The organism is Sphingomonas parva (ex Maeng et al. 2020), assembly GCF_004564275.1.
Lineage (GTDB): Bacteria > Pseudomonadota > Alphaproteobacteria > Sphingomonadales > Sphingomonadaceae > Allosphingosinicella > Allosphingosinicella parva.
In genome coordinates this window covers 1-48,006 of the sequence record NZ_SPDV01000032.1, presented here as the reverse complement: position 1 = coordinate 48,006, position 48,006 = coordinate 1, and the positions used below count along the sequence as shown (strand labels likewise).

General features: G+C 69.6%; 47 protein-coding genes. 31 read left to right on the top strand and 16 right to left on the bottom strand.

Annotation, left to right across the window (positions count from 1 at the left end):
* Nucleotides 1–319, bottom strand: a 319-nt coding sequence (locus E2493_RS15530) for a helix-turn-helix domain-containing protein (protein ID WP_135086479.1), incomplete at its 3' end; no start/stop codon positions are given.
* A gap of 569 nt (nt 320–888) precedes the next feature.
* Here E2493_RS15530 and amaB point away from each other — a divergent pair.
* From amaB to E2493_RS15500, 6 genes are all read left to right on the top strand, one after another.
* Nucleotides 889–2,409, top strand: coding sequence for an L-piperidine-6-carboxylate dehydrogenase (amaB, locus tag E2493_RS15525; RefSeq protein ID WP_135088422.1), 1,521 nt, complete (start codon nt 889–891; stop codon nt 2,407–2,409).
* A 4-nt stretch (nt 2,410–2,413) separates the two neighbouring features.
* Nucleotides 2,414–3,271: an ATP-grasp domain-containing protein gene (locus tag E2493_RS15520; protein ID WP_135088420.1), complete on the top strand. Its 858-nt coding sequence runs from the start codon at nt 2,414–2,416 to the stop codon at nt 3,269–3,271.
* Between the two features lie 15 nt (nt 3,272–3,286).
* Nucleotides 3,287–3,925, top strand: coding sequence for an SGNH/GDSL hydrolase family protein (locus tag E2493_RS15515; protein ID WP_135088417.1), 639 nt, complete (start codon nt 3,287–3,289; stop codon nt 3,923–3,925).
* Nucleotides 3,926–4,008: 83 nt separating this feature from the next.
* Nucleotides 4,009–4,428 carry a DUF4383 domain-containing protein gene (locus E2493_RS15510; RefSeq protein ID WP_135088415.1) on the top strand — a complete coding sequence of 140 codons (420 nt, stop codon included), beginning with the start codon at nt 4,009–4,011 and terminating at the stop codon, nt 4,426–4,428.
* Nucleotides 4,429–4,610: 182 nt separating this feature from the next.
* Nucleotides 4,611–5,828, top strand: a complete 1,218-nt coding sequence (locus E2493_RS15505) for a L,D-transpeptidase family protein (RefSeq protein ID WP_135088413.1) — start codon at nt 4,611–4,613, stop codon at nt 5,826–5,828.
* Between the two features lie 440 nt (nt 5,829–6,268).
* On the top strand, nt 6,269–8,047 hold the full coding sequence (locus E2493_RS15500; RefSeq protein WP_135088411.1) for an SLC13 family permease: 1,779 nt from the start codon (nt 6,269–6,271) through the stop codon (nt 8,045–8,047).
* 46 nt (nt 8,048–8,093) lie between these two features.
* Here the strand turns inward: E2493_RS15500 and E2493_RS15495 are convergent, their stop codons facing one another.
* Entirely contained in the window at nt 8,094–8,702 is a 609-nt protein-coding gene (locus E2493_RS15495; RefSeq protein ID WP_167737562.1) for an outer membrane protein, read from the bottom strand.
* Nucleotides 8,703–8,900: 198 nt separating this feature from the next.
* On the opposite strand from E2493_RS15495, the gene E2493_RS15490 reads away from it, so the two are divergent.
* From E2493_RS15490 to E2493_RS15480, 3 genes are all read left to right on the top strand, one after another.
* Nucleotides 8,901–9,455, top strand: coding sequence for a bactofilin family protein (locus E2493_RS15490; protein WP_135088408.1), 555 nt, complete (start codon nt 8,901–8,903; stop codon nt 9,453–9,455).
* Between the two features lie 53 nt (nt 9,456–9,508).
* The gene (locus E2493_RS15485) at nt 9,509–10,072 is read left to right on the top strand and encodes a hypothetical protein (protein ID WP_135088406.1); all 564 of its coding nucleotides are present in this window, start codon (nt 9,509–9,511) and stop codon (nt 10,070–10,072) included.
* A gap of 111 nt (nt 10,073–10,183) precedes the next feature.
* Complete coding sequence (locus tag E2493_RS15480) at nt 10,184–10,684, top strand: CAP domain-containing protein (RefSeq protein ID WP_225421523.1); 501 nt, start codon at nt 10,184–10,186, stop codon at nt 10,682–10,684.
* 33 nt (nt 10,685–10,717) lie between these two features.
* Here E2493_RS15480 and E2493_RS15475 read toward each other — a convergent pair whose 3' ends face one another.
* Together E2493_RS15475 and E2493_RS15470 are read right to left on the bottom strand one after the other, a co-directional pair.
* Entirely contained in the window at nt 10,718–10,966 is a 249-nt protein-coding gene (locus E2493_RS15475; protein WP_135088402.1) for a hypothetical protein, read from the bottom strand.
* A gap of 70 nt (nt 10,967–11,036) precedes the next feature.
* Nucleotides 11,037–11,366: a hypothetical protein gene (locus E2493_RS15470; protein ID WP_135088400.1), complete on the bottom strand. Its 330-nt coding sequence runs from the start codon at nt 11,364–11,366 to the stop codon at nt 11,037–11,039.
* Between the two features lie 500 nt (nt 11,367–11,866).
* Here E2493_RS15470 and E2493_RS15465 point away from each other — a divergent pair, with 500 nt between their 5' ends.
* From E2493_RS15465 to E2493_RS15450, 4 genes are all read left to right on the top strand, one after another.
* On the top strand, nt 11,867–12,979 hold the full coding sequence (locus tag E2493_RS15465; RefSeq protein ID WP_135088398.1) for an OmpA family protein: 1,113 nt from the start codon (nt 11,867–11,869) through the stop codon (nt 12,977–12,979).
* A 182-nt stretch (nt 12,980–13,161) separates the two neighbouring features.
* Nucleotides 13,162–14,475, top strand: a complete 1,314-nt coding sequence (locus E2493_RS15460; protein ID WP_135088396.1) for a UDP-glucose dehydrogenase family protein — start codon at nt 13,162–13,164, stop codon at nt 14,473–14,475.
* Between the two features lie 63 nt (nt 14,476–14,538).
* Nucleotides 14,539–15,081, top strand: coding sequence for a superoxide dismutase family protein (locus tag E2493_RS15455; protein ID WP_135088394.1), 543 nt, complete (start codon nt 14,539–14,541; stop codon nt 15,079–15,081).
* 173 nt (nt 15,082–15,254) lie between these two features.
* Nucleotides 15,255–15,785, top strand: a complete 531-nt coding sequence (locus tag E2493_RS15450) for a hypothetical protein (RefSeq protein ID WP_135088392.1) — start codon at nt 15,255–15,257, stop codon at nt 15,783–15,785.
* Nucleotides 15,786–15,788: 3 nt separating this feature from the next.
* On the opposite strand, the gene E2493_RS15445 is transcribed toward E2493_RS15450, so the two are convergent.
* A complete protein-coding gene (locus E2493_RS15445; RefSeq protein WP_135088390.1) occupies nt 15,789–17,405 on the bottom strand; it encodes a spinster family MFS transporter in 1,617 nt (538 codons plus the stop codon).
* 78 nt (nt 17,406–17,483) lie between these two features.
* Here E2493_RS15445 and E2493_RS15440 point away from each other — a divergent pair, with 78 nt between their 5' ends.
* Together E2493_RS15440 and E2493_RS15435 are read left to right on the top strand one after the other, a co-directional pair.
* Entirely contained in the window at nt 17,484–17,951 is a 468-nt protein-coding gene (locus tag E2493_RS15440) for a low molecular weight protein-tyrosine-phosphatase (protein ID WP_135088388.1), read from the top strand.
* Complete coding sequence (locus E2493_RS15435) at nt 17,948–18,763, top strand: fructosamine kinase family protein (protein WP_225421522.1); 816 nt, start codon at nt 17,948–17,950, stop codon at nt 18,761–18,763. The genes E2493_RS15440 and E2493_RS15435 overlap by 4 nt, the downstream gene beginning before the upstream one ends.
* Before the next feature lie 9 nt (nt 18,764–18,772).
* Here E2493_RS15435 and thpR read toward each other — a convergent pair whose 3' ends face one another.
* Entirely contained in the window at nt 18,773–19,306 is a 534-nt protein-coding gene (gene thpR, locus E2493_RS15430) for an RNA 2',3'-cyclic phosphodiesterase (protein WP_135088386.1), read from the bottom strand.
* Between the two features lie 119 nt (nt 19,307–19,425).
* Between thpR and E2493_RS15425 the strand changes: the two genes are divergently transcribed.
* Nucleotides 19,426–20,163: a Bax inhibitor-1/YccA family protein gene (locus E2493_RS15425; protein WP_135088384.1), complete on the top strand. Its 738-nt coding sequence runs from the start codon at nt 19,426–19,428 to the stop codon at nt 20,161–20,163.
* A gap of 95 nt (nt 20,164–20,258) precedes the next feature.
* Here E2493_RS15425 and E2493_RS15420 read toward each other — a convergent pair whose 3' ends face one another.
* The 3 genes from E2493_RS15420 to E2493_RS15410 all read right to left on the bottom strand — a co-directional run bounded on the left by E2493_RS15420 (nt 20,259) and on the right by E2493_RS15410 (nt 23,838).
* Entirely contained in the window at nt 20,259–20,912 is a 654-nt protein-coding gene (locus E2493_RS15420; protein ID WP_135088382.1) for a glutathione S-transferase family protein, read from the bottom strand.
* A 267-nt stretch (nt 20,913–21,179) separates the two neighbouring features.
* Nucleotides 21,180–23,519, bottom strand: a complete 2,340-nt coding sequence (gene clpA, locus E2493_RS15415; protein ID WP_135088380.1) for an ATP-dependent Clp protease ATP-binding subunit ClpA — start codon at nt 23,517–23,519, stop codon at nt 21,180–21,182.
* Between the two features lie 121 nt (nt 23,520–23,640).
* Nucleotides 23,641–23,838: a DUF1192 domain-containing protein gene (locus E2493_RS15410; protein ID WP_135088378.1), complete on the bottom strand. Its 198-nt coding sequence runs from the start codon at nt 23,836–23,838 to the stop codon at nt 23,641–23,643.
* A gap of 92 nt (nt 23,839–23,930) precedes the next feature.
* Here E2493_RS15410 and E2493_RS15405 point away from each other — a divergent pair, with 92 nt between their 5' ends.
* The 5 genes from E2493_RS15405 to E2493_RS15385 all read left to right on the top strand — a co-directional run bounded on the left by E2493_RS15405 (nt 23,931) and on the right by E2493_RS15385 (nt 30,472).
* Nucleotides 23,931–24,932, top strand: a complete 1,002-nt coding sequence (locus E2493_RS15405; protein ID WP_135088376.1) for an NAD(P)H-quinone oxidoreductase — start codon at nt 23,931–23,933, stop codon at nt 24,930–24,932.
* A complete protein-coding gene (locus tag E2493_RS15400) occupies nt 24,929–27,637 on the top strand; it encodes a DEAD/DEAH box helicase family protein (protein WP_135088374.1) in 2,709 nt (902 codons plus the stop codon). The genes E2493_RS15405 and E2493_RS15400 overlap by 4 nt, the downstream gene beginning before the upstream one ends.
* A 76-nt stretch (nt 27,638–27,713) precedes the next feature.
* The gene (locus E2493_RS15395) at nt 27,714–28,334 is read left to right on the top strand and encodes a glutathione S-transferase family protein (RefSeq protein WP_135088372.1); all 621 of its coding nucleotides are present in this window, start codon (nt 27,714–27,716) and stop codon (nt 28,332–28,334) included.
* Between the two features lie 166 nt (nt 28,335–28,500).
* Nucleotides 28,501–29,160, top strand: a complete 660-nt coding sequence (locus E2493_RS15390; protein ID WP_191993010.1) for a DUF1013 domain-containing protein — start codon at nt 28,501–28,503, stop codon at nt 29,158–29,160.
* Between the two features lie 217 nt (nt 29,161–29,377).
* Nucleotides 29,378–30,472, top strand: coding sequence for an MBL fold metallo-hydrolase (locus E2493_RS15385; protein WP_135088368.1), 1,095 nt, complete (start codon nt 29,378–29,380; stop codon nt 30,470–30,472).
* Nucleotides 30,473–30,481: 9 nt separating this feature from the next.
* Here the strand turns inward: E2493_RS15385 and E2493_RS15380 are convergent, their stop codons facing one another.
* Nucleotides 30,482–31,369, bottom strand: a complete 888-nt coding sequence (locus E2493_RS15380) for a LysR family transcriptional regulator (protein ID WP_135088366.1) — start codon at nt 31,367–31,369, stop codon at nt 30,482–30,484.
* 211 nt (nt 31,370–31,580) lie between these two features.
* Between E2493_RS15380 and E2493_RS15375 the strand changes: the two genes are divergently transcribed.
* Nucleotides 31,581–32,849, top strand: a complete 1,269-nt coding sequence (locus tag E2493_RS15375) for an MFS transporter (protein WP_135088364.1) — start codon at nt 31,581–31,583, stop codon at nt 32,847–32,849.
* A 54-nt stretch (nt 32,850–32,903) separates the two neighbouring features.
* On the opposite strand, the gene dld is transcribed toward E2493_RS15375, so the two are convergent.
* A complete protein-coding gene (gene dld / locus E2493_RS15370; protein ID WP_404828328.1) occupies nt 32,904–34,583 on the bottom strand; it encodes a D-lactate dehydrogenase in 1,680 nt (559 codons plus the stop codon).
* A 22-nt stretch (nt 34,584–34,605) separates the two neighbouring features.
* A complete protein-coding gene (locus E2493_RS15365) occupies nt 34,606–35,388 on the bottom strand; it encodes a polysaccharide deacetylase family protein (protein ID WP_135088360.1) in 783 nt (260 codons plus the stop codon).
* Nucleotides 35,389–35,522: 134 nt separating this feature from the next.
* Here E2493_RS15365 and E2493_RS15360 point away from each other — a divergent pair, with 134 nt between their 5' ends.
* The 9 genes from E2493_RS15360 (at nt 35,523) to E2493_RS15320 (ending at nt 42,700) form a co-directional block, all read left to right on the top strand.
* Complete coding sequence (locus tag E2493_RS15360) at nt 35,523–36,002, top strand: hypothetical protein (protein WP_135088358.1); 480 nt, start codon at nt 35,523–35,525, stop codon at nt 36,000–36,002.
* 15 nt (nt 36,003–36,017) lie between these two features.
* Nucleotides 36,018–36,353, top strand: coding sequence for a hypothetical protein (locus tag E2493_RS15355; protein ID WP_135088356.1), 336 nt, complete (start codon nt 36,018–36,020; stop codon nt 36,351–36,353).
* A gap of 32 nt (nt 36,354–36,385) precedes the next feature.
* Nucleotides 36,386–36,634, top strand: coding sequence for an exodeoxyribonuclease VII small subunit (locus E2493_RS15350; RefSeq protein ID WP_135088354.1), 249 nt, complete (start codon nt 36,386–36,388; stop codon nt 36,632–36,634).
* Between the two features lie 11 nt (nt 36,635–36,645).
* Entirely contained in the window at nt 36,646–37,539 is an 894-nt protein-coding gene (locus E2493_RS15345; RefSeq protein ID WP_225421521.1) for a polyprenyl synthetase family protein, read from the top strand.
* A 208-nt stretch (nt 37,540–37,747) separates the two neighbouring features.
* Nucleotides 37,748–38,248 (top strand): pantetheine-phosphate adenylyltransferase, encoded by a 501-nt coding sequence (gene coaD, locus E2493_RS15340; protein ID WP_135088350.1) that lies wholly within the window; start codon nt 37,748–37,750, stop codon nt 38,246–38,248.
* An 84-nt stretch (nt 38,249–38,332) separates the two neighbouring features.
* Nucleotides 38,333–38,950, top strand: coding sequence for a peptidylprolyl isomerase (locus E2493_RS15335; RefSeq protein ID WP_404828329.1), 618 nt, complete (start codon nt 38,333–38,335; stop codon nt 38,948–38,950).
* A 9-nt stretch (nt 38,951–38,959) separates the two neighbouring features.
* Entirely contained in the window at nt 38,960–39,991 is a 1,032-nt protein-coding gene (gene queA, locus E2493_RS15330; protein ID WP_135088346.1) for a tRNA preQ1(34) S-adenosylmethionine ribosyltransferase-isomerase QueA, read from the top strand.
* A gap of 182 nt (nt 39,992–40,173) precedes the next feature.
* Nucleotides 40,174–41,301 (top strand): tRNA guanosine(34) transglycosylase Tgt, encoded by a 1,128-nt coding sequence (gene tgt, locus E2493_RS15325; RefSeq protein WP_135088344.1) that lies wholly within the window; start codon nt 40,174–40,176, stop codon nt 41,299–41,301.
* 184 nt (nt 41,302–41,485) lie between these two features.
* Nucleotides 41,486–42,700, top strand: a complete 1,215-nt coding sequence (locus E2493_RS15320; RefSeq protein WP_135088342.1) for a cell wall hydrolase — start codon at nt 41,486–41,488, stop codon at nt 42,698–42,700.
* Nucleotides 42,701–42,736: 36 nt separating this feature from the next.
* On the opposite strand, the gene E2493_RS15315 is transcribed toward E2493_RS15320, so the two are convergent.
* From E2493_RS15315 to E2493_RS15300, 4 genes are all read right to left on the bottom strand, one after another.
* Complete coding sequence (locus E2493_RS15315; protein ID WP_225421520.1) at nt 42,737–44,566, bottom strand: HAD-IIIC family phosphatase; 1,830 nt, start codon at nt 44,564–44,566, stop codon at nt 42,737–42,739.
* A gap of 121 nt (nt 44,567–44,687) precedes the next feature.
* On the bottom strand, nt 44,688–46,304 hold the full coding sequence (locus tag E2493_RS15310; protein WP_135088424.1) for an AMP-binding protein: 1,617 nt from the start codon (nt 46,302–46,304) through the stop codon (nt 44,688–44,690).
* Nucleotides 46,304–46,696, bottom strand: a complete 393-nt coding sequence (locus E2493_RS15305; protein ID WP_135088338.1) for a RidA family protein — start codon at nt 46,694–46,696, stop codon at nt 46,304–46,306. The genes E2493_RS15310 and E2493_RS15305 overlap by 1 nt, the downstream gene beginning before the upstream one ends.
* Complete coding sequence (locus tag E2493_RS15300) at nt 46,693–47,859, bottom strand: acyl-CoA dehydrogenase family protein (protein WP_135088336.1); 1,167 nt, start codon at nt 47,857–47,859, stop codon at nt 46,693–46,695. The genes E2493_RS15305 and E2493_RS15300 overlap by 4 nt, the downstream gene beginning before the upstream one ends.
* Between the last annotated feature and the right edge of the window lie 147 nt (nt 47,860–48,006).

The window sequence follows — 48,006 nt, the reverse complement described above, 5'->3', positions numbered from 1 at the left end:
TGGTCCAGGTGTAGCTCAGATCGAACCCGGCTTTGCGCAGCTCCTCGTGGAAGTGCTTCACCGTGAAATCGTGGTAGCGGGTCACGAACTGATCGATCACCCACTCCACCTTGTCCACAGGCGCCCGCCGACCCGAAACCCGGCCGCGCCGCCGGTCGACAAGCCCAGCTGCACCGTCCGCCTCATAGCGGTCCCGCAAGCGGCGAAAATGCCGCTCGCTCATCCCGAGGAGATCCGCCGCCTCCACACAACTCAGCCTGCCCGACCGATAACGACCGAGCACCTCGCCAATCCGCGCCATGCGTACCTCCGCCAGCATCCGACCTCTCCAGCCGCAACCGGACAGATCGTCTGCTACGAAACCCGGACATGTCGTGTGCTACCAACAGGAGGTCTGCTGGTACGTTGACTCGCCCCGGTGTTCGTGTTATGTTCCACCTTGGCCAGAGTGCCGGGTGGCGTGGGCTCTTTGCTATCGTGGAGCGAAATGCGCGCTGTCCAGAGCCGGCGCGGGCGGCGCTTGGTGCCGGCGCGATACGGCGCGAAGAGGCGGTGCCAGTCGCCGCCCGGACGGGGCCGGCGCGGTCGGTCGAGGGGCTCGCCCGTTCTTGCTGCACTGCAGCAAATCGACCGTAAAGAACGGTTGAAATACGGTGGTGCGGCGCAGCACGGAGAAAGCGCGGGAGGTCGCGTGCGGAAACGGGCAGGGCCGTCCTGTAGCGCCCGCCGACCCGCCACGAAGCCCTGTAAATTCGCCTGTTGTTTGCAGGAGCGCGCCTGTTTCCGCCGGAGCCGCCGCCTGCGGCGGCGCGGTGCAGACCGGACGCCGCCTCGACAGCGGCGGGCGTGCGTTGGTAGAGGCGCCCGTCCCTGCCGGAGCCAGCCCCCTTGTCCTTCTCGTCCTTCCGTTCGTCCGATGAAGCCGCCGCCCTGTTCGCCCGCCTCGGGGTGACGCCGCCCGGCGGCGACCTCGTCTCGCGCTCGCCGATCGACGGCGGGGAGATCGGGGCCGTCGCCACCGCCTCGGCCGCCGATGTCGCCGCCGCGGTCGAGCAAGCGCACCGGGCCTTCGCCGCCTGGCGCGACGTGCCGGCGCCGCGGCGCGGCGAGCTCGTCCGCTTGTTCGGCGCGGTGCTGCGCGAGGAGAAGGCGGCGCTCGGCCGCTTGGTCAGCCTCGAGGCCGGGAAGATCCTCCAGGAAGGCCTTGGCGAGGTCCAGGAGATGATCGACATCTGCGATTTCGCGGTCGGCCTGTCCCGCCAGCTCTACGGCCTCACCATCGCCACCGAGCGGCCGGGACACCGGATGATGGAGACCTGGCACCCGCTCGGCGTCGTCGGCGTGATCTCGGCGTTCAACTTCCCGGTCGCCGTCTGGGCCTGGAACGCGTGCCTCGCCTTCGTCTGCGGCGACGCGGTCGTGTGGAAGCCGTCGGAGAAGACGCCGCTCACCGCCTTCGCCGTCCAGGCGCTGTTCGAGCGCACCGCCGCGCGCTTCGGCGACGCGCCGGCGCGCCTCTCGCAGGTCGTCCAGGGCGGACGCGAGGCCGGCGAGGCGCTGGTCGATCACCCCAGGGTCGCTTTGGTCTCCGCGACCGGATCGACCCGGATGGGCCGCGCGGTGGCGCCGCGGGTCGCGGCGCGCTTCGGCCGCTCTCTACTCGAGCTCGGCGGCAACAACGGCATGGTGGTCGCGCCCTCTGCCGATCTCGCTTTGGCCGAGCGGGCGATCACCTTCGCCGCGGTCGGCACGGCCGGGCAGCGCTGCACGACCCTGCGCCGCCTGTTCGTGCACGACAGCGTGTTCGACGCTTTGGTGCCGCGGCTGCGACAGATCTGGGCCGGCGTTCCGGTCGGCAACCCGCTCGACGACGGCATGCTGGTCGGCCCGCTGATCGATCGTGCCGCCTTCGAGGCGATGCAGGCGGCGCTCGCCGCGGCGCGGGAGCAGGGCGGCATTGTCGAGGGCGGCGATCGCCTCCAGGCCGAGGCCTCCCCCGACGCCTGGTACGTCCGTCCGGCGATCGTCACCATGCCGGGCCAGACCGCGATCACCCTCACCGAGACGTTCGCCCCGATCCTCTACGTGATGCGTTATTTGGGGCTGGACGAGGCAATCGCCGCGCACAATGCCGCGCCGCAGGGGCTCGCCTCGTCGATCTTCACCAACGACATCCGCGAGGCGGAGACCTTCCTCTCGGCCGCCGGCTCGGACTGCGGGATCGTCAACGTCAACATCGGACCCTCGGGCGCCGAGATCGGCGGCGCGTTCGGCGGCGAGAAGGAGACCGGCGGCGGCCGCGAGAGCGGCTCGGATGCGTGGCGGGCGTACATGCGGCGGGCCACCAACACGATCAACTACAGCCGCGACCTGCCGCTTGCGCAGGGCATCAACTTCAACATGCCGTGAGCCGATGAGCCGCATCGCCATCCTGACTCCCGATCCGGGCGACCTGCACTTCGAATCGCGCTGGGCCGACGTCGTCGAAGCCAATGCCGCGCCGCTTCGCGCGGCCGGCGCCTCGGTCGAGCAGCGCGTCTGGACCGATGCGGGGGACCTCGCCGGCTTCGACCTCGTCCTGCCTCTGCTCGCCTGGGGCTATCCGCGCGCCCATGATCTGTGGGTGGAGACGGTGCGCGGCTGGGAGGCGGCCGGGGTGCGGCTGCAGAATCCGGCCTCCGTGCTGATCTGGAATTCGGACAAGACCTATCTTGGTCGCCTCGCCGAAAAGGGCGTGCCGGTGGTGCCGACCCTCTATGCCGAGCGGCTCGACCGCGCCCTGCTCGAGAGCGCCGCCGCGCGCTTCGGCGCCGATCGGCTCGTCGCCAAGCCGCAGGTCTCGGCCGGCGCCTGGCAGACGATCCGCTGGTCTCCCGGCGATCCGCTCGACGGCGGCCCGCAAGGTCCGGCCATGGTCCAGCCCTACCTTGCCGAGATCGAGACGGCGGGGGAGGTCTCCCTGCTGTTCTTCGGCGGGCGGTTCAGCCACGCCATCGCCAAAAGGCCCCAGCCCGGCGATTTCCGGGTCCAGCCGGAATATGACGGCGTGATCACGCGGCACCTCCCGCGCGACGACGAGATGGCGGCTGCCGCGTCCGTGCTCGGCGCGATCGACGAGCGCCTGCTCTACGCGCGCATCGATCTCGTCCGCGGCGCCGGGGGGCCGCTGCTGATCGAGATCGAGCTGATCGAGCCCGATCTCTACCTCGGCTACGATCCGGCCGGTGGCGCGCCATTCGCCGCCGCCGTGCGGGACCTGATCTCCGGCTGAGCCTTTGGGCCCGCCATGGGCCACGTCATTCTCCTCGGCGATTCGATCCTCGACAACCTCGCCTACGTGCGGGGCGGCCCCGATGTCGTCCGCCAGGTCCGGACCAGGCTTCCGCTCGACTGGCAGGCGAGCCTGCTCGCCGTCGACGGGGCGGTGGCGCGCGGCGTGCTGGCGCAGCTGGCGCGGCTGCCGGCGGACGCCACCCACCTCGTCGTCAGCGCCGGCGGCAACGACGCCCTCGGCGCGTCGCATCTCCTCTCGCAGAGCGTCGGCAGCGTCGCCGAGGCCGTGTCGCTGCTCGAGATCGCGCAGAGCCGCTTCGCGCGCGATTATGCCGAGGTCGCCGAAGCGGTGCTTGCCCGCGGGCTGCCCGCCGCCTTCTGCACGATTTACGACACGCCGCCCTCGGCGCCGGACCACAGGATCATCCGGACCGCGCTGTCGCTGTTCAACGACGTGATCGGCCGCACCGCTTTCGCCGCCGGCGCGGCGCTGATCGACCTGCGGCTGATCTGCGACCGCGACGAGGATTATGCCAATCCGATCGAGCCCTCGGCCGTGGGCGGCGAGAAGATCGCGGCGGCCATTGGTCGTTTCGCAGCGGGAACTTTGCCCGGCGAGCGTCGCTCTACCGTCATCGCCTCCGCGCTGTGATCCCGCGGCGGCTCGGGCCCGCGCTTTCCGCATCGGAGGCGGGGCTCCGACGCGTAGGTTTTCATACGTTGGGAGATCGTCCGATGAACACCCGTACCTTCGCGCTCATCTTTGGCATCGTATTCCTGATCGTCGGCATCGGCGGCTTCATCCCCGGCCTGACGACCGCCGCGACACCCGATTCCGGCCTCAGCATGACTCACGGCTACGGCCACGAGCTCGGCATGTTCCCGGTCAACACGCTGCACAACATCGTCCATCTGATCTTCGGACTCTGGGGCCTCGCCGCGTCGCGCAGCTTCGGGGCGGCGCGCGGCTATGCCAAGGGCGTCGCGATCATCTACGCGCTGTTCACGGTGATGGGCCTGATCCCCGGGCTCGACACGACCTTCGGCTTCGTGCCGCTCTACGGCGCCGACGTCGTCCTGCACCTGCTCCTCGCCGCGGCCGCCGCTTATTTCGGCTTCGTCCGCCGCGACGTCGTCACCACCGACCGCAGCTGAGCCACCATTCGCCGACGGTAAGGGAGAGACGGCCCGGCACCCCAGGTGCCGGGCCGAATTATTTTTCCTTTTCCGCAGCTTGTCACCTTCTTGAAGGAAAAGTCAGGGCAGGTTAAAGCAACGTCCACGATAGGACCCGAGCCGCCAGGGGATCTGCGGCCGTCCATCTTAGGGAAACCGCCATGTACCGCCGTATCACTCTGCCGCTTGTCCTGCTCTCGACGGCTGCCGCCAGCCATGCACAGAATGCGGTGCCCGCGCCCGCGCCCGTGCAGGCCCCCGTCGCCGCCACGCCGACCGTCCAGGCGGCGCCGGCCCCGGTCGTCGCCGCGGAGTGGAAGCGCAAGCAGGCGCAGGAGCTGCTCGCTTATGTCGAGGCGATCGGCGAGGAGGGCCTGGACCCGGCCGATTACAATCCGGAGCGGCTTCGCCAGGCGATCGACGCCAAGGACGAGCGGCTGAGCGCCGTCGCGACCGAGACCTTCCTCAAGGTCGCCTCGGACCTGATGTTCGGCCACGTCCGCGGCGCCGCGCGCATCGACTGGTATGTCGAGGACGACAGCTGGAACGTCTACGATCAGCAGGCGCTGCTCGATCGCGCGGTGGCCGGCGAGACGGTCGGCGACGCGCTTCGCAGCCTGCTGCCCACCCATCCGCAATATGCGGCGCTGAAGACGGCGCTGGTCAAGGCGCAGGACGAGGGCAGCCGCGGCAAGATCCGCACCAATCTCGATCGCTGGCGCTGGCTGCCGCGCGACCTCGGCCAGAAATACGTCATCGTCAACGTGCCGGCCTATACCGTCGCTTTGGTCGAGAGCGGCGTCACCCTCGACCGCCGCCGGGCGGTCGCCGGTGCGATCAAGACTCCGACGCCGTCGCTCAACGCGACGATCACCGGCGCGATCTTCAACCCCTGGTGGGAAGTGCCGTCGAGCATCGCCCGCGAGGTCGCCGGCAAGAAGGGCTATGTCTCGGTCAAGAGCGCCGGCGGCGCGGTCCGCTATCGCCAGCCGCCGGGGCCGTCGAACGCGCTCGGCAAGGTCAAGCTGGTGATGGGCAATCCGCACGCCATCTACCTGCACGACACCAACGCCAAGAACCTGTTCAACAAGCAGGCCCGCGCCTACAGCCACGGCTGCATCCGCACCGAGGACGCGGTCGGCTTCGCCGCCACGCTGCTCGACGGCACCGAGTGGAGCCGCGACAAGGTCAACGAGACGGTGAAGTCGGGCAAGACGGTGCAGGCGAACGTCGCCACGCCGATCCCCGTGTACATCGTCTACTTCACCGTGGCCGGCACGGACGAGGGCGATCTCAAGCGCTACGACGACATGTACAGCCGCGACACCAAGGTCCTCGCCGCCCTCGACGATCGCGGCACGGCGCTCGCGTCGAACTGAGCGCGGGTTCCGCAGGAAAAAGAAGGGGCGCGGTCCGGGGGATCGCGCCCCTTTTTTGTGGGCCGCGACGGGCCCTGCCGGATGAAGGCAGGAAGAAGAGGGGCTCTCGCAAAGCCGCGAAGACGCGGAGGCTCGGCGCCTGGAAAGGGCGTCAGGCCCAGCCCGTCATTCCGGCGCAAGCCGGAATCTCAGGTCGGAAGAGGCACTTCAGGTCAGGGGAGCGCTCCCTTTGCGGCTGGGTCTACTCTCCCCGAGATTCCGGCTTTCGCCGGAATGACGTGATCTGGGAGAGGCGCGGGGCGCGGGGTGCCGCCCGCGTGAACCGGTCCACAGGCCGCGCCCTTCTTCGTGCCTGGTTGCTGCATTCGCCTGGACGCCCGCGGGACCCGCGGCATCGCTGCGGCGTTACGCCTCGCAACCTTGCCTCCTGAAAGTCCTTCATGACCACCCCCCAGATCCTCGCCTTCGCGGTCCTCGCGGGGATGATGCTGCTCTTCATCTGGGGCCGGGTCCGCTACGATCTCGTCGCGATCCTCGCCCTGCTCGCCGCCCTGGCGCTCGGCATCGTCGAGCCCGACGACGCCTTCTCCGGCTTCTCCGACGACATCGTCGTCATCGTCGCCTCTGCCTTGGTGATCTCGGCCGCGGTCGAGCGCTCGGGCGTCATCGAGGCGATGCTCTCCCGGCTCGCCGGAGGCACGCAGCGCCTCGGCACCCAGCTCACCGTGCTGGTCGGCTCGGTCACGATCCTCTCGGCGCTGGTGAAGAACATCGGCGCGCTGGCGATGATGATGCCCGCCGCGTTTCAGATGGCCAGGAAATCGAACAGCTCGCCGTCCTGCCTGCTGATGCCGATGGCGTTCGGATCGCTGCTCGGCGGGCTGATGACATTGGTGGGCACCTCGCCCAACATCATCGTCAGCCGGGTGCGCGAGGACATGACCGGCGAGCCCTTCTCGATGTTCGATTATACGCCGGTCGGGCTCGGGCTCGCCGCCATCGGCCTGGTCTTCCTGCGCTTCGGCTATCGCCTGCTGCCGGCCGGGCGCCGGGCCGCGCCGACCCTCGGCGAGGCGCTGGACATCGAGGATTACGCCACCGAGGCCGAGGTGCCCGCCAACTCGCCTCTGGAAGGGCGGACCGTCGCCGAGTTTCGCGACATGGTCGAGGGCGAGATCGAGGTCACCGGGATCCATCGCTACGACGGGCGCAGCGCGCGGCCGCTGCCCGACGTGGTGATCAATCCGGGCGACGTGGTGACGCTGAAGGGCGAGCCCGATGCGCTGGAGCGGGCGATCTCCGTCGCCGGGCTCGAGCTCGAGGGCCAGCATCGCGAGGCGGCGGCGGGCAGCGGTTCCTCGAACGTCGGCGTGATCGAGGCGGTGGTCGGCCGCGATTCCGTCCTCGCCGGCGAGGCGGCGGGGCGGATCGCGCTGCACGACCGGCACGGCGTCAACCTGCTCGCTGTCTCGCGCAGCGGCGAGCGCATCATCACCCGGCTGCGCGACATCGTGCTCGCGCCCGGCGACGTGATCGTGCTCCAGGGGCCGCTCGAGGCGCTGCCGGCGCGCCTTCGCGACCTCGGCTGCCTGCCGCTCGCCGAGCGCCAGCTGCGGCTCGGCGCCGCCCGCCGCGGCCTGGTGCCGATCGGCATCCTCGCCGGCGCGATGGCGCTGACGGCGACCGGGCTCGTGCCCGTGGCGATCGCCTTCTTCGGCGCGGCGGCGCTGATCATGCTCGCCGGCGCCTTGCCGGCACGCGAGGCCTATGAGCGGATCGAATGGCCGATCCTGATCATGATCGGGGCGCTGATCCCGGTCTCGGATTCGCTGCGCACCACCGGGGCGACCGATCTCATCGCCGGCTGGCTGTCGTCCACCGCGTCCAGCTTGCCGGCCTGGGGCGCGGTCGGGCTGATCATGGTCGCGGCCATGGCGGTGACGCCGTTCCTCAACAACGCGGCGACGGTGCTGGTGATGGCGCCGATCGCCGCGACCTTCGCCGGCGAACTCGGCTACCGACCGGAAGCCTTCCTGATGGCGACGGCGGTCGGCGCCGGCTGCGATTTCCTCACGCCGATCGGCCACCAGTGCAACACTCTGGTGATGGGCCCGGGCGGCTATCGCTTCGGCGATTATGCGCGTCTCGGCGCTCCGCTCAGCCTGCTCGTCGTGCTCGCCGGCGTGCCGCTGATCCTGGCGGTCTGGCCGCTCAGGTAGAGTTGATCTCCCCCGCCGCGCGGACCGGCGGCGGGGGAGGGAGAGTTCAGAAGCGGATGCCCGCGCCGACCTTGATCTGGTTGCGGGCGACGTCGTGGCCGAGATCGCCCTCGTCGTAATTGGTCCGCAGATATTCCGCCTTGGCGTAGAAGCTCGCGATCGCGACCTCGGCGCCGGCGCCGAAGTGCAGGCCGCGCTGGTTGTCGGTGCCGTCGAAATCGCGGGTCGGATCGGTGACGTTCTCGTACACCGCCTTGAACCGGCCGCTCGAGTAACCGGCCTTGCCGTAGACCAGGATCGGGCCGCCGACCTTGAACCCGGCGCGCGCGCCGAGATTGTAGTTGCGCTTCGCGGTGTAGCAGAACTCGTCCGAGCCGAACGCCGCGTCGCACGAATCCACGTTCGGGAAATCGACGCCCGCATAGCCGCCGACGACGGCGGAGCCGAGATCGAGATCGTAGCCTGCCTCGACGCCGAACGAGACGTCGTCCTGCTTGCGGCTGAACGGGCTCGCGCCGTTGTTGAGGTCGGCCTTGACGGCGTCGCTGGCCCGGCCGGCCGTGACCTCGGCGCGCAGGCCGGAGAAATCGGCCGCCGCGGCGGGCGCGACGGCGAGCAGGCTCGCCGCGCCGGTGATTGCGAGATGGAACTTCATGATACTCCCTTTCTTGCGGATCGGCCGCCGTGGCGGCCCCCTTCGGTCCCTGTTGGCAACAATGCCCCGCAGCGCTGGTAGGGGCGGCAAGCTGTCGCTGTCATTTACGGGATGTTGCTGTAGCCGGCGGCGAGCGCAGGCGCTTGATCGGCTTGGCAAAGCTGCCATGATGCGGAGGCCAAGGGGAGGGCTCGGACGATGTTTTCACGCAGCGCCAGACAGCCGGAGCGCCCCGGCTCGACGATCGCCGCCGACGCGGTCTTCACCGGCAATATCACGACCGCCGGACGGCTCCATATCGACGGCGCCGTCCATGGCGACGTGCGGTGCGGCGAGCTCAGCCAGGGCGCGGGCGGCGCGGTGCACGGCAACATCGTCGCCGAGGCCGCCCGGCTCGCGGGCCTGGTCGACGGCGCCGTGGAGGCGGGAACGCTGGCGCTCGAGGCGTCGGCCAGGATCACCGGCGACGTTCTCTACGAAAGCCTCGGGATCGCGCCGGGCGCCGAGGTGGAAGGCCGCTTCCGTCGCCGCAAGGGTCCGGCGGATCACGGCGCCTGCTCGGCACGGGCCGAAGCGGTCCGCGCAGCGTCTGCCGGCACCGAGGCGGCGGAGACGGTCGCCGATCCGGCCGTCGCTGCGCCCAGGGCGCCCGCCGAGCGGACGCCCCGCCGCGCCGCCCGGACGGCGGCCAAGGGGCCGGAGCTGTTCCCGGTCCCGGCCGAGCTGCATCCCGATGCGGAGGCCGCCGAATAGGAACCCGCCTCGCTCCGCCTTCGTTGCCCTCCCGATAGACGTTGGAGGATGCGATGATATCGGACGAAGATAGAGGCGGCCCGGCGGAGAGCACCGACGGCGAAGGCGGTCCGCGCCAGGACGCGGTGGCGGAGGCGAGCGCCGGTTCCGGCAGCAGCGAAGGCTCGCCGCGCGCGCCGGCGACGGCGGGGACCACCGGCGGCGGCGTCGATGGCGGCACGGCCGGCACCGGCCAGCCCGAGGTCGGCGGAACCGGCGCCGGCCCGGGCGCCGCCGGCGTGGCGCGCGGCAGCCGTGACGATACCGGCGGGCTCACCGTCGGCGAAGGCGGACATGGCGGCGGCGCCGGCCAGGGCGACGATCTCGCCGATCGGCTCGGCGGGCAAGGCGACGAGGCCCGGGCGAGCGGCACCGGCATGACCGGGGCGGGCTCCGGGACCGGCGACGCGAGCCTGACGCGCAGCGAAGGCGCGGCGGGGGACGGCCTGGGCGGCGTCGATGCCGGCTCGCCCGGCGGCATGGGCGGCGTGCGGGCATCCGGCGGCACCGGCACCGACCGACCGCCCGGCGGCGCCAGCCCCGTGCGGATCGAGCAGGAGACTCGCGGCAAGGACTGAGCGCCGCGAAGGTGAGCGCCGCGTAAACCATGAACGGCAAGCGGGCGCTAAGCAGGCGCGCGCGATCCTTCGTTCATGGACAAGGGGCGGAGATCGTGGCGCCGGGCCGCCGTGGCGGCAGCGCTGGTGCTCGCCGCGCCGCTGCTCGGCGGCGCGACCGGGCGGCTGACCAGTCTCGACGCCCGCCTGCTCGCGGCCCACAATCGCGAGCGTGCGGCAGCCGGCCTCGCACCGCTGCACTGGGACCCGGCGCTCGCCGACGACGCGGCCGACTGGGGCGCCGCGCTCGCCGAGATCGACGACATCGAGCATTCGCCGGACGACCCCGACGATCCCGATCCGCAAGGCGAGAATCTGTGGCTCGGCACCACCGGCTATTTCTCGCCGGAGGACATGGTCGGCATGTGGGTCGAGGAGAAGAAGCATTTTCTCCCCGGCGCCTTTCCGGCGAACAGCCGGACCGGCAACGTCGACGACGTCGGCCACTATACCCAGCTGATGTGGCGGGACACCGGCCGGGTCGGCTGCGCGCTGGCCGAGGGCGCCGAGAACGAGATCCTCGTCTGCCGCTATCTCACCGCCGGCAACGTCGAGGGCGAACGCCCCTTCTAGCGGCCGGCCGCGCGGAGTGGCCCGTGCCCGGCCTCAGCGCAGCAGGGCGACGGCGACGTTCGGATCGAGGTGGCCCGGGTTTACCCTGGTGACCGTGGAGGCGACGCGGTCGGCGCCCGCGACCTTCTGCTGCAGCCGGGCGGCCGTGCCGCTCTCCTGCTGCTTGATCGTCGCCAGAGCGAGCTCGAGCTGGACGGGATCGGCGACCGGCGCCGGGCTGGTCCCGCAGGCGGAGAGAAGCAGGGCCGCGAGAACGGCAGGACAGGGGAGGCGCTTGATCATTCGCGCCTCAACGCCGTGCTAAGCGTTTGGATGCAGACGAATTTGCCCTCCGCGGAGCCGGCCGGACCCGCTACTTCGGGTCGGCGTAGGTCGCGTAGGTGTCGCTGGCGTTGATCAGATAATCCTCCACCTGCAGACGTGCGCCTTCCTCGGCATCGGCCCGTTTCAGCCCGCTGGCGACGTCATAATCGACCAGCGACTTGACGAATGCCGCTTCCTCGTTGGCGCAGGTGGACTTGACCGCGGCGGTGAACGCGTCGCCGCTCAGCTTGTCGGCCGTCTTGGCCTTGATCACCTTCTGGATGCAGGCACCGTAGACCTTCCGCGCCTGGGCGGAGGGCGCGGCGCTCGGGGCGGCCGCTGCAAGGGCGAGCGTGGTCACAAGCGTAATCGAAATCATCGGCGGACTCCAATCACTTAACCTGACTGGGAAGAGACTGGGCCCGTACGCGCCAAAAGGGAAGCTCTTTCTTGCATCCGTCGGCCCGCCGCGTGCCGGCGGCGACCTCATCCAGAATGGTGCAGGCCATCGGCACACGCGGCAGCCGCGACGAGCCTCGACCCGACAGCGCGGAGGCAGCCGCGCAGCACCCGCCGGGGTTGCCGCAAGTGCTTAAGACAACAAGAGAAATCCGCGAGACACGGCAAGCTCTCCGACGTGCTGCACTGCGACATAAATACCACACCGGCCGATTTCCTCGAAATTTTTGTTCCTGCTATGAAACCAAGCCATGGCCCTCTCGTTAGAGGGGCCGTCTGGCGAGGGGCCTCAGCATGCGTTCCGCTGTACTGAGGCGTTTCGGCAACATTGGTGGGGATAAGCGTGCTTGCGCGGAAACTCCGCTTACCGTAATGAGTTCAGTGTCGTTCCCGTTGGGACGCAATAGAAAGGGGAAGATTATGCGGAAGCTCGCCATCGCAGTGGCGCTTTCATCGACCTTGCTCGCAACTCCAGCATTTGCGCGCGATGGCGCCTGGTATGTGGGCGGCGAATTCGGTGCGATGATCGTCGAGGATACCGACGTCGACATCAACACCGTTGAGAACGTGATGTCGCTCGACCATGAGTATGGGTACGACGGCGGCCTGTTCGTCGGCTATGACATGGGGGCGTTCCGCCTCGAAGGCGAAGTCGCCTACAAGAAGGCCGATCTCGAGAGCTTCGGGACCACCATTCGCCTTCCGGGCGAGGGTTCGTCCTTCCCGACCACCCGCGATTTCGCCGGCGGCAGCACCAGCGCTCTCAGCTTCATGCTGAACGGCGTGCTCGATTTCGGTGACGACGAGGGCCTCAGCGGCTTCGTCGGTGCCGGTGGCGGTATCGCCCGCGTGAAGTACAACAACCTTCGCGTGTTCGACAATTCGGCGCCGTTCCTCGACGACTCCGACTCGCGCTTCGCGTGGCAGGTCTTCGCCGGCGTTCGTCAGGCGATCAGCGACAACATCGACGTGACGGTGAAGTATCGCTTCTTCAACGTCGACGATCTGACGATGGTCGCGTTCAACGGTCGTCCGGCGGAATCGAAGTTCCGGTCGCACAGCCTTCTCGGCGGTCTGACCTTCAACTTCGGCGCGCCGACCCCGCCGCCGCCGCCGCCGCCGCCGCCGCCCCCGCCGCCTCCCCCGCCGCCGCCGCCGCCGCCGCCGCCGGTTGTGGAGCCGGCTCCGATCGGTCCGTTCATGGTCTTCTTCGACTGGGACAAGGACGAGATCACTCCGCAGGCTGCGGCGATCCTGGACAACGCAGCGTCGTCCTACCAGCAGACCGGCCAGGCCCGCGTCATGCTCGCAGGTCACGCCGACCGTTCGGGTTCGGATCAGTACAACGTCGGTCTGTCGCAGCGTCGTGCCGCGAACGTCCGTTCCTACCTCGCCGGTCGCGGCGTGCCGGACGGCGTGATGACCACGGAAGCGTTCGGCGAGAGCCGTCCGCTGGTCGAGACCGCCGATGGCGTCCGCGAGCCGCAGAACCGGCGCGTGGAGATCACCTTCGGCCCGGGCTCCGGCTGGTAAGAAGGGCTTCCACTCTCGGGTGGAAGACACGAAAATTGGGAGTCGGTCCTTCGGGACCGGCTCCTTTTTTCTTGGGCTTCGCGGACGCCGCGGCGCGGCGTTCGAACCTTTCCTTGAAGCGGTTGTTTCTGCCGAAGCCGGTGGATAAGCGGGCTTCTTTCTAGATCCTTCAGGGGACTTCAATGCGCATCGCAATGATCGGGACCGGCTATGTCGGTCTGGTGTCGGGGGCCTGCTTCTCCGACTTCGGCCACGACGTCGTCTGCGTCGACAAGGATCAGTCGAAGATCGATTCCCTGAAGCAGGGCATCATGCCGATCTACGAGCCGGGGCTCGATCGGCTCGTCGCCTCCAACGTGAAGGGCGGGCGGCTGTCCTTCACCACCGATCTGCAGGAAGGCGTCGCCGGCGCCGAGGCGATCTTCATCGCCGTGGGCACCCCGTCGCGCCGCGGCGACGGCCATGCCGATCTGAGCTACGTGTTCGGCGCCGCCCGCGAGATCGCCGAGGCGCTGACCGGCCCGGCGGTCATCGTCACCAAGTCGACCGTTCCGGTCGGCACCGGCGACGAGGTCGAGCGCATCCTGCGCGAGGTGCGCCCCGATGCCCGCGCCTGGGTGGTCTCCAATCCCGAATTCCTTCGCGAGGGCGCGGCGATCGAGGACTTCAAGCGGCCCGACCGGATCGTCGTCGGCATCGACGACGAGGAAGCGGCCGAGGTGATGCGCGAGGTCTATCGTCCGCTCTACCTCAACAAGGCGCCTTTGCTGTTCACCGGCCGGCGCACGGCCGAGCTGACCAAATATGCCGCCAATGCCTTTCTCGCGACCAAGATCACCTTCATCAACGAGATCGCGGACCTGTGTGAGATCGTCGGCGCGGACGTGCAGGACGTCTCGCGCGGCATCGGGCTCGACAACCGCATCGGCCCCAAGTTCCTCCACGCCGGACCCGGCTATGGCGGCTCGTGCTTCCCCAAGGACACGCTGGCGCTGCTCAAGACCGCCGAGGATTACCAGACGCCGCTCCGCATCGTCGAATCGGTGGTGACCGTGAACGAGGCGCGCAAGCGGGCGATGGGCCGCAAGGTCATCCAGGCGCTCGGCGGCGATGCGCGCGGCGCCGCCGTCGCCCTGCTCGGCCTGACCTTCAAGCCGAACACCGACGACATGCGCGACGCGCCGTCGCTCAGCATCGTCCAGGCGCTGCAGGACGCCGGCGCCAACGTGCGCGGCTACGATCCGGAAGGTATCGAGCAGGCGCGGCCGCTGATGCCGGACGTCGAGTTCTTCGAGAGCCCCTACAAGGCGGCCGAAGGCGCCGACGCCGTCGTCCTCGTCACCGAATGGGACGTGCTGCGCGCGCTCGATCTCACCCGCCTGGCCCGGACGATGAAGCAGCCGATCTTCGTCGATCTGCGCAATGTCTATCCCCCGGCCGAGGTGGAGGAGGCCGGCCTCCGCCTCCATTCGGTCGGTCGCGCGCAGCGGAGCTGAGGCGCGCGCGGCAACCGTTTCGGCGGCGGCTCGTTCAGCCTGGATGTGGAAGGGAGACGAATGATGAAGCTTGGGACTCTGATCCTGGGAAGTGCCGTGCTGGCGCTCGGCGCCTGCGCGACCGGCGGTGACGAAGGGTCGCCGCAGTCCGACGCCGGCCCCGCAAGCGTGTCGGCGGAGATCCGCGACGCCACCGGCCGCGTCGTGGCGCAATCGACCGCCGAAGAGGTCGGCGACGGCATTCGCGTGCGCGTGGAATCGGTCGCGCTGCCGCAGGGCGCCTATGGCGCGCACGTCCATGTCACCGGGCGCTGCGATCCGCCGGCCTTCACCACCGCGGGGCCGCACTGGAATCCGACCGGCCGGCAGCACGGCAAGGACAATCCGCAGGGGATGCACAAGGGCGATCTGCCCAATCTGCTGGTCGGCACCGACGGGCGTGGCAGCTTCGAATACACCATCCCCGACGCGTCGCTGACCGGCGGCGCCAGCGCGCTGCTCGATGCGGACGGCGCCGCCGTCGTGGTGCATCAGAGCGCCGACGATTACCGGACCGACCCGTCCGGCAATTCCGGCAACCGCATCGCCTGCGGCGTGCTCGGCTGAGCCAATTCCAGGTCGGGTGCCGGGCCGATCGGGCGCCGCCGTCGCCGGGCATCGGCGGGGCGGCGCCCTCGGGCCGGCCCTGACGCAAAAGGTAAGCTCTTGGAAAGGCTTCCTCCCGTAGCTGAGGAATGCGCCGGTCCATTTCCGGCGCGTGCTTCGAGAGGTAGTCGATCGTGAACGCCATAAGCCCCATCGTCCCGAGCCGGAGCTTCGAGCTCGATCTGTCGGCGCGAGGCTATCAAGTGCTGTTCCGCGCCAACGAGACCAATCGCTGTCCGGGCTGCGGCCATGCGCAGTGGCTGGTCGGCCGCATCACCGCGGAATGCTGCATCTGCGGCACCGCGCTGCCCCTCGAGTGGAGCGAGCTCAACATCGCGCCGGCCCGCAAGGCCGTCGCCCTTCATTTCGTCGGCGGCGCCGCGGAGCGGAAGGGCCGCGACAACCGGCGGGAGGAGCGGCGCCCGGGCGAAGGACGCGTTCTCGCCTTGTTCGTCGACGGTTCGCCGCATCCGTTCGCGATCGAGAACATCTCGGACGGCGGCGTGATGGGCGCCGCGCCGTCCGGCATCGAGGAATCGCGGAGCCTGTGCGTCGAGCTCGAGGACGGAACCATGCTTTCGGCCGAGCTCAAGTGGACGGACGGCAAGGCCGTCGGCCTCGCCTTCCTGTCGCCCGCCGATCAGGCGGCGCGCAAGAGCGGCTGACGTCTAGATCGGCTCGCCCGCCGCGCGGGCGCGCTCGATCTTCTCCGCCTCGAGGGCGGCGATCCGCCGCGCGCCGATCCACAGGCCCAGCAGGGTGAGCGGCGGCATCACGAACAGACAGGCGATGCCGGTGCCGAGGCCGCCGGTGAGCATCGACATCTTCCCGGCGAAATAGGGGCCGAGCGCCAGGCCGACCATGGTCGTGCCCAGGATGTAGGTCGCGCCCGCCGTCGCCCGCATGCGCGGCAGCACCAGGTCCTGCAGCGTCGCAACCGCCGCGCCGACCCAGGCGGAGGCGAACATGTGGGCGATCGGATTGACGATGTAGAAAGCGGCGAGGCTGTCGGTGGTCAGCATGAACGCGACCGCAGGGATCGGCAGCACCACGCTCGCCATGTTGACGAACAGCCGCCCGCGCGGATCGCGCTGCCGCCACCGGTCCGAGACATAGCCGCCGACGATGACGCCGGTCGCCGCGGCGAAGGCGGCCGACCAGCCGATGATCAGGCCCACTTCCTCCTTGGCGGTCATGCCGCCGATGTAATGCGCGGGCGCCAGCGGTCCGCCGTAGAAGGTCGCTTCGGCATAAGGCGGTATCCAGAAGGACGTCGCGTAGGTGACGAAGGCGATGCTGCCGAAGCTGAGGGCGAGGATCACGACAACGGGGCTGCCCCAGATCAGCCGATAGGCGGGAAGGTCGCGCGCCTTGAGAGACTGGATCCATGAGAAGACCGCGTAGACGCCGAGGCCGTAGGCCGACCATTGCGGCCAGTCGCCGGTGAGGCGGATCAGCCCGAAGGCGCCGAGGACGACGATCGCGAGGACGATCACATTGGTCTTCAGCGCGCCTGGAATGCGCGAGACGCTGAGCAGCGTCAGCGGCGGCAGGATGGCCATCAGCTCGCGGCCGAAATCGCCCCAGGCATTCGGCCGGACCACGGGTTGGGCCATGCCGTCGGACGCGCCGCGCAGCGGCTCGCGCAGGCTCAGCACCCACAATGCCAGCAGGAGGCCGGGAATGCCGACCGCCAGGAATGCCGCCTGCCAGCCGGCGAGGCCGAGCGGCGCGACCGCCGGATCGGGAAAGGCCCTGGTCCAGCGGCTGACGATCAGCCCGCCGATCGGCAGGCTCAGCGCGCCGCCGATGTAGAGGCCGCTGGAATAGATCGACAGGGCCGTCGCGCGGCGCTCCTTGGGGAAGCTGTCGGCGATCATCGAATAGGCGGCCGGGGAGGCGCTCGCCTCGCCGATCCCGACTCCGATCCGCGCCGCGGCGAGCATGCCGAAGGTCGAGGCGAAACCGGAGAAGGCGGTCATCGAGGACCAGAGCGCAAGGCCCATCGCCATCAGCCGGCCGCGGTACCAGCTGTCCGCCAGCCGCCCGAGCGGAATTCCGAACAGAGCGTAGAAGACCGCGAAGGCCGTGCCGTAGAGGAAGCCGATCTGGGCGTCGGAGACGCCGAGGTCGCGCTTGATGTCGCCGACCAGGATCGAGAGGATCTGCCGGTCGATGAAGTTGACGACATAGACGAGGACGAGGACGAACAGCGCGTACCAGGCATAAGCCGCGACGCGCGACGAGACGGCGTTTCCGGCAGGTGTCGCCTCTGCTCGCCGCATCGCCGTCCCCCCTCGTTGTTATTGTCTCTGCATCTGGCTAGCACAGCCCGGCCTTTTGACAATCGGGCTTGGGAAACGATGGTCTCTGTCCTGTTCGTCTGCCTCGGGAACATCTGCCGCTCGCCCCTTGCCGAGGCGGCGTTCCGCGCGGAGGCGCGGCGGCGGGGGCTCGAGGTCGAGGTCGACTCCGCCGGTACCGGCGACTGGCACGTCGGCCGGCCGCCCGACCGTCGCTCGATCGCGGTCGCCGCGCGCAACGGAGCCGATATCGCCCATCTCCGTGCGCGCCAGGTCCGTGCCGCGGATTTCGATCGGTTCGATCACATCGTCGCGCTCGATCGTGACAATCTCGCCACCCTCCGCCGCCTGCGACCCGAGGGCGCGCGGGCCCGGCTGTCGCTGCTGCTCGATCATGTCGAAGGGCGCGAGGGGGAAGCGGTGGCCGATCCTTATCATGGCGAGGCGGAGCATTTCGACCTCGCCTGGGCGGATGCCGTCGCCGGCGCGCGGGGGCTCGCGCGCACCATCGCGGGCGAGGCGGCTTGAGCGCCTTCGCGCGCCGCGTCGCGGCGCTGACCGGCCTCGCCGAGGAGAGGATGGAGCACCTGGCGGGCGGCGATCTCTCCGAGGTCCTGCTCGTCCGGCGCCCCGACGGTCGGCTGAGCGTCGCCAAGGGCGGGCCGGCCGCGGCGAGCGAGGCGGCGATGCTGCGCGGACTCGCCGCCGCCGGCGTTCCCTCCCCGGCGGTCGAGGGGGAGCTCGGCGGCGTACTGATGCTCGAGCATGTCGAAAACGATCGGGTGTTCAGCCCGGCCGCCTGGCGGTCGATCGGGTCGGCGCTGCGCAGGCTCCACGATAAGCAAGGGGAGAGCTACGGCTGGCCGGTCGATTACGCGCTCGGCACCGTCGCGCTCGACAATCGCCAGCGCTCCGAATGGCCGGCCTTCTGGCTCGAGCAGAGGCTCGTTCCGACCGCTTCGGTGCTCGATCGTCCGTGGCGGGAGCGGATCGCGGCGCTGGGCTCCGTCATCGCCGATCTGCTTCCCGCCGCGCCGGCGCCGGCGCTCCTCCACGGCGATCTCTGGTCGGGGAACATCCTCGTCCGCGGCGGCCGTCTGGTCGCCTTGCTCGATCCGGCCTGCTATCATGGCCATGCCGAGGTCGATCTGGCGATGCTCACCCTTTTCGACACGCCCGACGCCGCGTTCTGGGAGGCCTACGGCCCGCTCGAGCCCGGCTGGCGAGCGCGGCGACCGGCCTATCAGCTGTTCCCCGCGCTGGTGCACCTTCGCCTGTTCGGCGCCGGCTATGCGGGGATGGTCGAGCGCCTGCTCGCCGCGCTGGACGGCGCGGACTGAGCCGAAGCTTCAGCCGAGGGCGTAGCGCGCCACCGTCTCGTAGACCGCGCCTGCCGGCGTGAGGTGGCTCTGGCAGAGCACGAACTCATCGACGGGGAAGGGCGGGCTCGAGACGCTGCCGGCGCCGACCAGGAACGGCTCGACCGGGCCGCCGCCGCGGGCGATCCGCGCCAGCGTGATGTGCGCGGCATAAGCGCGGCGCTCCGGCTCGAGACCGGCGCGGACCAATGCCTGGTCGATCTTCTTGTGCAGCGACTTGAGCGGCGCGATCGGCGATACGCCTGCCCACAACACCGTCGGCGCGCCGCGCCGGTCGAAAGCCCCGATGCCGTCGAGGGCGAGATCGAAGCGCGGGTGGTGGAGGCTGGAGAGCGCCGCATCCACGTCCTCGGCCTGGTGACGGTCGACGTCGCCGATGAAGCGGAGGGTGAGGTGGAGCTGGTCGTCGGTCTGCCAGCGGGCGCCGCGCACGCCGCCCATCAGGCCGAGCAGGCGCTCGCGGATCGCCGCAGGCGGCCGGATGGCGACGAACAGGCGGATCATCGCGCCGCTCTCTAGCCCAGCAGCCGGGCGGCGCGAACCGGTTTTCCTTGAACCTTCGCCGCAACGGCACGATATTGCAGGTCACGGCGACCATTCGCCGCCAAAGGAGAGAGTTCGAAATGGCTAATGGATTTGACCCGCGCGGCTCCGCATCGCCGTTTACGGCGACCACGGCCGGACGCGAGAGCGTCGCCTTCGACGCGGGCCTGCGGTCCTACATGCTGTCGGTCTACAATTACATGGCGTCGGGTGTCCTGCTCACCGGCGTCGTCTCTCTGCTGTTTGCCCGCTCGGGCGCGGCGGAATCGATCCTGTTCGGTCCCGGCATCCTCAAATATCTGATCATCTTCGCGCCTCTGGCCTTCGTGATGGTCCTCAGCTTCGGCATTCACCGTCTGTCGACCGGCGCCGCGCAGGCGCTGTTCTGGGCGTTTGCGACGGTGATGGGCCTGTCGATGGCGTCGATCTTCTTCGTCTACACCGGCTCCTCGATCGCGATCACCTTCTTCGCCACGGCGACCGCCTTCCTGTCGCTGAGCCTGTGGGGCTACACCACGAAGAAGGACCTCTCGGGCTTCGGCACCTTCCTGATCATGGGCCTCGTCGGCCTGATCGTCGCGTCGCTGCTGAACCTGTTCTTCCAGTCGCCGGCGATGAACCTGGCGATCAGCGCGATCGGCGTGCTGCTTTTCGCGGGCCTCACCGCCTACGACACGCAGCGGATCAAGAGCCTCTATTTCCAGGTCGCGGGCACCGACATGATCGGCAAGGTCGTGATCATGGGGGCGCTGAACCTCTATCTCGACTTCGTGAACATGTTCACCTTCCTGCTCCAGTTCCTCGGCAGCCGCGACTGACGGCTGGGCGGAAGCCGCATAGCAAGAGGCCCGGCGGCGACGCCGGGCCTTTTTTCATTGCAGTTCCGGCCGAGCGGCAGGGGACGGCCGATCGCTCAGCTCTGCGCGGGCTGCGGCCGGTTCTGGACCTGCGCCACAAGGGCGTCGTCGAGCTCGGCGGCGCGCTTGGCTGCCGGGCGGTCGCGAAGCCGGGCGAAATAGGCCTCGAAGGCGGGCCTTTTCTCGATCGTGCCGAACTGCATGCCCCAGCCGATCTGCGCGCCGACATAGACGTCGGCGGCGGTGAACTGGTCGCAGCAGATGTACGGGCCGGGGCCGCTGACCGCCTGCTCGAGCGCGTCGATCGTCGCCTCGTAGCTGCCGTAGCCGGCCATGGCGCTCTTCTCCGGCGGCGCGAGCAGGCCGAGCGCCTTGCCGGTCACCGCCGCTTCCACCGGCCCCGCGGCGAAGAACATCCAGCGATAGTAAGGCGCCCGCATCTTGTTGCCCGGCGCCGGGGCAAGGCCGGCATCGGGGAAGGCATCGGCAAGGTAGGCGCAGATCGCCGCGCCTTCGGTAACCACCGTGTCGCCGTGCCGGATCGCCGGCACCTTGCCCATCGGGTTGATCGCGAGATAGGCCGGGTCCTTCATCGAGGTGGCGTATTCGAGCAGCACCGTCTCGTAGCTGCAGCCGACTTCCTCGAGCATCCAGCGGGCGATCCGCCCGCGCGACATCGGGTTGGTGTAGAAGGTGAGGGACTCGGTCATCGTGGCTCCTCTTGGCTGTCGCCGCGATCGTAACCGGCGGAGCCCCGCCGCGAAAGCCGCAGAACGATCCGATCCTCCCCTTGGAGGGGAGGTGTCGCGCGTCAGCGCGACGGAGGGGTGTCAGCCTCTCCACCCGCGCGGCCTATTCGACTGCGCTGATACCCCTCCGTGAGGCTCCGCCTGACACCTCCCCTTCCAAGGGAGGCCAAAGCAGAAAGGGCCCCCTCCTTGCGGAGAGAGCCCTTGCTGGTTGCGCGGCGCTTCGGATCAGGCCTGTTCGGCCGCGCCCTTCTCGGGCTGCTCCTGATCGCCGTCGGACTTCTTGCCCTTCTTCTTCGAGGCCTTCGGCGGCGCCGAGATGATCTCGAAGACGGGCGCGTTGTCCTTGATCGTCACCTTGACCTCGCCGCCGTGGATGAGCTTGCCGAACAGCAGTTCCTCGGCCAGCGGCTGCTTGATCTTCTCCTGGACAAGGCGGCCCATCGGGCGCGCGCCGTAGAGCTTGTCGTAGCCGCGCGCGGTGAGCCACTTGCGGGCCTCGTCGTCGAGGTCGATGTGGACGTTGCGATCGGCCAGCTGCAGCTCGAGCTGCAGGATGAACTTGTCGACCACCCGGGCGACCACCTCGGTCGGCAGGTAACCGAACGGCACCACCGCATCGAGCCGGTTGCGGAATTCCGGCGTGAACATCCGCTTGATCGCTTCCTCGTCCTCGCCCTCGCGGGTGATGTTGCCGAAGCCGACGCCCTCGCGCGCCATGTCGCTGGCGCCCGCATTGGTCGTCATGATCAGGATGACGTTGCGGAAATCGACCGTCTTGCCGTGGTGGTCGGTGAGCTTGCCGTTGTCCATCACCTGCAGGAGGATGTTGAACAGGTCCGGATGCGCCTTCTCGATCTCGTCGAGCAGCAGCACGCTGTGCGGATGCTGATCGACCGCGTCGGTCAGCAGGCCGCCCTGATCATAGCCGACATAGCCCGGGGGCGCGCCGATCAGCCGGCTGACCGAGTGGCGCTCCATATATTCGGACATGTCGAACCGCTGCAGGGGGATGCCCATGATCGCGGCGAGCTGACGCGCCACCTCGGTCTTGCCGACGCCGGTCGGGCCGGAGAAGAGGTAGTTGCCGATCGGCTTGTCGGGATCGCGCAGGCCGGCGCGGCTGAGCTTGATCGCCGAGGCCAGCACTTCGATCGCCTTGTCCTGGCCGAAGACGACCCGCTTGAGGTCGCGCTCGAGATGCTCGAGCGTCTTCTTGTCGTCGGACGAGACGCTCTTCGCCGGGATTCGCGCCATGGTCGAGATGACGCTCTCGATCTCCTTGGTGGTGATCGTCTTCTTGCGCTTCGACAGCGGCACCAGCATTTGCATCGCGCCGACCTCGTCGATCACGTCGATCGCCTTGTCCGGCAGCTTGCGGTCGTTGATGTAGCGCGCCGAGAGCTCGACCGCCGCCTTGATCGCGTCGGGCGTGTACTTGACGTTGTGGTGCTCCTCGAACGCGGTCCGGAGACCGGCCAGGATCTTCACCGTATCCTCGATCGTCGGCTCGTTGACGTCGATCTTCTGGAAGCGGCGGAGCAGTGCCCGGTCCTTCTCGAAGTGGTTGCGGAACTCCTTGTAGGTGGTCGATCCGATGCAGCGGATCGTGCCGCCGGAGAGCGCCGGCTTCAGCAGGTTGGACGCGTCCATCGCCCCGCCGGAAGTGGCGCCGGCGCCGATCACGGTGTGGATCTCGTCGATGAACAGCACCGCGTTCGGCATCTTCTCGAGCTCGGTGACGACGGCCTTCAGCCGCTCCTCGAAATCGCCGCGGTAGCGGGTGCCGGCGAGCAGCGCGCCCATGTCGAGCGAGTAGATCACCGCTTCCTTGAGGACGTCGGGAACGTCGCCCTCGACGATCTTGCGGGCGAGGCCTTCCGCGATCGCCGTCTTGCCGACGCCCGGATCGCCCACGTAGAGCGGGTTGTTCTTCGAGCGGCGGCAGAGGATCTGGACGGTCCGGTCGACCTCCGGTCCGCGGCCGATCAGCGGATCGACGCGGCCGCTCTGCGCCTTCTCGTTGAGGTTGATGGTGAACTGCTTCAGCGCGGATTCGGACTTCTTCTTGCCCTCCTCCGGCTTGCCCTCGTCGGTGCCCTTCACCTCCTGCGGCTCGGACGCGGTCTCGCCCTTGCCGACGCCGTGGCTGATGTAGCTCACCGCATCGAGCCGGCTCATGTCCTGCTGCTGGAGGAAATAGACCGCGTAGGATTCGCGCTCGGAGAAGAGCGCGACCAGCACGTTGGCGCCGGTCACCTCGTCGCGGCCGGAGGACTGGACGTGCAGGATGGCGCGCTGGACGACGCGCTGGAAGCCGCTGGTCGGCGAGGGATCGGTATCGCCCTCCACCTTCAACGCCTCGAGCTCGTTGTCGAGGTAGAGACGGACCGCCTCGCGCAGCTCGCCGAGATCGACCCCGCACGCCTTCATGACGCGGCTGGCGTGGGTGTCCTCGATGAGCGCGAGAAGCAGATGCTCGAGCGTGGCATATTCGTGCTTGCGGCCGCTCGCCTCGGCGAGTGCCGTATGCAGCGTTTGCTCGAGTTCGCGGGCAAATGACGGCATTGACAACTCCTACTGCCCGCAAGCGCTGCGGGCCCTTTGCCCTGATGTTGGGTCTCTCCCGGCCCGATCAAGCAGGTGCCTGAAAAAGGTGGGGCGTCGGGAGAATGTTCCCCCAAAGGTTTCATTTTTTGAAAAGCGATTCCGCATTTGCGCGATGATCGACCGCGGCGGAGATCTTGGCGCGGACCCGTCCGATCTCTTCTTCGAGAATGGCGATCCGGGCATGGAGCTCATCCACCGATAGCGGGTCGAGGTCCTGTCGGACGAGCAGGGTCAGCGGGTCCTTGGGCTTGTCCGGAAACAGTTCGTCGAGATCCATCGCGGCGAGATTCTGCCGCGCGCGCTTTCCTGTCAACTGGCTGCGACTCGCCGGGCCTTGCGCGGCAGCGCTTTCCCGGCGAGCGTGGCGCGATGACCACGTTGCCCGACCTGATGACCGCGATCGATCCCGCCGAAGCCGGCGGACCCGAGCTCCTCGTCCCGGTGCAGCGGCCGGTGCCGCAGCCCGGAGCGGGCGAGGTGCTGGTCCGGCTCGAGGCCGCGGGCGTCAACCGGCCGGACGTCGTCCAGCGGCTCGGCTTCTATCCGCCGCCCCCTGGCGCACCGTCGATCCCCGGGCTCGAGGTGGCGGGCGAGGTGGTCGCGCTCGGCGACGGTGCCGATCCGGCGCTGCTCGGCGCCCGGGTCTGCGCGCTCGTCTCCGGCGGCGGTTATGCCGAATATTGCGCGGCGCCGGCCCGCCAGTGCCTCCCTGTTCCGAACGGCTTCACGATGGCCGAGGCCGCCGCGCTCCCCGAGACCTTCTTCACCGTGTGGAGCAACGTCTTCCAGCGCGGCCGCGCCGCGGCGGGCGAGACGATCCTCGTCCACGGCGGCACCAGCGGCATCGGCACGACGGCGATCCTGCTCGGCAGGGCGCTCGGCCTCGACGTGATCGTCACCGCCGGCAGCGAGGACAACTGCCGGCGCGCGCTCGAGATCGGCGCCGCGCACGCGATCGACTATCGCGCCGCCGACTTCGTCGCCGAGGTGAAGGCGATCACCGCGGGCAGGGGCGTGGACATCGTGCTCGACATGGTCGGCGGCGACTATGTGCCGCGAAATATCGCCTGCCTCGCCGAGGAGGGGCGCCACGTCTCGATCGCCGCGCAGCGCGGCGCCGCCGCGGAGGTCCCGCTCTGGCCGGTCATGCGCAAGCGCCTGACCCTCACCGGCTCGACGCTGCGCGCCCGCGACGAGGGTTTCAAGGCGCGGGTCGCGGCCGAGCTGCGGGCGCGGGTCTGGCCGCTGCTCGACGCCGGCGAGATCCGCCCGGTCGTCGACAGCGTCTTTCCGCTCGCCGAGGCCGCCGACGCGCACCGCCGGATGGAGGATGGCGCCCATGTCGGCAAGATCGTGCTGACGGTCGCGTGAGCACCGCGGCAGCAGAGGCGACACCGGCGCCGCTGCTGGCGCGAATGCAATTCTCCGGCACCTGGCGCGACTATCAGCAGCGCGCCCTCGAAGAGATCGACGCGCATCTCGCCGGCCAAAGGCTCCACGTCGTCGCCGCGCCGGGCTCGGGAAAGACCGTCCTCGGACTCGAGCTGATGCGCCGCCTCGGCCGGCCGGCTCTGGTCCTCTCTCCGACCAGGACCATTCGCGACCAATGGCCCAGCCGTCTGGTTCCGCACTTCCTGCCCGAAGCGCCGAGCGGCGAAGAGGTGTCGGCCGATCTCGAGGTGCCTCGGGATATGACCAATGCGACCTACCAGGCGCTGCATGCTCTCTGGGCGGACGAGGAGTCCGATCGCTTCGCGCGGCTGATCGCCTCGCTTCAGGCGATCGGTCCGGTGTCGCTGCTGCTCGACGAGGCGCACCATCTGCGCCGCGAGTGGTGGAACGCGCTCCAGGCGCTGGTCGACGCCCTGCCGGGGGCCCACCTCGTCGCGCTGACCGCCACGCCGCCCTATGACGCACCCTATTCGGAATGGGCACGCTACGACGCCCTGTGCGGCCCGATCGACCTGGAGATCGGGGTGCCGGAGCTCGTGCGCAACGGCGATCTTTGCCCGCACCAGGATCACGTCATCTTCTCCGGCCCCGATGCGGACACGCTCTCCCTGCTCGATCGTCGTCGGCGGAGCCTCGCGGCGATCGCCGCCGAGCTCTGTTTGGACCAGCCGTTGCTCGATGCGTTCGAGGCCCATCCCTGGCTCAGCGATCCGGGCGCGCACATCGAAGCGATTCTAGAGGCGCCGCAGATGCTCTCGGCCATCCTGGTCCAGCTCGCGGCGGCCGGAAGACGGCTGCCGCCAGCGCCCTTGGCCCTGCTCGGCATCGACCGCCGAGAGGTGGCAATGCCGTCCGCCTTCTGGCTCGAGATGCTGCTCGACGGGCTGCTGTTTCGTTTCGCCGAGACGTTCGACGTCGGACGGGAGCGCCGGAATGCCTTGCGCGACAGGCTGGACGCGCTCGGGCTGCTCGAGGGGCGGAGAGTCCGGCTCCATGGAAGCCGGGCGATGTTCAGGATGGTCGCCGGGAGCCTCGCCAAGATCGACAGCATCGTCGACATCGCCCGCGCCGAAGCCGCGAGCCTCGGTGCCGGGCTCAGCATGGTCGTGCTCTCCGATCATGTGCGCGCGGCAGACCTGCCGCGCTCGGCCTCGGCCGAGTTCCGCCCTGCGAAGCTGGGCGTCGTGCCGATCTTCGAAACCCTGCGGCGCGCCGGCATCGAGGGACAGCGTCTGGCTGTCCTGACCGGCAGCCTGGTCATCCTGCCCGCGCTCGCCGAACGGCCGCTACGGGCACTGGCCGAGCGGCGAGGTCTTCCGGCCGAGCAGCTGCAGCTTAGCGAATTGCCGGCCTGTCCCGGCCATCTCCGCGTCACCGCATCCGGCGCCGCCGCGGCGCAGCTGGTCGATCTCGTCACGTGTCTTTTCGCGCAAGGCGCGTTCACCATCCTGATCGGAACCCAGGCACTGCTCGGCGAAGGCTGGGACGCGCCGGCGGTGAACAGTCTCGTCCTCGCCAGCAACGCCGCCGCCTTCATGCTCTCCAATCAGATGCGCGGCCGCGCCATCCGCATCGACCCCGAGCGTCCTGGAAAGGTCGCCAATATCTGGCACCTCGCGACCGTGGACGACCTTTCATCCGGCGCCCCATACGATTGGCGCGGGCGGCTCGATTGGGGGTATCTCGATGACGGCGAGGAAATCGGATCGGACATCGAGCTGCTGATGCGCCGCTTCCGCGCCTTCGAAGGAATCTCGAATTGGGGCGCGCCGCGAATCCACAGCGGAGTGATGCGGCTCGGCGCCGTCACGCCCGGCGCTATCGAGGGCTGGAATGCGCGCACCTTCGCGATCGCCGGGAACCGATCCTGGATCGCCGAGCGGTGGGCGACGTCGCTCGGCGACGCCTCGCCGCGCGCGCACGTTCGCGAAATCGCCGCCGCCAATTATGCGCCGCGGATCCTGGCCTGGCGCGATACCCTGCGCTGGCTCGGCGCGAGCGCCGCAAGCAGCGGCGCGATCGCGGCCGCCGACGAGATGCGCGGGATCGACGGCCCGTCGGGGATCGGCGTCGCCGCGACCGCGCTCGCCGCGGCCGCAGGGCTCGCCGCGCTGCCGAAGCTGGCGCGCGCCGGCTGGCTGCTCGTCCGCAACGGATCCCTCGAAGGGTGCCTCAAGCAGGTCGGCAGGGCGGTGCTCGACGGCCTCAATGAAGCAGGGCTCGTCTCCGATCTCGAGCGCGAAGCCGCCTGGTTCGAGGTCGGGCGCGGGATCGACGGGCGCCGAGACATCATCGTGCACGATGTCTCTCGCGCCACCGAGCGGGCCGTGATCGAGGCGATCGCCGAGATCCTCGGGCCGGTGCGGAACCCTCGCTATCTCCTCGTCCGCACGAGCTGGCTGGGCCAACGCAGGAGAGTCGATTATCACGCCGTGCCCTCGGCGATCGCGCGCCGACGCGAATGGGCAGAGCACTTCCATCAGGCGTGGCAGCGCCGGGTCGGCACGTCGCGGCTGGTATTCACCCGGACCGCCGAAGGACGGTTGCTCCTGCTCCGCGCCCGGGCACGGTCGTTCGCAGCCGGGTTCCAGCGGATCGTCGATCGGCAGTCCGCCTGGTTGTGACGCCTTGTGCCGCACCGCCGGAGAAGCGAGCATGGCGGGCAAGTCGGCCTTCCGTCGCCAATGCGGAGATCCAATCATGACCGAGCGCCTCGTGCTGCACGAATATTCGCAGTCCGGAAACTGCTACAAGATCCGGCTCACCGCGGCCCTGCTCCGCGTGCCGCTCGAACGGCGCGAATATGATATCGCGAAAGGCGAGACGCGCACGCCCGAATTCCTCGCCGGCATCAATCCCAACGGCCGCATCCCCGTGCTGCAGGTCGGCGATCGCTTCATCCCGGAGAGCAATGCCGCCTGCTTCTACCTCGCCGACGGCACGAGGCTCGTGCCGGAGGATCGTTTCGACCGCGCCGACATGCTGCACTGGATGTTCTTCGAGCAGTACAATCACGAGCCGAACGTCGCGACCCTGCGCTTCTGGCGCGCCTTCGTCGGCGAGGACCGGCTGGGCGAGGCGCAGCGCGCGCAGATCCCGGCCAAGCAGGCGGCGGGGGAGGCGGCGCTCAAGCTGCTCGACGATCACCTCGCATTGCGCGATTGGCTGGTCGGCGATCGGCCGACCCTCGCCGACATCGCCCTCTACGCCTACACCCATGTTGCCGGGGAAGGCGGCTTCGACATCGCCGCCTTTCCCGCGATCGGCGGCTGGCTCGATCGGATGGCGGGGGAGCCGGGTTACGTCGCAATGGGCGGCTGACCGGACGCCCTGCAGGATGCCACAATCTTGCCGAAATTCCGGTCCGCGGGAGCCATTCGGCTTGCCCTCGCTGGCCGCCTGCACTAAGTCTCGGACAACGTTCGGCCGCTCCGGGAAGGGGCGGCCCTTATTGTTTGTGGAGAGACGATCCGTGGCCCAGCCGCTCATGCCCCATGCGACCGCGTCCTGGTTGGTCGACAATACTTCCCTCACTTTCGAGCAGATCGCCGAATTCTGCGGGCTGCACATCCTCGAGGTGCAGGCGATCGCCGACGACACCGCGGCGACCAAGCTGACCGGGCGCGATCCGATCCGCGCCGGCGAGCTCACCCAGGAGGAGATCGAGCGCGGCCAGGACGATCCGGAATATCGCCTGCGCATCCACAAGGAACCCGATCCGACCCGCCGCACCAAGGGCCCGCGCTACACGCCGGTCTCCAAGCGCCAGGACAAGCCGGACGGAATCGCCTGGATCATCCGCAACCATCCGGAGATCTCCGACGGCGCGATCTCGAAGCTGATAGGCACCACCCGCACGACCATCGCCGCGATCCGCGACCGCAGCCACTGGAACATCGCCAACATCCAGCCGAAGGACCCGGTGACCCTCGGCCTCTGCTCGCAGCGCGAGCTCGATGCGATTGTCGCCAAGGCCGCCAAGCAGGCCGGCATCGAGCAGCCGCAGGGCGACGCCCGTCTCGATGGCGATCGCGAGGCGCTGATCGAGGAGCTGCGCCGCGAGCGCGAGGCGGCCGCGCGCGACGCCGACTCCGCCCATGCCGCCGAGGACGCGAACGCCGGCTTCATCGATCCGTTCAAGAGCTGACGAATTGATCCTCCCTGTCAGCCGCAGACTGATGGGGCGGGGGTGTAGACGGGTCGGCATGCCGGCGGCATGCCGAGAGCCGGAACCGGCTGCAGAGCAGCCGTCAGACGAAGCCTGGTGGAGGGGCCGGGGGTGCGGCCGGTCTTCCCGGCCCCTCCACCGCGCTGCGCGCGGTCCCTCTCCCCATCCGCTTCGCGGACAGGGAGGATGATCGCCGATGCAGCCTCCGACGCCTGAACCCGCCGCCCCGGACATCTCGCTCGTCGCCTCGGGCGAGCCCTACACCCATCGCGATCTCACCTATCCGTTCGGCCGCCGCACGCCGACGGAAGGCGCATTGATCGAGATCGCGCCGGGGCTCGGCTGGGCGCGGCTTCCCGTCCCCGGATCGCTCAACCACATCAACGTCTGGGTGCTCGACGACGGCGAGGGCGTCGCGCTGGTCGATACCGGCCTCGACATCGCGCCGTGCCGCGCCGGCTGGGAGGCTCTGCTCGCCGGGCCGCTCGCCGGCCGCGCCGTCACCCGCGTGATCGTCACCCATTTTCATCCCGATCACGTCGGCCTCGCCGGCTGGCTGTGCGAGCGCTTCGCGGCGCCGCTGTGGATGAGCCGCGGCGAGTGGCTCTACGCGCGGATGCTCACGGCCGACGTGCGCGACGCGCCGCCCCGCGAGGCGCTCGCCTTCTGGCGCGGCGCCGGCTGGAGCGAGGAGAGGATCGCCGACGAGGCGGCGCGGGGCTGGGGCCGGTTCGCGGCCATGGTCTCGCCGGTCCCGGTCGGTTTCGTCCGCCTCCGCGACGGCGACGCCATGACCATCGGCGGCCGCACCTGGCGGGTGGTCACCGGCTCGGGCCATTGTCCCGAGCACGTCTGCCTGCTCGACGAGGCGGGCAAGCTGCTGATCGCCGGAGACCAGGTGCTGCCCAAGATCACCTCGAACGTCTCGCTCGGCCTCAGCGAGCCCGAAGCCGACCCGCTCGGTGAATGGCTCGCGTCGATCGACCGGTTGCGCGGCCTCCCCGACGATCTCCTCGTCCTGCCTTCGCACGGCGAGCCGTTCACCGGCCTCCATGCCCGGCTCGATGCGCTGGAGGCGGGGCACCGCGGCAGGCTCGACGCGCTGCATGCCCGGCTCGACGAGCCGCGCCGCGCGGTCGACTGTTTCGGCACGCTCTTCGCCCGCCGGATCGAGGACAGGGTGATCGGCCTCGCCACCGGAGAGGCGCTCGCCCATCTGCGCCATCTCGAGGTCGAGGGCAGGGCCGTGCGCGAGGTTCGCGACGGCATCTGGTGGTGGCGCGCCGCCTGAGGCGCCGCCTCATCCGGGCTGCGACGTCTCCCGCGCGGCCTCGTCCAGCAGCCAGGCCTCGAACGCCGCGCCGGCCTCGCTCGGCCGCGCGCTCTTCAGCCGGGTGAGCCAATAGGATCCGGTGGTGATGGTGAGGTGGAACGGGCGGCGCAGCGATCCTGCCGCGAGCGCCGGTCCGAACAGGCGCGGAAAGGCAAGGGCGACGCCCTCGCCGGAAAGCGCGGCTTCGACCATCAGCGCCGCCGAATCGAACACCGGGCCGGTGAGCGGCGGGCATTCGAGCCCGGCGGCGGCGAACCAGGCGGGCCATTCGTCGGCGCGGTAGGAGCGGAGCAGCACCTCGCGGCGAAGATCCTCCGGTGCAGCGAGCCGGGAGGCCGTCCGGGCATCGCACAGCGGCGTCGCCGGCGCATCGAACAGGGGAATGGCGTCGGTGCCGTGCCACGCGCCGTCGCCGAAGCGGATCGCCATGTGCAGCCCCTCCTCGGCGAGATCGACCCGGTTATTGTTGGTGCTCAGGCGCAGATCGATCCAGTCGTGCGCCTCCCGGAACCGGGCGAGCCGCGGCAGCAGCCATTTCACCGCGAACGTGCCGACCACGCCGACCGACAGGATCTGGCGCTTCCCGCCGTCCTGCAGGCGAAGGATGAACTCCGCCATGCGATCGAAGGAATCGCGCACCACCGGCAGCAGGCCGAGAGCCTCGTCGGTGAGCGCGAGGCCGCGCGGCAGGCGGTGGAACAGGGGCTTGCCGAGACGCTCCTCCAGCCCCTTAACCTGATGGCTGAGCGCGGCCGGAGTCACCGAAAGCTCGATCGCCGCCTTGGTGAAGCTGAGGTGCCGGGCCGCGGCCTCGAAGGCCCTGAGCGCGTTCAACGGCAGATACGGCCGGATCATCCATCCTCCCCCTTGCTCGATCCACCCTAGCGGCGGCGCCCGGCCGAAGCAGGCGAGCAAAATTCAACGCTGCCCTTAGCAGGGCTTGGCGCCGCCTGTCCGCCATCGCGCCGCTGGGGGTGACGGAGGCTGGAGTGTACCGCCATCTGATCTGCGATTGCAGATATTGGGATTATCGGGCAGCGTCGCCGAGGCCGCACAGGGGGCAGGAATGGCGCAGGACGAAGAGAGCGGGAGCTGGCGCGATACGATCCTCGCCGGGCTCGCCAATTACATCGACGCCGGCTCGATCGTCGCCGGATCGGTCGCCCTCGCCCTGTGGAAGGACATCCACGGCCTCTCGGACACGTTCATCGGCCTGATCGGCGCGTTCAGCGCCAATGCCATTTCGGCCGGCGTCGGGGCGCTGATCGGCGGCATCCTCTGCGACCGCTTCGGGCGCAAGAAGATCTACCAATACGACATGCTGTTCTACGCATTCGGCATGCTCTGGCTGGTCTTCGCCAGCGCGCCGTGGATGATCGTGCTCGGCTTCGTCCTCGTCGGCCTCGCGGTCGGCGCCGACATCCCGGCGTCCTGGTCGCTGATCGCGGAGCAGGCGCCGGACAGGAAAAGGGGCGCGCATTCCGGGGTGGCGCAATTGCTCTGGTATTTAGGCCCGGTCGCGGTGCTGACCGCCGCCTATTTCCTCCAGCCGTTCGGCATCGACGGCGTGCGCTGGCTGTTCGGCCACCTGTTCGTGCTCGCCCTGGCGCTCACCTTCCTGCGCGCGAAGATGCGCGAATCGCGGCGCTGGGAGGAGGCGCAGGCGGCGGGGCTCGAGACTCCGGCGGCGCGCAGCGCCGGCTGGCGCGCGCTGCTGCGCCCGCCCTATCTCGGCTCGATGCTGTTCCTCGCTGCCATGTACGGCCTGTGGAACCTCTGGGCCGGCTACAACGGCTTCTTCACGCCCTATCTGATCGAGCAGAACAACCTGCCCGTGTGGACCGCGACGATGCTGCCGGCGAGCTACTTCCTGATCGGCATGTTCTCGATCCTGCTCATCTTCATGACGCTGTCGGACCGGGTGAACCAGCGCCTGCTGTTCGGCATCTCGGCGGCGCTGCACGTCGTCGGCATGGCGCTGCTGGCGATCTTCGGTTTCCGGCTGGAGGTGGTCGTCGCCCATGTCGTGATCATGGGCGTGGCGGGCGGCTTCGGCGCCCAAAGCTTCTTCCAGCTCTGGTCGGCCGAGCTCTTCCCGACCGAGATCCGCTCCACCGCCCAGGGACTCACCTTCGCGATCGTCCGGATCGGCCTCGGCATCTGGAGCCTCGCCGTGCCGACGCTCGCCGCGACCAGCTTCACCACGCTCGCCTGGATCCTCACCGGCTTCCTCGTCGCCTCGGGCGCGATCGGGCTGATCTGGGCGCCACGGACTGAGGGCAAGTCGCTCGAGCAGCTCCAGGCGGAGCGCGAGGGGCGGGCGGTGCGGGCGTGAAGACGGCGAGTCTCGCAACGCGTCGCAAAAGACGCGCGAGAGGCGCCCTCCACGTCACCGCGCGTGCACGTCTCTGCCCCAGAAGGGCGCCTTGCTCGTCTTGCCGATCCCTGGATTGAGCCGGTTGCACGGATCGAGATCGCGATAGAAAGCGGCGAGCTCCGCCGCCGCCGGATAGAGGTGGCCGACATTGTGCTCGGCCGGGTAGCGGGCGCGGCGAGCGTCGAGCATGCTGCACAGGCCCGCCTTTACCGCCTCCGCATCGGCGCCCCTTCGCACCAGATAATCATGGTGGAAGACGTGGCAGAAGAAATGGCCGTAGCGCAGCCGCACCGGAATGTCCTTCTCCAGCGCCGCCGGCAGCGTCTCGGTCCAGTCCTGCTCGTTGCGCGGCAGCGCGAAATCGAGCGCGACGAGATCCTCGATCGCGTCCGCGTGGACCAGGCGATAGCGGATCGCGGCGCCGGCGCAGGCGAAGCGGTGCAGGAAGGCCGCGTCCGCTTCCGCCGGGGTGCATTCGAAATAGCCGCCCTCCGACGCCGCGAACAGCGCGTCGAGGCAGGCCCGGGCGTCCCCGCCGCCGCCCGGCATCTTGAGCAGGAGGTGGTGCTCGTAACGGTCGCGCCAGGCGAGCATCCGCGCCGGCAGATGGCGGGGCGCGAGGCGCGCGGCCCATTGCATCAGCCGGTCGGCGAAGCCCTCGCCGCGGCGGCCGCCGCAGCGCCGCGCCAGGCGGTCGATCCGGGCTTTCAGCGCGAACAGCGCCGGCAGCCGATCGGTGCCGAGGTGGCGCACGGCCAGGAAGCTGTCCTTGCCATAGGCGGCGGCCACGTCGAACGCGTCGCGGTGCATATATTCGGCGGCGATGGGCAGCGCGGCCTTGCCGCCGAGCAGCCGCCGCCGGAGCGCCGCGAACTCCGCCGGATCGTTGGTGCCGACGTAGAAGGTCGTCGTCTCGGCATCGCGCGGGAAGGTGTCGAGCCGGGCGGCGAAGACGATCACCCGGCCTGCGCTCCCCGAAGCCTCGAACAGGCAGCGCGGATCGGCGTTGAACCGCGCCGGCGTCTCCGCGTCTATGTCGCGGACGTGCTCGCTATAGCGCTGGTCGGACGCCCGGCGTTGCGGATCGTGCGCGACGTCGCCCGCGTCGAACCGGCCCCTCTCGAGCCGGGCGAGCATCTCCTCCGGCGTCTCGCCCAGCGCGATGCCCAAGTGGTTGACCAGCTGGAGCGTGCCGTCGGCGGCGAGCCGGGCGAACAAGGCGAGCTCGGTATAGGCCGGTCCGCGCCGCACCAGCGCGCCGCCCGAATTGTTGCAGACGCCGCCGAGCACCGAGGCACCGAGGCAGGAAGAGCCGATCACCGAATGCGGCTCGCGGCCGAGCGGCTTCAACGCCCGCTCGAGCTGGGAGAGGGTGGTGCCGGGGAGGCACAGCGCCTGCCTGCCGCCGTCGAGCAAATGGATGCGGGCGAGCCGCAGGGTCGAGACGATCAGCACGCCGCCGGGATAGTCGCCGTCCGGGGTAGATCCGCCGGTCAGGCCGGTGTTCGCGGCCTGGACGATGATCGCGACTCCTGTGCGGACAGCCGCTTGGGCGACGCGCCAGAGCTCGACGAGGGTGCCCGGCCGGACGACCGCGATCGCGCCGCCCTCGCCGTGGCGATAGCCCCGCCGGTAGCGCAGCGTCGCGGCCGGGCCGGTCAGGACATGCCGGCGGCCGACGGTCCCGCGCAATTCGCGCAGCAGGGCGGTCTGGTCAGGGATGCGTCCTCGCCCAGTCCAGGGCGGCCTGCAGCGTCGTCACCCACACCTCCTTGCGGTGCGCCGCCAGCCAGCCGATCAGCGCCTTGTGCGCGGCGTCGCTGGTCTGGAGGTAATCGCCGGCGATGCCGTGAAAGACGTAGACCGCCATGCCGCCTCCGCTGCGCGCCTGCTCGGCGAAGGCGATCAGCTCGGATCCGGACACGGTCTCTGGAAAGCCGCGCGCGGGCACCCGCATCGGATCGATCCTCGCGGCGTCGCGCCGGAGGTCGTCGGGCGAGGCCTCGACGCTGCGCACGTAGGTGACGAGCCCGGCGGCGCGCAGCGGCTCGAGATAATCGGTGCCGCCGGCGACGCTTTGCCCGCACGGCGTTGCCATGCCGTGTCGCGCCCGGCCGTCGAGCGCGGCGAGCAGGACGTTCTGCTGCGCGATCTCCTTGAGCATGCTCGGCACCGTATAGGCCTCGCTGGTGTAGCGCGGATCGGCGGGGAAGCTGGCGGCCGAGCAGGCGTGGAAGATCGTGTGGTTGCCGAGCTCGTGTCCGGCCGCCGCCGCCGCCCGCCAGCGCGGCACGTCGGCCTCCTTCACGTTGGCGAGGAAGAAGCTCGCCTTGAAGCCGGCGGCGTCGAGCAGGGGCAGGGCATGGTCGAGCTGCGAGGTCAGCGCGTCGTCATAGCTCAGGACCACGGCGGCCTTCGCGCCGTTCGGCCATTCGGTCGCCTGCGCCGTGACGGCCAGGCCCAGCAGCCACGCCGCCGCGGCAAGACGTTTCAGCATTCGTCGCTCTCCCGTTTCGGGGGACGGCTAGAAGAGCACCATTGTGGAGACAAGCGTCGCGGTGCCGGTCTTGCGCGGCTCGGGCCGCGGGTGGATACTTCGGCCGGGGTCATCCCGACTCGTGGGGGGGAAAGATGACGCAGAGATACGGCGCGTGGCGCGTCTCCCGCATCTGGCACGCCCGGCGTGTACTCGCGGCCGCTCTGGCTTTGGTCTGGGTCGCCGCCTGCGGCACGCTGATCGCACCCTACAGCCTCGAGGCCTACAAGAACGCCACCTCGCTCAAGGCCGAGACGCTGGCGATGATCGCGGAATCGGGCGATCCCTATTCGGCCCACGAGGACGAGGTGAAAGCGCTGAAGATCAAGCTGATGGCCGCCCAGGAGTTCGCCGCCGGAATGCCGAAGAACAAGCTCAGCGCGGCGCAGTGGCAGACGATGAACGATCCCGACGGCGGCCTCGCCGGCGAATATTGGGTGGTCTGGCAGCGTCAGGGCACGGTCAGCAGCACGGCAATGGCCGCCCAGCTCCGCCAGATCGGCGACGCTTTCGACGAGATCATCTGCCTCGAGGCGAACAAGGAAAAGAACACCGCGTGCGTGTCCGCTCAATAGCCGGAGCCGTCAGCCATGTCCCAGTTCGATGACTTTATCGATGGCGTGAAGCAAGGGATCGCCCCTCTGGTCGGCGAGTTCGTCGGCGGGCTGAAGCAGGATGCGACGACCGACATGCAGGCCTTCCTGCAAGCCAAGGCGGCAGATCTGAAGACCTGGACCGAGGCCCTCGCCAAAGGCGAGATCAGCCAGGGAGAATTCGAGATGCTGGTCAAGGGCGCGAAGTCGCTGCTCAAGCTGCGCGCGCTGCGGATTGCGGGAGTCCAGGCGGCGCGGCTGCAGCGGCTGCGCGATGCCTTCGTGAAGCTGGTCATCGACAAGGCGGTGGGCACCTTCCTGCCCGGCGCTTGACCCTGTCGGGCGCGGGGGCCAAAGCAGGCGCCATGTCGGACCAGTCCCAAGCCATTTCCGAGCTCTCCTTCGAGGCCGCGCTGAAGCGCCTGGAGGAGATCGTTCGTCGCCTCGAGAGCGGCGATGCCTCGCTCGACGAGTCGATCGAGCTCTACGGCGAAGGCGATCGGCTGCGCCAGCAATGCGAGGCGCGGCTGCAGGCGGCCCAGGCGCGCATCGAGAAGATCCAGGTAGGACGCGACGGCCAGCCGACCGGCACCGCGCCCTTCGACCCGGCCTGAGCGGCCCACCCGTGGCGCAAGCCCTTCTCGACCGCGCGTTCGGGCAGATTCGCGCGGAGATCGACGGCCTGTTCGGCGAGTTGCTCGCGGTGCCGCCCGATCCGCGTGCGCCGCTCTACGAAGCGATGCGCTACACCGCGATCGGCGGCGGCAAGCGGCTGCGGCCGCTGCTCGTCACCGCCTCGGCCGGGCTGTTCCACGTCGATCGCGCCCGTGCGCTCCGCGTCGGCCTCGCCGTCGAGGCGATCCACGTCTATTCGCTGATCCACGACGACCTTCCCTGCATGGACGACGATGCCATGCGCCACGGCAAGCCGACTCTCCATCGCGCGTTCGACGAGGCGACCGCGGTGCTCGCCGGGGATTCGCTGCACGCGCTCGCCTTCGAGATCCTGGCCGACGAGGCGAGCCATGAGGATCCGTTCGTCCGCGCCGAGCTGGTCGCCGAGCTTGCCCGCGCCTCCGGGCCGTCGGGCATGGCAGGCGGCCAGATGATGGACATGGCCGCCGCGGAGAACACGCTCGATCTCACCGCCGTCACCCGCCTGCAGCAGCTCAAGACCGGCGCCTTGTTCGGCTTTTGCCTCGAGGCGGGCGCGATCATGGGCCGGGTCCCGCCGGAAGGCCGGACGAAGCTGCGCGGCTATGCCCGCGACGTCGGGCTCGCCTTCCAGATCGCCGACGATCTGCTCGACGAGGAAGGCGAGGAAGCCAAGACCGGCAAGAGGGTCGGCAAGGACCGCGAGCGCGGCAAGGAGACCTTCGTCACCCTGCTCGGACGGGATCGCGCCCGCCAGCAGGCGGAGCTGCTCGTCTCCCAGGCCACCGAATATCTCGCCAGCTACGGCGCCGAGGCCGATCTCCTCCGCGCGATCGCCCGCTTCGCCATCGAGCGGGACCATTGAGAGGCATCGCGCAGCAGCGCTTCGACAAAGGCCCAGCGAGCGGCTAGAAGGTCCCGCTCGGGGGATTTCCACCCACCGTTCGGCCTGAGCTTGTCGAAGACACCCCTTCGTTCATCGGTGACTGAGGGGCAGCGGGCTTCGACAGGCTCAGCCCGAACGGGGAACAGGATGTCAAAGGACCGCAGTCAACTGCGGCCGCGAGGGGCACATGAGAACAGGGGTCTATCCGGGCACGTTCGATCCGATCACGCTCGGCCATATCGACATAATCCGCCGGGGGGCGAAGCTGGTCGATCGGCTGGTGATCGGCGTCACGACCAATCCGTCCAAGTCGCCGATGTTCACGGTCGAGGAGCGGATGGCGATGGTGCGGCGCGAGATCGCCGGCATCGAGGGCGATCTCTCGGTCGTCTCGTTCGATTCCCTGCTGATGGACTTTGCCGAGCGGCAGGGTGCTTCGATGATCGTCCGCGGCCTGCGCGCCGTCGCCGATTTCGAATATGAGTATCAGATGGCGGGGATGAACCAGCAGCTCAACGACCGGATCGAGACCGTCTTCCTGATGGCCGACGTGTCGCTCCAGCCGATCGCCTCGCGCCTGGTGAAGGAAATCGCCCTCTATGGCGGCGAGATCGGCAGGTTCGTGACGCCCGCCGTCGCAATCGACGTCGCCGCACGTGTCGAGCGCATGGGCCGCAAAGGCTCTTGATCCCGACGAACCCCGCGGGCACAATGCAGCCACTCCGGGGAAATGGGAAAAATCATGCGTATCAAGGCACTTGTCGCCCTGTTGATGGGGCTTTTCTTCGCTGGCGCGCTGGCCGCCCAGCCTCTCACGACGCCGCCCGCGCCGCCGCCGCTCGATCCGGAGAACACCCTGCTGCTCGATCTCTCGACCGGCGGCCGCGTCACCATCCAGCTTCGCCCGGACGTCGCCCCCGGCCATGTCGAGCGGATGAAGACCCTGGTGCGCAAGGGCTTCTACAACGGCCTCGCCTTCCACCGCGTGATCGAGGGCTTCATGGCCCAAGGCGGCGATCCGAAGGGTGACGGCACCGGCGGGTCCGACCTCCCCGACCTCAAGGCCGAGTTCAACGGCCTGCCGCACCTGCGCGGCACCCTCGCCGCGGCGCGCACCGACGCGCCGGACACGGCCAACAGCCAGTTCTTCATCATGTTCGCGCCGCGCCTCAGCATGGACGGCAAGTATACGGTGTTCGGCCGCGTCGTTTCCGGAATGAACTTCGTCGATGCGATCGAGCGCGGCGAGCCACCCGCCAGCCCGTCGCGGATCCTCCAGGCGTCGATCGCCGCCGACAATGTCGCGCCGCCGAACTTCGCCGCCGCGGCCGCCCCGGCCGCTCCGGCCCCTGCGGCGGTGCCGGTGCCGGCGGGAACGATCGCGCAATAGTCTCCTGAATTGCGAGTCGACCTCTTCGATTTCGAGCTGCCGCCCGAGCGGATCGCGCTGAGGCCGGCCGATCCGCGCGACAGCGCGCGGCTGCTCCTCGTCGGGGCCGACGCGCTCGACGATCGCATCGTCTCCGAACTTCCCCGGCTGCTGCGCCGTGGCGATACTCTGGTGTTCAACGACACGCGGGTGATTCCGGCGCAGCTCGAAGGCCGGCGCGGCGATGCCCGGATCGGCGCGACGCTGCACAAGCGCGAAGGGCCACGCGACTGGCGCGCCTTCGTCCGGAACGCCAAGCGCGTGCGGTCCGGCGACCGCATCGATTTCGGCAACGGCGTCACCGCGCTCGCCGGCGCGCGGAGCGAGGACGGCGCGATCCTGCTCTCGTTCGAGGGCGAGGAGCCGGTCGAGCTCCTGCTCGAGCGCGCGGGGCGCATGCCGCTGCCGCCGTACATCGCCGCGCGGCGGGAGGCGGACGCCCGCGACGCCGAGGACTATCAGACGATGTTCGCGCGGGAAAAAGGCGCCGTCGCCGCCCCGACCGCCGCGCTTCACTTCACCCCGCGGCTGATCGACGCGCTCGCCGAGGCCGGAATCGGTCACGAGACCCTGACCCTCCATGTCGGCGCCGGCACCTTCCTGCCGGTCAAGGCCGACGACACCGACGAGCACCGCATGCACAGCGAGTGGGGCCGGATCGACGCGGCAACGGCAGACCGGCTGAATGCGGTGCGGGCCGGCGGCGGTCGGATCGTCGCCGTCGGCACCACCTCGCTGCGTCTGCTCGAGAGCGCCGCCGGCGAGGACGGGCTGCTGCGCGCGTTCGAGGGCGATACCGCGATCTTCATCACGCCCGGCTATCGCTTCCGGGCGGTCGGCGGGCTGCTCACCAACTTCCACCTGCCGCGCTCGACCCTGTTCATGCTGGTCTCGGCGCTGATGGGCCGCGAGCGCATGCAGCAGGCCTATGCCCATGCCATCGAGAACGGCTACCGCTTCTATTCCTACGGCGACGCGAGCCTGCTGCTGCCGGAACAGTGAGCTCATCCAGATCCGTCATCCCGGCGCAGGCCGGGATCTCGGCGAGAACTCGCGCCGGGCTTTTTGGAGTGCCCCATCGATGCCGCGCCCTTCCGGCCGGAGATCCCGGCCTTCGCCGGGATGACGGGCGTGGGAAAGCGTGTCCTTCACCTCCGTCGCCAGTTCCGCTAGGGGGCGCCACCGTGACCTCCCGTTTCTCCTTCTCGATCGCCGCGACCGATGGCGCGGCCCGCATTGGCACGATCTCGATGCTCCGGGGCGAGATCCGCACGCCCGCCTTCATGCCGGTCGGCACCGCCGCCACGGTCAAGGCGATGAAGCCGGCCGACGTCCGCGCCGCCGGGGCCGACATCATCCTCGGCAACACCTACCATCTGATGCTCCGCCCTGGCGCCGAGCGCGTCGCCCGCCTCGGCGGCCTGCACCGCTTCATGCAATGGGACCGGCCGATTCTCACCGACAGCGGCGGCTATCAGGTGATGAGCCTCTCCGAGCTGACGAAGAAGAGCGAGGAGGGGGTGCGCTTCAAGAGCCATCTCGACGGCTCGGCGCACATGATCACGCCGGAACGGTCGATGGAGATCCAGCGCCTGCTCGGCAGCGACATCGTCATGGCCTTCGACGAATGCACCTCCTACCCCTCGACGCGCGACGCGGCGGCCGCCTCGATGGAGCGCTCGATGCGCTGGGCGCGCCGCTCGCGCGACGGCTTCGATTCGGGCGCGGAGCATGCCGCGCGCGCCGCCTTGTTCGGCATCCAGCAGGGCGCGATGGAGGAGGACCTGCGGCGGATCTCGGCCGAGAAGCTGATCGAAATCGGCTTCGACGGCTATGCGGTCGGCGGCCTGGCGGTGGGCGAGGGGCAGGAGATCATGTTCCGCACCCTCGATTTCGCCGCGCCGATGCTTCCCGCCGACCGGCCGCGCTACCTGATGGGCGTCGGCAAGCCGGACGACATCGTCGGCGCGGTGGAGCGCGGCATCGACATGTTCGACTGCGTGCTGCCGACCCGCTCCGGCCGCACCGGCCAGGCCTTCACCCGCTCGGGCCCGATCAGCATCAAGAACGCCAAATTCGCCGAGGACGAAAGCCCGCTCGATCCCGATTGCGCCTGCCCGGTCTGCACCACCTGGTCCCGCGCCTATCTGCACCACCTGGTCCGCGCCGGCGAGATGCTCGGCGCGATGCTGATGACCGAGCACAATATCCGCTTCTACCAGGCGCTGATGGCCGACCTCCGTCAGGCGATCGCGGAGCGGCGGCTGACCGCCTTTGCCGACGCTTTCCGGGCCCGCTACCTCGGCCGCTGAGCCGGCGCCGGCCGGCCGCTCCCGGGCAAAGCCTTGCAAATGCCGCAATTCCTGCCCATTTCGCCGGCGTAGCGGGTGGCGTATATTTCCGAGTCTCTTGCCGTAACGGAGCACCGTTCTACCGGATCGGTCTTGTCAGCGATCGGACCGGCCCTCAAGGAACGCGTCCTTTCGGGAGTAGTGGATGCTGTTGTCGACTGCCGCACTGCCTGAACTTGTCTTGCCGGTCTCGCCGAAGCGGAACTGGCCGGCGGTGCTTCTGCTCGCGCTCACGTTTCTGCTTTACCTGCTCGCCGCCTTTAGCCTGGCGGGACTCCAGCCGGCCAGGGAGATTGCGCGCGGAGACGCCCGCGGCGGGCGGATCGTGGTGCCGGGGCTCGGCACGCCGCCGCAGCCGGAGCCGATGCGCTTCCGCGACGTCGCACCCGAGGACGCCAAGGCGATCAACGCCGCCGTGCCGATCTCCGACCTTCCCAATCCGGCCGCGCGGGCGTTCAAGGCGCGCTTTTCAAGCGACCTCGACCGCCTCCGGGCGACCGAGTGCCTGACCGCCGCGATCTATTACGAAGCCGCGACCGAGCCGCTCGACGGCCAGCGCGCGGTGGCCCAGGTGGTGCTGAACCGCGTCCGTCACCCCGCTTACCCGCGCAGCGTCTGCGGCGTCGTCTTCCAGGGTTCCGAGCGTGCCACCGGCTGCCAGTTCACCTTCACCTGCGACGGCGCGATCCGCCGCACGCCGATGGCCTCGCTTTGGGCCCGCGCCCGCCAGGTCGCCGAGGAAGCGCTCGCCGGCAAGGTCTATGCGCCGGTCGGCTGGGCGACGCATTATCACACCAATTGGGTGGTGCCTTACTGGAGCTCGAGCCTCACCAAGCTCGCCAACGTCGGCACCCACATCTTCTACCGCTGGGAAGGCGGCTGGGGTCGCCCGCCGGCGTTCCGCTTCCAGGCGACCGGCCTCGAGCCGCAGATCGCGCTGATGCGCCATCTCACTTCCGATCCCGCCTCGCTCGCCGATGCCGAAGAGCTGAGCGTCGATCAGGCTGCGGCGCTCGCCGCCGCCGAGGCCGCCGCGGCCGGCACCGCGACGCTGCCGCCGGGCGTCGTGCCTGCCTCCGCGCCGGGCTCGCTGACCTCGGACATCAAGAACCGGCCGGTTATCCGGCGCTACGAGCCGATGACCCGCGAGGCGGCGACCGACGCGGCGCTGGCGCGCAGCAAGGAGCCGGCGCCCGCCAGCCTGCACTGGGCACTGTCGGGCCTGCCCTCCAGCGGGGCCAAGCCCGCGACCCCGCTCGGCAAGAAGGCCGAGGGCGAACCGGCGCCGCCGAAATGCCTCGAAGGCATCCGCAAGCTGCCGGCTGCCGGCGAGGGGCAGGCGCAGGCGCAGGCCTGCTGATCCGCGTCGGCGGCGAGGCGCCCGCCCGCCAAAGGCTCAGGCGATCGGACTGAGCGCCGGCTCCCAGCTGCCCTCGACGGTGACGACCTCGCCGGCGGCGCCGTCGGCATCGACCATTCCGTAGAGCAGGCCGTCCTCGCTCCGCACGAAGCGCAGCGCGTCGAGCACCGCCCGGGCGGCGCCGTTGCGCGCCGTCTGGGCGTAATTGACGGCGATGCGCGCGACGCGGCGGCCCGGCCGGGCGGCAAGGTGGGCGAACAGTGCCTCCTCGATGAACTTCCCCTGCACCCGGCAGGAGAGCATCAGATCGTCGATCCGCAGCGTCTCGCCCTCGAACCGGGCAAGGCAGAAGCCGACGATCCCATAGTCGCCGTAGCGATCCGAGCAGCGGACGACATAGCTCTCGCGCTCCGGATCGGCGAGCAGCGCCTCGACTTCGTCGGGGCGGTACTTGCGGCCAGAGAAATTGAGTTGGTTGGTGCGCTGCACGAGCTCGGAGATGCGCTCGCGGTCATCGGGGCGTGGCGGGCGGATCTCGGCGCGGATCTCGCAGGCACGCAGGAAATCGAGATAATCGTCGCCATAAGCGGCAGCCGCCTCGCTGCGTGCGCTCGCTTCCCTGTACATCAGCCGCCGGCGGCGCGATTCCTCGGTGACCGCGCCCTGCAGCCGCGGATGCTCGAGCAGCCTGAACAGCGCGGTATCGGGCAGCACCTCCACGCCCGGCACGGCGCCGGCGACCTCCTCCCGCTCGAACGGATTGTCGTCGACGAAGATCAGGCTGTCGGTGCCGATATCGAGCCGCTGGGCAATCTGGCGCACGCCGTCCGATTTCGGCCCCCAGCCGATCGAGGGATGCAGCAGATAGTCTTCGAGCCCGAGCCGGCGGAGCTGCGCGAGCGCATCCTCCGGAGCATTCTTGCTGACCACCGAGATCAGGATCCCGCGCTCGTCGAGCCCGCGGAAGATTTCGCCCACACCATTGCGCAGGCGCACGCCGCCCTCGAGCAGCACGCCGTCCCACAGGGTGTTGTCGAGGTCGAAGATCACGCATTTGGCCGCAGGTTGCGCGGGCGAAAGCGCTCTCTTCACCGAGCGGGCGCCCTGCTTGACGAGGTCCAGCGCCAGGAAGACGAGCTGGGCGCCGTCCTCGGCACCCGGCGTCAGGGCGATGCTGAAGGCGAGGCCGGCGCTGATCAGCTGGCCGAACGCACCGGCGGGCACCTCCTCGCGATTGTAGCCGGGATTGAGGGTGAGGGTGCGCAGGAACGGGCGAGGAAGCTGCTCCGGCCGCGCCTCCGGATCGCAGCCGCTGCGGTCGACCGCCATCGACAGCAGCAGGGTGACCGGCGCTTCTCCCGGATTGTAGACTTCCGCAACGAAGGCATCGGGCTCGGTCGCACGGGCGCGCCGCAAGCGGCGGTTGAGCCGCTCGAGCAAAGAATAGCTCAGCCAGGACCAGCGCTGGTCGCCGGTCAGCCGCGCGACGAGCGTTCCGGCGCGATCGATCCAGGGAACCAGCGTCCCGGCGACGCGCTCGGCCGCGGCGACCACGCCGCTCGGCAGCAGCCGAAGATTGGCCTGGGCCTCGATCTTGCCCCAGCGCCGGAAGACGACTTCCGCCGCCGGGCGTCCGTCGCGCGCGAAATGCGGGTTGGGATAGACGCCATATTCGAAGCGGCGGCAGCGGCCGTCGGACCGTGCCTCGTAGAGGCTGCAGGAGGCATAGCAATCGGGCGCGGCGCATTCGGTGCAATGCTCGCCCCACAGCAGAAAGGCGCGTCGGCTCGGCGCCCCCGCAGGGACGTAGCTGTGGCGGGGGCGGGATGCCTCCCGCATCGGCCGATGCTTGTCGAACTCGAACACGTTTTCCTCGACGGATGAACAAGCCACAGATAGCGCGGCGGCGAGGCGATTGCTCCTGGGCGAAAGTCCCGTAAAAGCCGGCGTCCCGTCCGGGGACAGGCGCTCGGCAGGTTCTTTCCGGTCAGGCGGCCGGGGGAACGTCTCCCTGGCGGAGGACATGCCGCTGCAGCTTGCCGGTGGCGGTCTTGGGCAGCGCATCGACGAACTCGATCTCGCGCGGGTATTTGTACGGCGCGATTGTCGCCTTGACGTGCTCCTGAAGCGCGACGGCGAGGGCAGGGCTGCGCTCCGCGCCCGGCGCGGCAACGACGAACGCCTTCACGATCTGGCCGCGCTCGTCGCAGGGCGCGCCGATCACCGCGCATTCCTGCACGGCCGGATGGCCGTACAGCGCATTCTCCACCTCCGGCGCCGCGATATTGTACCCGGCCGAGATGATCATGTCGTCGGAGCGGGCGAGATACCAGAAATAGCCGTCCTCGTCGGCGCGATAGGTGTCGCCGGTGACGTTCCAGCCGCGCTGCACGTAGAGGCGCTGGCGCTCGTCGTCGAAATAGCGGCAGCCGGTCGGCCCCTTCACCGCCAGCCGGCCGGTGCCGTGCGCGAGCGGCCGGCCGTCCGCATCGAGCACGCAGGCCTGGTAGCCGGGAACGGCCCTGCCGGTCGCTCCGGGGCGGATGTCGCCGCCGCTGGCCGAGATGAAGATGTGCATCATCTCGGTCGCGCCGATCCCGTCGACGATGCCGATGCCGGTCGCCTCGCGCCATGCCCGCCAGGTCGCGGCGGGGAGATGCTCGCCGGCCGAGACGCAGGCGCGCAGCGAGGTGAGGCGCCGCTCGGGCGCCAGCGCCAGCATCGCCTTGTAGGCGGTCGGCGCGGTGGCGAGCATTGTCACCCCGTGCCGCTCGATTGCATCGAGCAGCGGCTTGGGGCCGGGCTGCTCGATCGTCACCGCCGTTCCGCCGAACCGCCACGGAAAGATCAGCAGCATGCCGAGCCCGAAGGTGAAGGCGATCGGCGCCGAGCAGGCCCACAGGTCGGACGCGCTCGGCGTCAGCAGGTGGCGCGCGAAGCTGTCGGCGCAGGCGAGGACGTCGCGATGATAATGGATGCAGCCCTTCGGCTTGCCGGTGGTGCCCGAGGTGAAGGCGATCAGCGCGACGTCGTCCCGAAAGGTCGCCACGGGGGTGAAGCCCGGTGCGACCCCGTCGAGCCGCGTCTCCAGCGCACCATTGCCGCTGTCGCCGTCGTAGACCAGGGTCGATCGCACCAGCCCCGTCGTCGCCGCGGCGGCCGCGAAGTCGGCGAGGCAGCGGCCGTCGACGATGGCGTGGGAAACCTGGGCGCGCTCGAGGATCGTCGCGATCTCCAGCGGACGCAGGATCGGCATGGTCGCGACGACGATGCCCCCCGCCTTGAGGATGCCGAGCCACGCGGCGTACAGCATCGCCCCGTTCGGGCCGCGCAGCAGCACGCGGTTGCCGGGCACCAGGCCTTCCTCCTCGACGAGCAGCCGGGCGATGCGATCGGAGAGGTCGCGCATCTCGGCATAGGTCCAGCGTCCCGCGTCGTTCAGTACCGCGACCGCGTCCGGCGCGCCGGTGCCGATCAGCGCGACGGCGGCATTGAGCCTGTCCGGATAGGCGAGCTCGGGAAGGTCGAACAGGAATTCGGGCTGAAGCTCGGGCGGGGGCAGGCGGTCCCGCACGAAGGTGTCGAGATGCGCCGTCGGTGCCATCATTCGGGCACCACCGCCGTCGCCTCGATCTCGATCAGCGCCTCCGGCTCGACCAGCGCCGAGACCTCCACCACCGCCATGGCGGGATAGTGGCGGCCCATCGTCTCGCGCCACGCCGCGCCGATCTCCGCCAGTCCCGCCACATAAGCGTCGCGGCTCGTCACGTAGCAGGTCATGCGCACGACGTGCTCGGGTCCCGCGCCGTCTTCCTCGAGAATGGCGAGGATGTTGCGCAGCACCTGACCGAACTGGCCGGGAAGGTCGCCGGCGGCGAAGCGCTCTTCGGCATCCCACCCGACCACCCCGGCGGTGAAGATCATCCGGCCGCGCGCCGAGATGCCGTTGGAATAGCCTTTCGGGCGCGGCCAGCCCGGCGGGAGCAGCGCCCTCATCCGCCCTGCTCCGCAAGATGGGCGCGGGCGATCACCACTTTCTGCACTTCGGATGCTCCCTCGTAGATGCGCAGCGCCCGGATCTCGCGATACAGCCGCTCGACGGCGACGCCGCGCGTCACGCCGAGGCCGCCGAACATCTGCACCGCCTTGTCGATCACCTGCTGGGCGCTGTCGGTCGCGTGGAGCTTGGCGAGCGCCGCCTCCCGGGTGGTGCGGCCGCCCTTCACGTCGCGCAGCCAGGCAGCACGATAGACGAGCAGGGCGGAGGTCTCGACGTCGAGCACCATCTCGGCGAGCTTCGCCTGGGTGATCGCATTGTCGGCCAGCGTGCCGCTGCCGAGGCGCCGCGCGACCGCATGCGCGCTTGCCTCGTCGAGCGCCCGGCGGGCAAAGCCGAGCGCCGCCGCGCCCACCGTCGTACGAAAGACGTCGAGCGTCGCCATCGCCTGGGCGAAGCCGCGGCCGCGTTCGCCGATCAGCGCATCGGCCGGCAGTCGCACGCCGTCCAGCCGCAGGGTGGCGAGCGGATGCGGCGCGATCACCTCGATCCGCTCGCTGTCGTCCAGCCCCGCGCTGTCGCGGCCGACGAGGAAGGCGGAGATGCCCCTCGCGCCGGGCGCCTCGCCGGTGCGGGCGAACAGCACGTAATAATCGGCGATGCCGCCGTTCGAGATGTAGGTCTTGGCCCCGGCGAGCCGCCATCCGCCATCGGCCTCTGCGGCGACCGTCTCGATCGCCGCCGCGTCCGAGCCGGAGCCGGGCTCGGTGAGGGCGAAGGCGGCGATCTTCTCGCCCTGCGCCACGGCGGGGAGATAGGCCTGCTTCTGCGCCTCCGATCCGAACAGGCTGATCGTGCCCGATCCGAGCCCCTGCATCGCAAAGGCGAAGTCGGCGAGCCCCGAATGCCGCGCGAGCGTCTCGCGGATCAGCGCCAGCGAGCGGACGTCGAGCTGCGCGTGGACGCCGCCGTACGCGGCCGGGACGCAATAGCGGAGCCACCCGCCGGTGCCGAGCTTGCGCACCAGCGCCCGGCAGGCGACATCGACATCCTCCGGCTCCGCGTCGTCGATCTCCGCCGTGCACCAGGTCTCGAGCCGCTCGGCCAGCGCCCGGTGCCCGTCGTCGAAAAACGGCCAGTCGAGAAAGGAGCGATCGCTCATCGTCCCTCACCCTCCCACCGCTTCGCGGCGGGCCCCTCCCTCTCCCCAAGTGGGAGAGGGCAGGAAGAAGCCCGGACGCAGAGCCCCTCTCCCTTCAGGGGAGAGGGAGGGGCCCGCCCGGCGACAGCCGGGTGGGAGGGTGAGGGC

Bases quoted from the DNA above. Each gene is read 5' to 3' on its own strand.
- E2493_RS15520 (WP_135088420.1), top strand. From the start codon at position 2,414: ATGAGCCGCATCGCCATCCTGACTCCCGATCCGGGCGACCTGCACTTC.
- E2493_RS15515 (WP_135088417.1), top strand. From the start codon at position 3,287: ATGGGCCACGTCATTCTCCTCGGCGATTCGATCCTCGACAACCTCGCC.
- E2493_RS15510 (WP_135088415.1), top strand. From the start codon at position 4,009: ATGAACACCCGTACCTTCGCGCTCATCTTTGGCATCGTATTCCTGATC.
- E2493_RS15505 (WP_135088413.1), top strand. From the start codon at position 4,611: ATGTACCGCCGTATCACTCTGCCGCTTGTCCTGCTCTCGACGGCTGCC.
- E2493_RS15500 (WP_135088411.1), top strand. From the start codon at position 6,269: ATGACCACCCCCCAGATCCTCGCCTTCGCGGTCCTCGCGGGGATGATG.
- E2493_RS15495 (WP_167737562.1), bottom strand. From the start codon at position 8,702: ATGAAGTTCCATCTCGCAATCACCGGCGCGGCGAGCCTGCTCGCCGTC.
- E2493_RS15490 (WP_135088408.1), top strand. From the start codon at position 8,901: ATGTTTTCACGCAGCGCCAGACAGCCGGAGCGCCCCGGCTCGACGATC.
- E2493_RS15485 (WP_135088406.1), top strand. From the start codon at position 9,509: ATGATATCGGACGAAGATAGAGGCGGCCCGGCGGAGAGCACCGACGGC.
- E2493_RS15475 (WP_135088402.1), bottom strand. From the start codon at position 10,966: ATGATCAAGCGCCTCCCCTGTCCTGCCGTTCTCGCGGCCCTGCTTCTC.
- E2493_RS15470 (WP_135088400.1), bottom strand. From the start codon at position 11,366: ATGATTTCGATTACGCTTGTGACCACGCTCGCCCTTGCAGCGGCCGCC.
- E2493_RS15465 (WP_135088398.1), top strand. From the start codon at position 11,867: ATGCGGAAGCTCGCCATCGCAGTGGCGCTTTCATCGACCTTGCTCGCA.
- E2493_RS15460 (WP_135088396.1), top strand. From the start codon at position 13,162: ATGCGCATCGCAATGATCGGGACCGGCTATGTCGGTCTGGTGTCGGGG.
- E2493_RS15455 (WP_135088394.1), top strand. From the start codon at position 14,539: ATGAAGCTTGGGACTCTGATCCTGGGAAGTGCCGTGCTGGCGCTCGGC.
- E2493_RS15445 (WP_135088390.1), bottom strand. From the start codon at position 17,405: ATGCGGCGAGCAGAGGCGACACCTGCCGGAAACGCCGTCTCGTCGCGC.
- E2493_RS15440 (WP_135088388.1), top strand. From the start codon at position 17,484: ATGGTCTCTGTCCTGTTCGTCTGCCTCGGGAACATCTGCCGCTCGCCC.
- thpR (WP_135088386.1), bottom strand. From the start codon at position 19,306: ATGATCCGCCTGTTCGTCGCCATCCGGCCGCCTGCGGCGATCCGCGAG.
- E2493_RS15425 (WP_135088384.1), top strand. From the start codon at position 19,426: ATGGCTAATGGATTTGACCCGCGCGGCTCCGCATCGCCGTTTACGGCG.
- E2493_RS15420 (WP_135088382.1), bottom strand. From the start codon at position 20,912: ATGACCGAGTCCCTCACCTTCTACACCAACCCGATGTCGCGCGGGCGG.
- clpA (WP_135088380.1), bottom strand. From the start codon at position 23,519: ATGCCGTCATTTGCCCGCGAACTCGAGCAAACGCTGCATACGGCACTC.
- E2493_RS15410 (WP_135088378.1), bottom strand. From the start codon at position 23,838: ATGGATCTCGACGAACTGTTTCCGGACAAGCCCAAGGACCCGCTGACC.
- E2493_RS15405 (WP_135088376.1), top strand. From the start codon at position 23,931: ATGACCACGTTGCCCGACCTGATGACCGCGATCGATCCCGCCGAAGCC.
- E2493_RS15395 (WP_135088372.1), top strand. From the start codon at position 27,714: ATGACCGAGCGCCTCGTGCTGCACGAATATTCGCAGTCCGGAAACTGC.
- E2493_RS15390 (WP_191993010.1), top strand. From the start codon at position 28,501: ATGCCCCATGCGACCGCGTCCTGGTTGGTCGACAATACTTCCCTCACT.
- E2493_RS15385 (WP_135088368.1), top strand. From the start codon at position 29,378: ATGCAGCCTCCGACGCCTGAACCCGCCGCCCCGGACATCTCGCTCGTC.
- E2493_RS15380 (WP_135088366.1), bottom strand. From the start codon at position 31,369: ATGATCCGGCCGTATCTGCCGTTGAACGCGCTCAGGGCCTTCGAGGCC.
- E2493_RS15375 (WP_135088364.1), top strand. From the start codon at position 31,581: ATGGCGCAGGACGAAGAGAGCGGGAGCTGGCGCGATACGATCCTCGCC.
- E2493_RS15365 (WP_135088360.1), bottom strand. From the start codon at position 35,388: ATGCTGAAACGTCTTGCCGCGGCGGCGTGGCTGCTGGGCCTGGCCGTC.
- E2493_RS15360 (WP_135088358.1), top strand. From the start codon at position 35,523: ATGACGCAGAGATACGGCGCGTGGCGCGTCTCCCGCATCTGGCACGCC.
- E2493_RS15355 (WP_135088356.1), top strand. From the start codon at position 36,018: ATGTCCCAGTTCGATGACTTTATCGATGGCGTGAAGCAAGGGATCGCC.
- E2493_RS15350 (WP_135088354.1), top strand. From the start codon at position 36,386: ATGTCGGACCAGTCCCAAGCCATTTCCGAGCTCTCCTTCGAGGCCGCG.
- coaD (WP_135088350.1), top strand. From the start codon at position 37,748: ATGAGAACAGGGGTCTATCCGGGCACGTTCGATCCGATCACGCTCGGC.
- E2493_RS15335 (WP_404828329.1), top strand. From the start codon at position 38,333: ATGGGGCTTTTCTTCGCTGGCGCGCTGGCCGCCCAGCCTCTCACGACG.
- E2493_RS15320 (WP_135088342.1), top strand. From the start codon at position 41,486: ATGCTGTTGTCGACTGCCGCACTGCCTGAACTTGTCTTGCCGGTCTCG.
- E2493_RS15310 (WP_135088424.1), bottom strand. From the start codon at position 46,304: ATGGCACCGACGGCGCATCTCGACACCTTCGTGCGGGACCGCCTGCCC.
- E2493_RS15305 (WP_135088338.1), bottom strand. From the start codon at position 46,696: ATGAGGGCGCTGCTCCCGCCGGGCTGGCCGCGCCCGAAAGGCTATTCC.
- E2493_RS15300 (WP_135088336.1), bottom strand. From the start codon at position 47,859: ATGAGCGATCGCTCCTTTCTCGACTGGCCGTTTTTCGACGACGGGCAC.